This is a genomic window from Amycolatopsis sp. CA-128772 (genome assembly GCF_002904295.1).
In the GTDB taxonomy this organism is placed as follows: Bacteria; Actinomycetota; Actinomycetes; order Mycobacteriales; family Pseudonocardiaceae; genus Amycolatopsis.
In genome coordinates, this window is sequence record NZ_PPHG01000019.1 from 1 (window position 1) to 57,135 (window position 57,135).

Here is a 57,135-nt window from a genome sequence, read left to right on the forward strand (position 1 = left end):
CCGTCGCGGCCGCAAGCCCGGACCCGGCAGCACAAGGCAGGCGGTGCTCGACGCGGCGAGAGCGCGGTTCGCCCGTGACGGCTTCGCCGGGACCACGATCCGCCGGATCGCCGCCGACGCCGGGGTGGACGCCTCCCAGGTGATGCAGTTCTTCCGCTCGAAGGACGACCTCTTCGCCGCCGTCATGGCCGTCCCCGTGTCGGCGCTGGAGCGGTTCGAGACTGCTTTCGAGGGGCCGGACGAGCACCTCGGCGAACGCGTGGTGCGCGCGTATCTGCGTGCGTGGGAGGGCAGCGCTGAGGAGTCGGAGCCCCTGATGGCGATGCTGCGGGGGCGCGGTCGGCAACGAGAACGCGTGCGTGCAGCTGCGCGAGTTTATCCAGTCCCGGTTGCTGCACGGCGCCGGTGGCGGTGGCGATGCGATGCTGCGCGCCGGCCTGGCCGCGGCGATGCTGGTCGGCATCGTCACCAGCAGGCGGATCATCGGGGTGCCCGTGATCGTCGCTGCCGACACCGAACAGATCGTGGCGACCGTCGGTCCCGCGATCCAGCAGGTCCTGACCGGCTGACGGTTTCACCCGGCGTCCGGCCACGCGCGGATCTCCTTGTCGTGCTCGCCCGGCGCAGGCGGAGCGGTGTGGGTCCGCGGAACCTCGGTGCCGTCGAGGCTCGCCATCCGCAGCGGCGGTCCCGGCAGCCGGATCGTGCCGAGGGGCGGGGTGGTCGACGTTGATGACCAGACCTTGGCTGAGGGTCTGGTCCCAGGTGTAGACCTCGTCCAGGGTGCGCACCTTTCCCGGCGGGACACCGGCCTCGGCGAGCCGGCGGAGCCAGTCCGCGGAAGTGCGCTCGCTCAACTGTTTTTCCAGGACGGCGGTCAGCTCGTCGCGGTACAGGACCCGGTCGCGGGCGGTCGCGAAACGCGGATCCGTCGGGTCGAGCCCGGTGGTCAGCGCGACAGCACGCCACTGGTGGTCGTTGCCGACCGCGATCTGGATAATGCCGTCCTGGGTCGCGCACGCTCCATAAGGGACGATCGTGGGGTGCTGATTGCCCAACGCGCGGGCCACCTCACCGGCCACGGTCCAACGGGTGCCCTGGAACGCGTGGGCTCCGACGATCGCCGCCAGCAGCGACGTCCGCACGACGGCGCCCCGGCCGGTGTCCGCCCGCTCGGCCAGGGCCGACACGACCCCGAAGGCGCCGTACATCCCGGCGAGCAGGTCACCGATGGGTACCCCGACCTTCGTGGGTTCGTCCGGGCCCGGCCCGGTCAGGGACATCAGCCCGGCCTCACCCTGGGCGATCTGGTCGTAACCGGCCCGGCCGCCCTCGGGCCCGTCGTGGCCGAACCCACTGATCGACAGCAGGACCAGGCGGGGGTTGAGCTTGTTGAGGCGGTCGAGGCCGAAGCCGAGGCGCTCCAGTGCATCCGGCCGGAAGTTCTCGACGAGGACGTCGGCTCGCTCGACGAGCCGCTCGAGATCGCGCCGCCTGGCGTCGGACTTGAGGTCGAGCTGGATCGACTGCTTGTTGCGGTTCGCCGACAGGAAATAGGTGGAGACCGGGTCGTCCGGCGGTCCCACGAACGGCGGGCCCCACTGCCGCGACTCGTCCCCGACCCCTGGCGCCTCCACCTTGATGACCCGGGCACCCATGTCGCCGAGCATCATGGTCGCGTGGGGTCCGGCCAGGGCGCGGCTGAGGTCGACGACGAGGACGCCGGCCAGCGGTCCCGCCGTGGCGCTCACTGCCCGTTCCCGACAAGCCGGTGATCGTTGGCCACGATCGGGTTGCACAGGGTACCGAGCCGCTCGACCTCGACTTCGACCTCGTCACCCGGGTGCAGCAGCCACGGTGGTGTGCGGGCGTAGCCGACGCCGGCCGGTGTTCCCGTGGCCAGCAGGTCGCCGGGTCGGAGCGTGAACGTGTGCGAGATCAGGGAGAGGGTGTCGCCTACCGTGTAAGCGATTCCGGCGGTGGAACCGTCCTGGACCAGCTCGCCGTTGACCCGCGTCCGGACGCGGAGGCCCTCACGCAGGTCGCCGACCTCGGCGGCCGGGACCATCGGGCCGAGCGGCCCCGAGCTGTCGCCGTTCTTGCCGAGGATCCACTGGCTGGTGAGCTTCTGGGCTCGGCGCGACGTCACGTCGTTGAACGTCAGCACATCCTCACGTGCGCGTGGAAGTGCTTTTCCCGCAACGGTTTTCATGCCACGTCGATCGACGACGTGATCGCCGAGACGGGCATGTCCTCCAGCGCGGTCTACCGCTACTTTCGCAGCAAGGACGACCTGATCGACGCGACGACCGAGGAAGGCATGACGCGCGTACGCGAGATCTTCATCGAGATCCTCGATCGGACCCCGTGTCCCTCACCCGCCGAAACCGTGGTGCTGCTGACCGGGGAGCTGGAAAGCCGGACGGCTCATCCGGACTACGACATGACGCGTATCGCGCTGCAGGCATGGGCTGAGGCGTTGCGAAACCCGCGCCTGCTGGACCGGGCTCGAACGATCTACACCGAGACCCTCGACCAGGGCCGGTCAGCCGGTGGGCAGGTCGATTTCGGTGTGGCGATCGGCGAGCGTCCGGGCGAGCTAGGCCAGCTTGACGTTCAGGTCTTGCGACGCCCGCCGCAGGATGTCGAACGCTTCGTCCGCGGAAGCACCGCGCCTGACCATGATGATGCCCTTCGCCCGGCCGATCACGTCCCGGCCGTCGATCGCCTTGCGCAGGTGCGTGGCCTGCAGTTCCGCCCGGGTCACGGCGTCAGTGGCGGCCAGGGCGAGGGAAGCGTGGGTCGCCAGCAGCAGCTACACGTCGCGGTCGGCTTCGTTCAGGCCATCCCGGGACCGCGAGTAGACGTTGAGGGCGCCGCGGGACTCCCCGCTGGGCGGCCCGCTGATGAGCGCGGTCGCGAAGACGGAGCCGAGGCCGAGCCCCGGACGCGGCCGGGGCCCAGCGGGGCCACCGTGGCCCGTCTGTCAGATCCGGGGCGATCGCCGCCGCCGGGCCGCCGGGGACGGCGGCTTGGACGCGCGGACCTTCCCGGAACCGGTATTGCAGCCGGTCGAGTTCGATGGCGACTTCGTCGGTCTCCGCGGGCGTGTGGAAGTGTCTGCCGGCGTCGAGCAGGGTGAAACTGGCGAGATCGGCGGCCGGGACCATCACCGTGGTGGCGTCGAGCACGCGCTGCAGGATATCCTCGACGGTCGCCGCGGCGAGCAGGTCAGCCGTCAGCGGGGCGAACTGCCGGCTCAGTGGACCGTGGCCCGCCTGTGCTGGCTCAAGGTCCGCGACGAACGCCGCTTCGTCGAGCTGCCTGTCCTGCTCACTGCCCATGCCGTTCTCCCTGAGGGTCGCTCTGGAAGACGGCTGCCTTCTCAACCATCGCGACGACCAACCTAACCTGCCGGGCCGACCGGCCGCTACGAGCCGGCGGCCGGTCGCCGGCGAACTCACAGCGGCTCCGGGTTTGGAAGCCGGGGAGGCCGGGTAATGGTGGCCGTAGGTCCGAATCCTCCCGTACGGGCTTCTTCGGACCCAGACCCCGCCAGCTCTAAACACAGGGCCGGCGGGGTCGCTCGAACGGGACCCCTTCGGCAGGCGTTTCGCCCTGAGGAGGCGAGCCGGCGGAACCAGCTGACCGGCGTGCCGTAGACCCCGCGCCGGGCCTGCAGCGCGATCGGCCAAGGCGCCTTCGCGCAATCACGATCGAACGCCGGAGGGCGCCGGCACCTGGACGACCCGGACCGCCCGTACCGCGACGATCGGCTCCTCGCACCTCGGCCACGTTCAGCGGGCCGGCTGGTGGTGGACCTGTCAGAAATGACCTACCTGAGCATGGAGGCCGTGCCCCGCTCGCAGTGCTGACGCGCCTCTGCATCGCCGATGGGCGGGTCTCCGGAGCTTGGCGTCGGAACCAGCCCAGCGGAGACTGACCGTACGGGACGTCCTGCGGTCGGCGCGTCCCGTAGCGACTGTCCGAATGGATTGCTCAGTGAGCGTGCCGATCGGCGCCGGCGTGTGCTGTCTCGATGCCGGTGTGCAGGTCGGTGGCGCCGTCCAGGGTGGTCCGGGCCGACCACACCGTGACACCGAGGATCAGCAGGCCGCTGAGCAGGGCGGCCGGGAGCTGCCGGGCCGGTGTGTCGAGCAACGCGGTGACCCGGCGGGGAACGGGGCCGCCGGTCGCGGCGAGGGCGAAGCCAGGCCGGGTCCGGCCGGCGAGCGCGGCCTTGGCGACCGCGGTCGCGACGAGGGTGCGGTCGCCGACGTGGCGGGCGGCCGCTTCGTCGGCCCAGCGTTCCAAAGCGAATGCGGCCGCCGCGCTGAGCGGACGCAGCAGCGGGTTCAGGACGCCGGAAATCGAGATGGCGGCGAAGAAGTAGTGGTGGCGCAGCCGCAGATGCGCTTTCTCGTGGGCGAGCAGCGCTTCACGTTCGCGGGTGTCGAGGGCGTGGAGCATGCCGTGGGAGACGGCGATCCGGCCGCCGCGGCCGGGCGCGGCGAACGCGACCGGCTCGTCCTCGGGTAGGACGACCACGCCTGGTCCCGGCTGGTGCCGGTCGATTTCCCGGGTGAGTTCACGCAGCCAGCGGACGTAGCGGACGACGGTGAGAGTGCCGGTGACGGAGAGCACGAGCAGCAGGATTCCACTGACGACCGCCATGGGGACGCTGGTCGATTCCAGGTTACGGATGGTGTCGGGTGACCAGTGGCCGGCACGGGCGATCGGCGTGAGCAGGGCCAGCCCGGCTACGGCCTGGAAGGCGAGGGTGGCCGTGCTGGCCAGGGCGAGGACGAGACAGCCACCGGTGAGGAGCCAGCTCGCCGCGCGGGGCGGCAGGTGCGGGGCGACGGCGCGGGCCAGTGGCCAGGCCGCCAGCGGCACCCAGGCGTCGAGGTCCATTGCCGTCAGCTCTCGTGGTCGCGGAGGAGTTTCCGAGGCAGCTGTTCGTCTGTTTCGGACAGTGTGGAGACGAATCGGGCGAGCACGCTGTGGCGGTCCGGCTCGCCGTCGAGGACCTTCGTCATGCGGCGGGCGGCCAAGCCGGGCTCGTCGTCGACGGCGTGGTAGCGGAACGAACGTCCTTGCTTTTCGCGGCTCGCCATGCCCTTGTCGTGCAGTCGGGAGAGGATCGTCACGACGGTGGTGTAGGCCAGGTCGCCACCCAGCCGCGCCTGGACGTCTGCCGGTGCGAGCGGGCCGTCGGCGGCCCACAGCACCGCTAGCACTTCGGCCTCCAGCTCGCCGCGTGCCCGCCGGGTGGATTCGTCCCGCCGCCTGCGCATGCCTTCACCCTACCGAGCAACTGGACGTTCGAAGCCACACCGCCACCGTGTGCATCTACGAGTAGTGTAGAACTACTACATAGTTGTCGTAGGTTGATGGACAGTTCCGTCGTGGGAAGAGGCGGCGCGCGTGAACCCGTTGGTGTCACGTCGTGGCTCTCGAGCCTCGGCGCAGTCAGCGTGTTCGTTGTGCTCTTCGCCGAGACCGGCCTGCTCGTCGGTTTTTCCTGCCGGATGACTCGCTGTTGTTCACCGCCGGTGTGTTCTGCAGCACGAGCGCGACGGCGGTGGTGCACCTGTCGTTGCCGGTCGTGCTGCTCGCTGCGGTGGCCGGCGCGCTCTCCGGTGCGCAGGTGGGCTTCGTGCTGGGCCGCCGAGGCGGTCGCGCCGCGCTGGCGAAGGTCGGCAACCGGCATCTGCATCGTGGCGTCGAGCGTGCCGAGGAGTTGCTCGTACGCTACGGCTACCCGAAGGCGATCGTGCTGGCGCGGTTCGTGCCCGTGGTGCGGACCGTGCTGAACCCGCTGGCCGGCATGCTGGCTGTCCCAGCCAGGATCTTCGTGCTCTGGCAGGTGCTGGGCGGCGTCGTGTGGTTGGTCGGGATCACCGTCGCCGGGTACTTCCTCGGGGCGAGCATCCCCGGGGTCGATCAGTATCTGCTTCCGATCATCGCCGTCGTCGTGGTGATATCGCTGGTTCCGCTGGCGCTCGAGGTGAGGCGGGCGCGCAGGTCGCGGAAGACCTCATCGACAGTCAAGTAGAAGTGCCAGGGTGCTGCAACTCGATCGGGAGGGAACGAAGGCGTGGACGGCGGAGCCATCGACGGCGGCTGGTACCTGAAAGTGACCGGCTTCGCCCGGCATACCCCGTGGCTGCACGGATTCCTGCAGATCTTCTGCAACGCCGGCCTGCTGCTGTTGGCCGTCCTGGCGGGCATGCTGTGGTGGCGGGCGCGCCACCAGGCCGCCACGCGGATGGCGGCCGTGCTGTGGGTTCCCACCGCGGTCCTTCTCGCCTACGGCGTGAGCAACCTGGTCAAGGTCGCCGTCCGAGAGCCGCGCCCGTGCATCCGTTACCCGACTGTGCCGACCGTCGCCACTTGCGACTTCGCGACCGACTACTCGTTCCCCAGCAACCACGTGACGATCGTCGTGGCCGCGGCGATCGCTCTGCTGATCGTCAGTCGACGCGCCGGGCTCGCTGCACTGGCGATAGCGTTGGTGATCGGGTTTTCTCGGGTGTACCTCGGGGCGCACTACGTGCATGACGTATTCGCCGCTGCGGTGTTGGGAGCGGTCGTGGCGGTGTGCGGTCTGCTCACGCGTGGACCGCTGACCACGCTGGTCGACCGGATGCGAGCCGGGAGACTGCGGCCGCTGGTCGGGACGGCAGTCGTACCGTTGACCTGACCGATGCCCGGTCACGCAACGCGCGGGGATCTCGTCGTCGAATTCGGCCGTGGCGGTGTCCAACCGTCTCAGTGCCCGCCTGCGGTGCCCACGCCGGCCTTCTTCCTGGTCGCCGCGGCCGTGGGCGCCGACCAGGTGCCGTCCCTGCGGCAGGTGTCTCTCGGCGTGGTGGAGGACGTCGTCACCGTCGCGTTGATCGTCATCCTCTTCGACGGCGGCATGACGATCGGGGTGCGCCGGCTGCGGCGCATGCTCGGCACCGTGCTGTCGACCGACGTCCTGGGCACCTTCATCACCGCGGCGCTGCCGGCGTGCGCGGCTCACCTGCTGTTCGGTCTTCCGTGGGTCAAGCGCGTGACGATCGAGGACCTGTGGCCCACGACGCCGTGGGTCTTGCGGGCGGTCACGGTCGCGGTGTTGTTGCCATGTGAGGCGGACCGCGTCCAATGGTGCGGTCCACGAACCCGCCCGGACTCGAGCGCCACAATCACGAAGTAGGGCAAGCCGCCCGTCCGCTGCGCGGCAGCGAAGCCCCGCTCAGTGCGGTGCGTAACTGATCGACGTCTACGCGTCCGCGTACCAGCGCGGCATAGCCGCTGCCGTGGCCGCGACGGTGCTTACCAGCCAGCGACAACTCTGCGACCGTCCGCCTGGTCAGGCATCGGTGAAACTCCTGCCGAAGCCGGGTCTCCGCTGACCATCCCCATTTGAAACACAAGCTAGAAGATCGCCTGGGGGTTCACCGGCACGCCGGTGGCACCGCGCAGCCGGGGCGGCGCGATGGAGAGGAGGAACGCGTACCGGCCGAGCTCGGCGCAGACCGCCGCCAGTTCCTCCACTTCGGCGCCGTCGATGAGCGGCATGCCGAGGCGGGCCAGCCCGATCATGTGCAGCGGCAGCGGGACCTGCGGGTCGACCGGTGGGTGCGCGTCACCGATGTCGCCGGCGTAGACGGAAACGTCGCGTTGCCGCATCCAGGCGACGGCGTCGACGGTCATGCCGGGCATCGGGTTCGCCGGGTCCCGGGAAAAAGCCCAGCCGCCGCGCACCACCAAGGCGTCTCCCGGCTCCAGGCGTTGCCCGCCGCGTTGTTCCGCGGCGTCGAGGTCGGCGCCGGTGACCGAGTACGCCGGCGGCAGCCGGTCACCGGGAGCGAGATCGAGCAGGACGCCCCGGGTGAGCACACCGTCGGCGAACGCGGTGGTCGACCCGTGGTGGACGCCGGTCGGGGTGACGGCTTCGGCCAGGGGACGGCCGGGGTAGACGTGCCCGTCGATCGGTATGTGCACGAGCGCGTCCAGGTGGGTCAGCCCGGGGTTGTGCGGGGTGATGACCAGCACCTCGGCCATGCCCATCGGCGGGGTGCCGGTGTAGAGCATCGCCTGCTGCACCGGTGGGGACGGCGGGGTGGGCGGGGCGAACGGCCCACCCATCATCGACGCCGGTTCGATGGGCCTGGCCAGCGACACGCACCGACCAGTGCGGGCCTCCGCCAGGGCTCGCGCGCGGGTCACGTCGGTGATCAGGTTCAGGGTGCCGAGCTCGTCGTCGGCACCCCACCGGCCCCAGTTGGTGAGGCGGTCGATGTTGTCAGGCACGTGTGGGCTCCCGCGTGTTCAGGCTGGTCAACCGGTCGAGGGCGGCGCGCAGGCCGGTGTCACCGGAGCCGCGCGCGCTGAGGTAGCCGTCGGGACGGACGAGGATCCACTGCCCCTCGGTCAGGGCCAGCGTGTCCCGGACGCGCCCGTCGGGGTCCCACACGCCCTCGTCCCGCCGACACGGGCTGATCGTGATCTTCTCCAGCCAGGCCGGCAGTGCCGGGTCCGCCGAGGGGCTGTTGCCGGCGAGGACGAGCAGGTGCCAGGCCGGGGTCCTGAGCAACGCGCGCAGTGCGGTCCAGCCGGGGGATTGCGCATCGGCCGCGGAGACCTGGGTGAGTCGCTGGCCGGGTCGGGGACCCTCGCCCGGCTCCCGGCCGGGCACCGTGAGCGGGCTGTCGGGATAGGCGATGCCCAACCCCGACATGCTCCGGATGAGCTGGCGCATGAAGCCGTGATCGGAGTCGTGGGTGTCTTCGCCGCCGGTGTCGACCATGGCCGTGTTCATGACCTTGCCGGTGGAGGCGAGCAGCGCCTGGCCGATGGGAACGCGCTCGGCGTCGTAGGTGTCGAGCAGCACGGGATCGGCGTGACCGTGGACGACCATGGCCAGCTTCCACGCCAGGTTGTACGCGTCCTGGATGCCGGTGTTGAGGCCTTGCCCGGACGCGGGGGAGTGGACGTGGGCGGCGTCACCGGAGACGAAGCACCGCCCGACGTGCATGGCGGGTACCGCGCGCTGCTGGATGGTGAATTTCGACGCCCAGCTGGGTCGCTCCACGACGGTGTCGCGCCCCAGAGCCTGTGACAGCTTGGTGCTGAACTGCCGGGCGATCTGCTCGGGGTGCTCGGGCTGCCCTTCGCCGGTGGTGTCCAGCAGCCGCCACTTGCCCGGGTCCGGGAACGGGAACATCATCAGTGCGCCGCCGGCGGGAAACAGCCAGTGCACACCGTCGCGGTCCAGGTCGGTGCGCACAGCCGCGTCGGTGATCAGCCAGGTGTGGGCGGCTTCACCGGTCAGCGGCAGCTCCAGCGTCTTGCGGACGGTCGAGTGCCCGCCATCGCAACCCCACAGGTAGCGGGCGCGCACGGTCTCCTGCCTCGAGCCGTCGCCGGTGCGCAACGCCGCCGTGACGACCTCGTCGTCGTGCTGGAACGACTCCAGCGTGGTGTTCCACTCCACCTCGACCCCGGCCGAGCCAGCGTGCGCACGCAGCACGCGCTCGGTGATCACCTGGTCGATGTTGAACATGTACGGGAACCGGGTCGCCAGGTCACCGAAGTCGAAGTCGACCCGGCTCGCGCGGCCGGCCTGGTGGCGGATGAACGCGTTCACCCTCGTGCCGTGCGGGGCGATGTCACCGAGAATCCCGAGCTGGTCGTAGATCTCCAGGCTGCGGGCGTGGGTGCCGAGCGCGCGACTGGTCGTGGCCGGGCCCGGCGCGGCGTCCACCAGGCGCACCGAGACGCCCCATCGGGCCAGCTGCAGCGCCGCCGTGAGCCCGACCGGCCCCGCGCCCGCGACGAGGACGTCAACGTCATAGCCTGTCATGCCCTGTCCTCTCCCAGTGTCACCTACCCTGACACTGGGAGGTTATCCCAGGAGCAGAAGGAGCGCGAGCCATGGGCCGGGAAAGTCACGACGAGGTGGACCTGCCCCTGCTCGCACTCCTGCAGCGCGGTGTCCGGTGGTTCTCCGAGGAGCTGGTGGAGCGCCTGGACGCCGCCGGCGTCGCCCCCATCACCCCGGCGCACGCGGCCGTGCTCGCGCACCTGGACCCCAGCGCGCCGCTGAGCGTCGCCGAACTCGCCCGCCGGGCCGGGGTCACCCGCCAGACCATGCACCGCGCGGTCATCCAGCTCGTCGACGAAGGCCTGCTGACCAGTGCGCCGGGGCCGGGGTTCCCGCGCAGCACCCTCATCGGGCTCACCACCGCGGGTTGTCAGCGTCGTGACGTCGCATCGGGGATTCTCCGTGACCTGGAGCAGCATCTGGAAAGCCGGCTGGGACCGGCGGGACTCGCCGGGTTGCGCGACGGGCTCACGCGAGCGTGGCCGCGGTGAAGAACGGCTCCTGCTCGATGCCGCCGCACCAGACGCGCAGGATGTTGCGGGTCGCGGTGATGTCGGTGGTCGGGTCGCCGTCGAGCAGGACGAGGTCCGCGCGCAGGCCGGGTTCGACGGCGCCTCGGTCGTCGAAGCCGAAGTGGTGGGCGGGCAGGACTGTGGCCGCGCGGAGGGCTTCCACGGGCGACAGCCCGGCGTCGACGAGCAGTTCCAGTTCGTGGTGGAGGCTGCTGCCGTGCTCGACGCGGGCGGGTGCCCCCGGTGCGCTGTTCGCGTCGGTGCCGGCGAGGACCGGGACGCCGGCGGCGTGCAGCGCGGCGACGCTGCGGGAAGCTCCCGCGAACGCTTGGGGGCGGCCCACGTTGCCCGCGATGGTCTCCATCATGGACAGGGTCGGGACCGTGATCGTCTTCGCCGCAAGCGCTTCCGCGACGAGATCGGCGGTCAACGGCGCACCCAGCGGGACGTGCGTGACAACGTCGGCGTGGATTCCCACGGCCAGCGCGAACGCGCCCGGCGACGCGGCGTGCGCGACGACCGAGCGCCCACGGGCGTGGGCGGCCTCGACGAAAGCATGGGCGGCCGCCGGCTCCGGACCGCCCTCGCCGGGGGCTTCGAGCACCAGCTTGAGGTAGTCGGAGCCATCAACGATGCGCTGGTCCACAAAGGACTGCGCCTGCTCGGCCGTCCGCAGGACGGCGTTGTCCGGGAGGCCCGGCATCCGGGAGTGCGGGCCGCCCGGGCCGATCGCCGGGGTGCCCGCGCTGCGGATGTCGCAGAGACCCGGGATGCCACGCAACGCCGCGAGCCGGCTGGGTGGCCAGGTCGCCATGTCGAGGCCGGTGGTCACGCCCCACCCGGTGAGCTTTTCCAGCGTCCGCCGGTCTTGGAGGTGGATGTGGGCGTCGATCAGCCCCGGCAGCAGCACCGCGCCGCCGCCCTCGACGACCTCGGCGCCGGCCGGGTCGGTCCCGATGACCGGTCCGTCGATGACCACAGTGGACGGTCCGGTGAGTTCGCGGCCGTCGAAGACACGGATGTTGCGCAGCGCGGTCTTCACGAAGGGATCCTCCCGGCGGTGGCGGCGAGCCGGTAGGCGTCGCGGACCGCGGGGACCAGGCGGGCCGCGGCCGCCGGGTCGACGCGGTCGGGAACGAGTTTCAGGATGTCGCCGGAGCGGCGGTCCGGTGGGACGTCGTCGCCGCGGGCGGCGATGACGGCGTGGAAGTGCGGGTAGTTCTCGCCGAAGACGAGCAGGTACGTCGCCGGAGCGCCGGTGACTTCGGTGACCGCGGCGACGAGGTCACGGGCGCGGCGGGCGAGCGAATCCAACTCGCCGTCGTCGAGTCCGGTGATGCGCTCGGCGTGGCGCCGGGTGCGGAGGATGAACCAGCCGGGTACCGCGTAGGGGGGCACGACCTCGGCGGCCCACAGGTCGTCGCGGAAGACGACCGATGACTCTTCGGCGTCTTCCATCCGGCACAGGAGGCACTCGAGGGGAGTCAACGGTTCAGGGGGCACCGACGAGCACCGACATCGGGTTGGGGAGCTCGGCCTTGAGCGACCACGCGCGGTCGGTCAGCTCGCCGACGTCGGCGCCGCCGCGGCGGGCTTCGAGCATCGTCTGCGGGTCGAATGCCGGGCCGACCGAGTCGGCGGCGTACTCCGGGCCGTTCATATAGGCGGTCGCGTCGTCGGGCTCGGCGAAGTTGTCCACCTGCATCTCGACGAAGTTGCCGTCGGGGTCCCGGTAGTACATCGACGTGGTCACGCCGTGGGCGATGCACACGGCCGGCGCGACTCCCTTGTCCCGCAACGACTCGTAGCGCGTGAGCAGGTCGTCGAGGTGGTCGAAGGTGTAGGCCGTGTGGTGCATCGCGGCGGTGGCCGGCGTCTTGCGCTTCAGCGGGACGGGGGAGTTGAGGAGCGCGACGCGGTGGTGCTCTTCGTCGAAAGTGATGAAGGTGAGGTTGTCGTCTTCGTAGACGACGTGGGCATCCAGCACGGCGCAGTACCAGTCCCGCATTTCCGTAGCCTGGCTGGTCTGGAACACCACGTGGGCGAACTTGGGCTTGGCGGACATCGGGTTTCCTTTCTCGGCGGTGAGCAAGGGTCACGACGGGGCGGTGAACCGGGTGCGCATCGAGCCGATGCCTTCGGCGAAGGTCACCAGTTCGTCGCCGGCGGTCAGGAACCGGGCGGGGCGGCGGGCCATCCCGATCCCGGCCGGGGTGCCGGTGAAGACGACGTCACCGGAGTAGAGGGGCAGAATCGAGGACAGGTGGGCGATGATGTCGGCGACGGGGAAGATCATGTCCCCGGTGCTCGACTTCTGCATCTGCTCGCCGTTGAGTCGGCAGCCGAGGCCGATGTCGTCCCGGTCGGGGAACTCGTCGGGGGTGACCAGCTCCGGTCCCATCGGCGCGAAGCCGGGGTAGGACTTGCCCAGGTTGAACTGCGGGGTGGGCGGCCGCAGCTGCAGCTCCCGTTCCGAGAGGTCCTGTCCCACGGTCAAGCCGGCGACGTGGTCCCACGCCCCGGCGGCGGACACCCGGTAGCACTCTCGGCCGAGCACGACGACCAGCTCGGTCTCGAAGTCGACCGAGCCGCGGGGGAGGTCGACGACAGCCTCCGGGCCAGTGATCGAGGCGGGGAACTTGGTGAACACCAGAGGCGCGTCCGGAACGTCCATTCCGGACTCCGCCGCGTGGTCGCGGTAGTTCAGCCCGATCGCGAACACCTGCCGCGGTCGCGGCGCGGGCGGGCCGAGCAACTCCGCCCGGTACGGCCGCGTCGGGCCCTCTGCGTAACCCGCGGCCCAGGCGCGGAGGTCGTCCCAGCGGTCGTAGAGGGCTTGCGGGTCCGCGGGCAGGGTGCCGCCGGTGGCGGACTCGACGTCGACGAGGCCGCCGTCGACGACCAGGCACGCCCGGCCGGCTTCGTTGACGATGCGCATGGCAGGAAACGTAGCAATTATATGTGATAACAGCAAGGCTGTGCCGGACAAGCGTTCGCCCAGGTGGGCGTTATAGTTGAGGACGATTCGGCTCGCATCCGACTGAGCAGGGGGGTCCCGTGGCATCACCGTCGACCGGTGTGCGACCGATCGAATCGCGTTCGGTCACCGAGCAGGTCACCACGGAGCTGCGCCGGTCGATCCTGTGCGGGGACCTCGCGCCGGGGCGTGAGTTCTCGCTGCGGGAGATCGCCGGGATGCTCAACGTCAGCTTCATCCCGGTCCGGGACGCGTTGCGCAACCTGGAGAGCGAAGGTCTCGTCATCACCCGTCCCGGCCGTAGCGCCCTGGTCGCCCCGCTGGACCTCCAGGACCTGCACGCCATCTACCGGCTCCGACGCACGATCGAGCCGGAGATCGCCAGTCGCGCGTGCGTGCTGCTGTCCGACGGGGAGCTTGACCGGCTCGAGCGGCAGGCCGCGGGGTTCGGCGACGAGCGGCTGGGGATGGACGAAATCTACGACGCGCACCACGAGTTCCACCTGGCGCTGCTGGCGCCTGCCGCGAGCGCGTGGGACGTGCGGCTGCTCAGCACGCTCTGGCGCGCGGCCGAGCGCTACATCCGGATCGGCTTCGGGGCCCTCGATCCCGACCCGGAGGAACACCACCGCCGCGAAGAAGCCCACGAAAGCCTGATCGAGGTTTTCCGCCGCCGGGACCCGGAGGCGGCCGCGCAGGCGGTGCGCGACCACCTCGAGCGCAACGAGCAGCTCGCCTTGCGAGCCCTCGGCGACGGCGAGCCGGCCGATGCGCCGAAGCGTGCGCGGGCAACCAAGAAAACCAAGACCCGCTGACTCTCTGACGAGGCGTGCCGGCTCAAACGTCGACGTTGCCGTTATCACATATAGCGTCTATTCTCCCTGGCACGGTGCCGGGCACGAGTGCGCTCTTCGCAGCCCACGTGCGGGTCGGGGCACTCCCCTTTTCCCTTCGGCAGGAGGCCGACGATGGCCCAGCAACGCGAAATCCTGACCTACGAAACCGATGGCGTCACGCTCACGGCTTGGGCAGCCGGACCCACGGGCTCAGCGGACCGGCCCTTGGTCGTCGCCGTGCACGGCGGCACCTACACCGCTCGCTACTTCGACGTCGCGGGTTCGGCCGGCGGCTCGTTCCTGGACGTCGCCGTCGCGCACGGGCACCGGGTGGTGGCGTTCGACCGGCCCGGCTACGGCGGCAGCACCCCGCTCGCCCCGGCGGCCAACACCTTCGAGCGGCACCGTGAACTGCTGACCGCCGCGATCATCGCCGCGACGAAGGACGCGGGCAGCGAGCAGGTGTTCCTGGTCGGGCATTCGATCGGCGGGATGATCGCCTTGATGATCGCGGCGAGCCACCCCGACTTCCCGCTCATCGGGGTCTCGGCCACGGGGATGGGCGCGGTGATCCCGTCGGGCGGTGCGGCCGAAGCACTGGGATCGCTGCCGCCGGACGACACTGTCGACCTCCCGTACGAACAGCGCGACCAGGTGATGTTCGGCCCGCCCGGTACCTACACCGCGGACGGTCTCGCGCAGGCGCACGAGGCGTACGCCCCGGTTCCGGTCCGGGAGCTGATCCAGGCGCCGGCCTGGCCTCGCGAGCACCTGCCCACGGTGGCGCCGAACGTGCGCGTCCCGGTCCACAACGCACTCGCGGAGTTCGACGCGTTGTGGGCTAGCAACCCGGAGAACGTCGCGAAGTTCGCGGCGATGTTCGGCTCGGCGCCGTTCGTGGACGCGAGCGTGGCCCGCGGCACCGGCCACAGCATCGACCACCACGTCCTCGGCCACGCGCTGCACCTGCGTCAGCTGGCCTTCGCCGCCGAGTGCGCCGCCTGGGACCGCGCCCACGTCGAAGGCGCGCGGTGATGCCGGTCGACGACCTTCCCGACGCCGTCCCGGTCCTGCTCGCCGGCGGGGGACCGGTCGGGCTGGCCGCGGCGGTCGAGCTCGGCCGCCGCGGCGTCGAGTGCCTCGTGGTCGAGCCGCGCGTGACGGTGTCCACCGCGCGGCCGCGCTGCAAGACCCTCAACGTCCGCACCATGGAACACCTGCGCCGGTGGGGGCTGGCCGAGCGCCTGCGGGAGCGGGCGCCACTGCCGGTCGGCTGGTCGCAGGACGTCGTGTTCTGCACGTCGCTGGCCGGGTGGGAGCTGTCGCGGTTCACCGGCGTCCTCGGGCTGGCCCCCGACGGGGACCGCTTCGCCGAACTCGGTCAGCAAGCTCCCCAGTACGTCCTGGAGGAGACGCTGCGCGAGGCCGTGGACGATCTCGACGCGTGCCGGCTCGCGCTCGGTGCCCGGGTGACCGAGCTGGAGCAGATTGACGACTTCGTGGTCGTCACGATCGAAACCGCCGCCGGGGAAAGCAAAGTCGTCCGCGCCGAGTACGTGCTTGGGTGCGACGGCCCGCGCAGCACGGTCCGCGACCGGATCGGGTCGGCCTACGTCGGCGACGAAGCGCTGCGCCCCAACTTCGGCATGGTGTTCACCTGCCCGGAGCTGAACACCCTCACGCGGCACGGGCCGGCGGTGCAGTACTGGGTCGTCAACCCGTCGGCGCCCGCGCTGGTCGGCCCGCTGGACCAGGCGGGCACCTGGTGGGCCATCGCCTTCGGGGTCGACCGGGAGACAGGCGAACGCGAAGCGCGCGCCCTCATCGACGCCGTGGCCGGGCGGCCGGTCGCGGCCACGGTCGTGTCGACCGATCCGTGGACCGCACGCATGCAGATTGCCGACCGGATGCGGGACCGGCGGGTCTTCCTCGCGGGCGACGCGGCGCACCTCAACCCGCCGTTCGGCGGCCACGGCCTGAACACCGGCGTGGCCGACGCCGTGGACCTTGGCTGGAAGCTCGCCGCAGTCCTGGGTGGCTGGGCGGGTCCCGGCCTGCTCGACAGTTATGAGGCGGAGCGGCGGCCGGTTCAGGAGCGTGTCATCGCGGCGGCGACGGCCAACATGCGGGTGCTCTCGACCGAGCTGCTCGCCGACAACCTCGAAGACGACGATGCTGCGGGCGCGGGCGCGCGGGAAGCGGCGGGCGCCCGGATCCAGAAGACGAAGAAGGCCGAGTTCCATTCGCTCGATCTCGTACTCGGCCTGCGGATCGACGAGTCACCCGTGCTCCCGTCCGATGGTGGAGTGGCGGCGGGAGCGCGGCTTCCTCACGCCTTCCTCGACGACGGCCGGTCGCTCTACGACGTGCTGGGGCCGGACCACACTTTGCTGGTGCTGAAGGAAAACACTGGCGAGGAGCGGATCGCCGACGCTGCCCGCGAGTACGGTTTCCCGCTACACGTCACCGATCTGACGGGCACCGGGTACGCGCAGCAGGCGTCCGCCGCGTTGTTGCTGGTGCGTCCTGACCAGGTTGTCGCATGGTCGGGGCCCGCGAGCCCCGCGGACGCCGGGGCGTTGCTCGACGTCGTCCGCGGGGCTCGCTGACCGTCAGGCGGCGGGCGCGTGCTCGATCCCGCCGGCCCAGACACGCTGGATGCGGCGGGTCGCCCGGATGTCGGCGACGGGATCACCGTCGACGAGCACCAGGTCCGCGCGATAGCCGGGGAGGATGACGCCCCGGTCGTAGAGCCGGAACGCCTGTGCGGGCAGGACGGTCGCCGCCCGGAGGGCCTCGACGGTGCTGAGGCCGGCACCCACCAGCAGCTCCAGTTCGTGGTGGAGGCTGCTGCCGAACGGCGGGTTCACCGGGATCCCCGGCGTGTGGTTCGAATCCGTGCCGGCGAGGATCTGCGCGCCGGCACGGTGGAGGGCAGTGACGCTGTCGCGGGCGGCGGCGTAGCTGGTGCCCGGGATCCCGAGCCCGGCGAACCCCTCCATGATCGTCAGGGTCGGTACGGAAACGCGGCCGCGGGAGGCGTACTGCCCCGCGACCGCCGGCGTCAACGCGGTGTCGAGCGGGACATGGTGGATCATGTCGACCCCGGCGAGCAGGGCTTCGGCGACCGCGGCGGAGGCGGGCGCGTGGGCCATGACCTGCTTGCCGTAGCGGTGGGCGACCGCCGTCAGGGCGTTGAGCGTGGCCTGGTCCAGTCCGGGGATGTCGATGATCAGCTTGATGTAGTCGGATCCTTCGGCCACCCGCGCGGCCACGAACGCCTCGGCCTGACTCGGGCTGCTGACCAGCGCCGACTGCGGGAATCCGGGGATCTGGCTTTCCAGGCTGCCGGGGGCGGTCGCGGGCACGCCCGCGCTGCGGATGTCGGTCAGGCCGGGACGGCGGCGCAGCGAGTCGACCAGCGACCGCGGCCAGCACGCCATGTCCAGGCCGGTGGTGACGCCGTAGCTGGTCAGCTGCTCCAGCGTCGCCACGTTTTCCAGGTGGATGTGGGAATCGATCAGGCCGGGCAGCAGTGTGGCGCCCTTGCCGTCGATCACGCGGGCGCCGATGGTGGTGACGCCGATCAGGCCGTGGTCGATGACCACGGTCCGCGGCGCCGACAGCGTCCGGCCGTCGAAGACTCGCACGTTGGTCAGCGCAATCTTCTCGCTCGCCGCGGTGTCCGCGGCCAACGCCGTTCCGGTGGCCAGCGCGGGAATCCCGACGGCGGCGCCGGCCGCGGCGGTGCCGAGAAACTTCCTCCTGGTCCAAGGGGTACTGCTCATGGCGTCATGTCCTCTCGTCATCGGGCGAACAAAAGATATATTTGATAACACTCAGGCTCGTGAACGACCTGAAGATCGGCGTGGGCGGGGTCAGAGGTGGTTCGGTTCGTCCGGAGCGCCGCGGATCAGCAGGGAGGCGGTGTGGGCGATGTGGTCGCGCAGCAGCTCCTGGGCGCGGTCGGAGTCCCGCGCGATCGCCGCTTCGAGGATCTGCCGATGTTCGGAGGCGAGATCCCGGTCCGGTTCGGTCCCGAAGGACACCGACCACTGCAGGTAGAGCTCCGCCTCCTGGCGCAGGGAGCGGGCCGTGGCGACCAGCCGCTGGTTGCCGCAGCCGGCCAGCAGGGCCGCGTGGAACGCGCTGTGGGCCGCGGACCACTCGTCGCACGGGTGGTCGGGGTCGTCGGCGTGCTCGAACGGGGTCCGCTCCAGGAGGTGGTGTGCGGCCATCGCCTGGGCCTCCCAGTGCACGCTCCCGTCCTGGATGGACAGCCGCAGCACCAGTGACTCGATCTCGACCCGGGCCTGGGTCAGCTCGGCCAGGTCGCGGTGCGACAGAGGAGTGACAAGGTAGCTCTGGTGGGGCCGGGTCGTCACCAGGCCGTCGGCGGCCAGCCGGGTGAGGGCTTCGCGGGCCGCGCCGACGCTGGTCTGGTACCGCTCGGACAGGAGGGGGAACTTCAGCCGCTCGCCCGGGGTCAGCCGGCCGCCGAGGATGTCGGCGCGCAACCGCTGGTAGACCGCGTCCGTTCGGGTCGCGCCCGCACTCCCGCTCATGGCGACATCGTAACGGGTTACGAGTGCAGCCCCAAGATTCGAAAGTTTATTGACAACTCGAACATTGTCGACGTAGAACAGACCGCACGAGGTGCGGCCTGTCGGCCCGGATCGGGAGACCAGGGGCGGCGGTCCGCCGCAGCGATCTTTCTTGTTTCGCAGACAACCGGAGGCCGTTGATGTCCTCTCTCGCTGCCCTGCCGCGGTCCCCGTGGCTCGTCGTCGCCCTCGGCTTCGGCGCCATCGTCTTCGAGGGCTACGACCTGATCGTCTACGGCTCGGTGGTGCCCGCCATGCTGGCCCATCCGGGGTGGGGGCTGTCCGCGGCCGAGGCCGGCGCGATCGGCAGCTACGCCCTGCTGGGCATGTTCCTCGGGGCGCCGGCCTCGGGGTGGCTCACCGACCGGTTCGGGCGGCGCCGGCTGTTCATCGGCCTGCTCGTGTGGTTCTCGGTGATGATGGTGCTCGTCGCGCTCGCCCCGACGCCGGGTTTGCTGGGGTTGTTCAGGTTCCTGGCCGGGCTGGGCTTCGGCGGGATCCCGCCGACCGCCATCGCCCTGGTCGTCGAGGCCGCGCCGGCGGGCCGCAAGCTGTTCTACAACTCGGTGATGCTGTCCGGGTTCCCCGTCGGCGGCGTCGTCGCGGCGGTCGCGTCCCTCACGCTGCTCGGCCCAATCGGGTTCCGCGGGCTGTTCGCCCTCGGCGTGCTGCCGTTGGTGACCCTGGTGCCCCTGGCGTGGTGGGTGCTGCCAGAGTCTGCTCGCTTCGCCTCTGCCGGGGCGGAATCCGGCGACGGGAAGGTCCGGGCGCTCCTGCGCGGCCGGGCCGCGGTGGCCACGCTGCTGTTCGCCGTCGCGAACTTCTGCGGCTTCCTCCTGGTGTTCGGGCTCAACACGTGGCTGCCGCAGCTGATGCGCGGCGCGGGCTACGACCTGGGTTCGGCCCTGACTTTCCTGCTGCTGCTCAACATCGGGTCGGTGGTCGGCGGCCTGGTCGGCGCCGCGATCTCGGACCGCTTCGGCGGCCGTGCGGTGGCGACGGCGCTGTTCGTGCTCGCCGCCGCGGCCATGCTGCTGCTGACCGCGCCCCGGTCGCCGATGGCGACGTCGGTGCTGGTCTTCGTGGCCGGGGCGATGACGGTCGGCAGCCAGTCGGTGTTGTGGGGGTACGTCGCCACGCACTACGACACCGCGGCGCGTGCGACCGCCCTCGGCGTCACGTCGGGCATCGGCAGGCTCGGCGCGGCCGCGGGGCCGGCGATCGGCGGGCTGCTGGTCGCGAACGGCGTCGGGCTGGCGGGCAATGTCCTCGTGTTCGCCGGGGCCGCGCTGGCCGGTGCGGTGAGCAGCGTCCTGGTTCCCCGGCGTCGCACGGCGGCGGCTACGGCGGCGCTCGCAGCGGATCCCGCCTCGTAACCCCGGACAGCGGTGCCCCGCCGGGATGCCGCGTGGCCCGGCGGGGCACCAGAACGCGTCAGAGCCGAGCCGTCACTCGGCGTTGCGGTGGCGGTCCGCCCTCTTCGAAGGGGTAGTCGGTGCCGAAGACGATGTGGTCGGCGCCCGGTGCGCGCAGGGCGCACTGCGGCGGCGCGTTGTCGCGGACACCACCCGTGGTGATGTACAGGTTGTGAAACAGGCAATCCGACGGGTTTTCGCGGGCCGGCTCGATGCCGTGGTGGTGGGACCCAGCGCGAGTCGGGCCGCCAGAGTACGTGCGGCAGTCCTTCGCCTAGCTGGCCGAGAAGCAGCTTGGCGTCGGGAAACTCGTCGAACACCAGCCGCAGCACGTGGGACGACGTGTCCGTGCCTCAGCTCCACATCGGACCGATCAGCTCGGGGGTGGCCGGACAGGACGTGCGCGGTGCCGACATCGTTGGCCGGGTACAGGTACAGCGGGACGTCGAGCCCGGTCGCACAGTCCCACACCACCCGCAGTGCCGGTCCTGCGTGTGCGCGTTGACCAACGCGCAGTTCAGGCCCAGCTGGGTGACGGCCCGGGCTTCGTCGGTCACGGCGGCGGCGGCGAGCTTTCGGTCCAGGGCCGCGTCGATGACGGCACGAGCGGCCCGGCGGCCCCGTGGTCGTCGACGGCACCTGCCGGCGCAGGTTCGACGCGCTGGGCGCCACGGCGGTCATCGTCCGTCCCGATCTGTACGTCTTCGGCGCCGGTACCGATCCGAATGGCTTGGCCGTGGCGCTGCTCGACGGATTCGTACAGTGACCCGGTGACAGACATCGACGGGGCGGCCGACTCCCGGCAAGGCATCCAGTCGGTCGAAGTCGCGTGACCGTGCCCCCGGTGTGGGTCGGCGGATGCTGCGCTGGTGGTCACGGGGACATCGTTGCTCCCTGCGCGGGCGTTCCGCGGTACGCCCTGAGATCGCATCAGGGTTCACCATGATGAAGTGACTTCACTTATCATGGAAGAGTGGCTTCGCGGCTGTCAAACCTGGGCATCCTCGCCGCGACAGTCCGGCATTTCGAAGGAAAGGAACTGCTGTGAAGATCGTGACCCTCGAGGAGCACTACCTCGACGTCGCCGTCGCGCGGGCCAGTGCTCCCGCCGCGCAGGCGCTGAGCCCGCACTTCGCCGCGAGCTTCGCCGCGGACAGCGGCTTGCCGTACTCGCCGAGCGCCGAGGTGCTACGCGATCTCGGCGAAGGGCGCATCGCCGACATGTACCGCCACGGCATCTCGATGCAGGTCCTGTCGAGCCTTTCGACCCAGCAGTTGCCCGCCGACGTCGCGGCCGATCTCGTGCGCACGACGAACGGCACCCTCGCCGATGCCGTGCGCCGGCACCCGGACCGGTTCGCCGCCTTCGCGGCGCTGCCGACATCGGTGCCCGAAGCCGCCGCCGCCGAGCTGGAACGCTGCGTCGGCGAGCTGGGGTTCGTCGGCACGATGATCATGGGCCGGACCGAGGACGAGTTCCTCTCGGTGCCCCGGTTCGACCCGATCCTGCGCGCGGCCGCCGCGCTGCGCGTGCCGATCTACCTCCACCCGGGTGTCCCGCCACAGGCGACGAGCGCCTCGAACTACGAAGGGCTCGATCCGCTGGTCACCGCGCGGTTCCAGACCGCGGCCTGGGGGTGGCACCAGGAAACCGCGGTGCACTTCCTCCAGCTGGTCCTGGGCGGCGTTTTCGACCGGTACCCGGACCTGCAGGTCATCCTCGGTCACTGGGGCGAAATGGTGCCGTTCTACCTGGACCGGCTCGACGAGGCGCTGCCGCAGCGCGTCACCAAGCTGGAGCGATCCATCGGCGACTACTTGCGGCAGAACGCGTACGTCACGCCGAGCGGGATGTTCAGCCACGCGCAGCTGCGGTACTGCGTCGACGTCCTGGGTGCCGATCGGATCATGTACTCCGTTGATTATCCCTTCATCGGCAACGAAAGCGCGGTGGACTTCCTGGACAAGGCCGACCTGCCCGAGGCGGCGAAGGAGAGTATCGCCCACCGGACGGCTGAGCGGCTGCTGGGTCTGCCGCAAGACTCGACCGTTCGTTGACGAATCGAATGGTGCCGAGTGGACAGGAAGCACCTTGAACCGGCACCGACCGCGGGAGGACCATCCACACAGGACCAGTCAGCACCAGGACCCGCGTCCGCGCTCGTCTTCGGCAGAGAAATCGTGCTGGTCTGCGGGACATGGAGTGGCCAGAGCCACGACGCGACTTCGCGTGCAAGCGAGCTCCGTCACCCCGCGCGTGGCCGGCGAGACACGTCGGACGAGCACTGCCGAGTTCGACTGGCCTGTCTCGACTTGCGTACAAGGTGATGGATCTACATGCCGCACGCACAGGGATTACTCGCGCCCGGGTGGTTTCGGCCCGGCTCATCGATCATCGACACCCTTGAGCACCTCGGGCAAGCCGGCTGCACGGGAAGAACCGTGGTGCTGGCGGGCCGACCCGCCGGATGCGGTGGCGGCGCCGTCGGTGGTCGGTGATGCGATCCTGAACGGCTGTCTCGACGAGTCGGCTCCACCTCAGGCCACGGCGGCAACCCGGAACTGCGGCGCGCGGCGATGCAGCGGCTCATCTCCGAGGCCGGGTTCATGCGCGTCGACGACACGGCTGGCCGTCCTGGCCGGCGATCCTGGCCGCGCTGGTGGCGGGCGCCGTGATCGGGTGGCTGTACTCGCAGCTGTTCACCCGGTTCGGCGTACCCAGCCTCGTCGGCACCCTCGCCGGGCCCGCTCGGCAGCAAGGGCGCGGTCAACCTGCCGTTCGACTCGCAGCTGGTGCTCTTCGCCCAGCTGGCGTTCGTGCCGGCGTGGCTTGTCCTACGTCCTAGTCGTGCTCGCCGCCGCGATGTTCGCCACGGGCTACTCCTTGGCCCGCGAACGCCGCGTGGCCGGGCTGTCGGCAGGTTCCACGTCCCTGCTGGCATCACCGCGATCGGCCACAAGTTCGACGCCGTCGCGTCGCTGGGCCCCGAGAGCCGTCCGAACGCCGCCACCGGCGACTACCACCGCACTGTCCACCTCCGCTTCGACGCGTGACCGGATCCAGCCGGACGCTTCGGTGAGCTTGCGGGACGAGAGCCGGCGGGCAACCCCGGATACCGCGACGATCATCGTGCGGTTACCGCGACACTGCTTTCCTGATGTGCTGCCGGCGCGGCCTGCAGCTCAAGACCCTGCGCGGCGGATCCGGAGGGTCAGGGGGTGAATGCGCCGATCGCGGCGTAGCCGCTGATGGCGTCAGGCGCGACGACTTCTGCGGGGGCGCGCCCCTGGAGGATCTGCTTGATCGGTTTCTCCAGCTTCTTGCCGGTCAGCGTTCGTGGGATGGCCGGGACGGCGTCGATCCGGTCGGGAACGTGCCGCGGGGAGAGCTGTTCTCGGAGGGCCTGGCGGATCAGCTGCCGCAAGGTGTCGTCGAGATCGATGCCGGGTGCCGTGGCGACGAACAACAGCAGCTGGCCGGGGCCGCCGTCCGGGTCTTCGAGGTGCACGACCAGCGAGTCCGCGACGCCGGGCAGCTCCTCGACGACCGAGTAGAACTCGGCGGTGCCGAGGCGGACCCCGCCGCGGTTGAGGGTGGCGTCGGAACGGCCGGAGATGACGAAGCTCCGTTCGGGGGACATGGTCACCCAGTCGCCGTGGCGCCAGACGCCGGGATAGGTGTCGAAGTAGGCGGCGCGGTACCGGTGGCCATCCGGGTCGTCCCAGAAGCCGATGGGCATCGACGGCATCGGCTTCCGGACGACCAGCTCGCCGACCTTTCCGACTACTTCGTTTCCTGCGGAGTCGAACGCAGTGACGTCGACCCCGAGGCAAGGCGCGGTCAGCTCGCCGCGGCGAGCGGACACCCACGGGTTGCCCGCGATCAAAGCGGAGCAGATGTCAGTTCCGCCCGACAGCGAGTTGATGTGGACTGCGTCGCCGAGGTGCTCGGCGGCCCAGTCGAAGACTTCGCCCGGCAGTGGTGAACCGGTGACGCCGAGCGTGCGCAGTGCGGGCAGCCGGCCGGGGTCGATGCCGGCTGTGCGGCAGGCGGCGAGGTAGGACGGGCTCGTGCCGAACAACGACACGCGCGCGCCGGCGGCGAGTTGCCACTGCGCAACGAGGTCCGGGTACTGCGGGTTTCCGTCGGTGAGCACGATGGTGGCCCGGCGCAGCAACCCGGAGACGAGGATGTTCCACATCATCCACGCCGTCGTGGTGTGCCAGAGGATCCGGTCGCCGGGGCGGGTGTCGAGGTGCAGGGCGTGGGCCTTGAGGTGTTCGAGCAGGATGCCGCCGTGGCCGTGGACGATCGCTTTGGGCAGTCCGGTCGTTCCGGAAGAGAACAGGACGTAGAGGGGATGGCCGAACGGGACCCGGTCGAACTCCGGCGGGGCGGGTTCGTTCAGCAGCTCCGGCCAAGGGTGTGTGCCGTCCACTTCGTACTGTCCGTAAGGGATGGAGATGGTGTGGCGCACGGTCGGCAGGCCCGCGCGGATCGTCGTGACGTCGGCCGTCTTGTCGATCTGCTTCTCGCCGTAGGTGTAGCCGCCGACGGTCAGCAGCACGGTGGGTTCCACCTGGGCGAAGCGGTCCAGGACGCTGCGGGCGCCGAACTCCGGCGCGCACGCCGCCCAGACGGCGCCGAGCGACGCACAGGCCAGGAAGGCGACCAGGGTTTCGGGGATGTTGGGCAGGTAGGCGACCACGCGGTCGCCGCGCCCGACCCCGAGCCGTTGCAGGCCGGCGCGGGCGCGGCCGACCTGGTCGGCGAGTTCGGTGAACGTCAGCGAGGCTGGCGCACGGGTCTGGGAGTACGCGAGCACGGCGAGCCGTTCGGCGTCGCCGGGTTCGCCGAGCATGTGCTCGGCGTAGTTCAGCTCCGTGCCGGGGAACCACTGTGTGCCAGGCATGTCCGCGGAGCCGAGCACGCGGTCGTAGGCTCCGCCCACTTCGAAGTGATCCCAGATCGACGTCCAGAATCCGGCCAGGTCGTCGACCGACCAGCGCCACAGTTCGTCGTAGCTGGTGAACTCCCTTCCTCGTGCTGCCAGCCAGCTGGTGTAGTCGTCCAACCCGGTCACTGTCACGCTCCGTCGTGAGCGTCGGTCATCAGGTCCGCCAGGTCCTCGGGGGCGAGGAACGACGGCGGGGGCGGCGGGCCCCAGGCGTAGAGGCTCTTTTCGCCGGCGACGACGCGGGGTTCCCAGAGCTGGTCTTCGAGGATGCAGTCGATGTCGGAGTAGTACTCGGAGAAGTTGCCGGCGGGGTCGCGCAGGTACCAGAAGAAGTTGGAGCCGATGTAGTGCCGGCCCAGGCCCCAGGTGTGGCGTTCCGGGTGGCCTTCGAGCATGGCGGTGGCGCCGCGGCCGACCTCGTCGACGTCGTCGACCTCCCAGGAGGTGTGGTGCAGGAAGCTGACCGGTGCCTGCTGGACGAGCACGTTGTGGTGGTCGCTTGAGCAGCGCATGAACGCGGCCAGGCCGGGGGCCTCGTCGCTGACCTTGAAGCCCAGGCCCTCGGTGAAGAACTTCTGGGTCGCGGCCTGGTCGGTGGAGCCGAACACGACGTGTCCGAGTTTGCGCGGCCGCACAGCCGGCTCGCGGTCGATGCCGGGCGCGCGGGTGTTCGCGCGTCGGATCTCGCCGGGCTGGTTGTAGGCCACCGGTTCCGGCGGCTCCTGCTGCAGTCGCGGTGCGACCGAGACGACGACGTCGAGCCCGGTGATCGGATCCTTGGTGTACAGGGCGTCGCCGTCGATGCGGCTCTCGACGTCGAGGCGGGCCAGGGACGCGGTGATGCGGCCGAGGTCGTCGGGGTCGTCGGCGCCGATGCCGAGGGTCAGCAGCCGGCGGTGCGGTGTCTGGTGCAGTTCGAGCTGTTCGCCGCCGTCGGCGGTGGCGAAGCCGGACGCGGTGGGGGTGAGGCCGAACTCGGTGTAGTACTTGGCGGTTTCGTCGAGGTTCGGGACGCCGATGGCGATCTTGGTGAGGCGGTGCAGGCTCATGGCGAGGTCCTCCGGGTCAGATGAGCGGGGTGATCTGGTCGTCGCGCCCGAGCAGGGCCTTGCCGTAGACCTCGTAGTTGACCGCGGGCAGCACGATCGCGTGGCGGGCGGCCACGGCGGAGTCACGCCAGATCCGCTGTAGCGGGTTGACCTCGGCGAAGCTGCCGGCGCCGTGCGCGGAGAGCAGGATGTCGATGGCACGCGTGATGTTTTCGACGGCCCAGCCGGTGTCGGCGCGGGTGCGGGCGCGCAGCGTGAGGTCGGGGTAGGTGCGGTTCGCGGCGGCGGTGTCGATGTCGTCGGCGGCGCGGTGGGCGTGCAGGTGGGCGGTGTCGATCCGCATCGCGGCTTCGGCCAGCTGCAGCTGGAAGCCGACGGAGTCGGCCTGCGCCACATAGCTGGTGTAGGAGATCGCCTTGCGCGTTGCCTTCTCCTGGACGATCTGCAGCGCTTTGCGGCCGAGGCCGAGCTGGGGGCCGGCCAGCACGAGGGTGAATACCGGGACGAGCGCGGCGCGGTAGAGGTCTTCCTCGGGCTCCTCCACGGCGTACTGGCCGCCGATGGCCGGCGGTACCGACATGACGCGGTGCTCGGGCACGAAAACGTCTTCGGCGATCAGGCAGTTGGACCCCGACGAGCGCATCCCGGCGACGAACCACGTCTCCTCGAAGCCGAGGTCGGTGCGGGGGATGAGGACCAGGCCCTGGTCGACGACCTCGCCGCGCTCGTCGGTCAGCGGGACACCGAGACCGGCCCAGTCGGCGTGCCAGGAACCGGAGTTGTAGTACCAGCGGCCGGTAACGCGCCAGCCACCGTCCACTTTGGTCGTCTCGGCGGTCGGGGCGAGGACGCCGGAGACCTTCGCGTCGGGGTTCACGCCCCAAATTTCGTCCTGGGCCTGCCGGCTGAACAGCCCGGCCATCCAGGCACAGACGTTGCTCAGGGCGACGACCCAGGCGGTGCCGCCGTCGGCCTCGGCCACCGCGGCGGAGACGTCGAGCATCGCGCGGACCGGGAGCCCGTAGCCGCCGTAGCGACAGGGCTGGGCGATCTTGAACACGCCGGCCTCGGTCAGCGCGGTGATGCTTTCCTCGACGACCCGGCGGTCGGCTTCGCCTTGGGCGGCATTGCGTTCCAGCAGCGGCCGGATGTCGGCGATGCGGGCGAGGATCTGTTCGGTGGTGACCGCGGGTTGTTCGGTGGTGATGGTCATGACGTCGTTGTCCTTTCCGGGCGGGTCAGCGGGCGCAGGCGGCGATCTGGTCGGTGATGGGCGGGCGGGGCCGCTCGGTGAAGCGGGAGTGGGTGCCGAAGGTGCGGCGGGCGTAGACCAGCGGGGGCTGCTCCGTGCCGCTGAGGGCGGTGACCAAGCCGAACAGCAGCAGGTGGTCGCCGGCGTCGACGGTGCGTTCCAGCGCACACGCGACCCAGCCCGTCGCGTCGGCCAGCCGGGGCAGCCCGGCGTCGGTGAACCAGGTGGTGTCGGCGGTGAAGCGGTCGGCGCCGCGGGTGGCGAACCGGACGGCGAGGTCGTCCTGGCCGTGGCCGAGCAGGTTCACGCCGAACCTCCCGGCGGCCAGGATGTCGGCGAGCAGGGCCGAGCGCCGGTCGAAGGCGACGCCGACCAGCGGCGGTTCCAGGGACAGCGAGGTGAACGAGCTGACGGTCGCGCCGCGCGGCCGGCCGGCCGCGCTGGTGGTGGTGACGATGGTGACCGGTGCGCAGACCGCGCCCATCACCGCTCGGAACCGGTTCGGGTCCACCGTGCTCACGACTCCTCCACGAACCGGTGGCGCATGACGCCGACGCCTTCGATGGTGCTGACGAGTTCGTCGCCGGCGGAGAGGAACCGTTGCGGGGTGCGGGCGCCGCCGACGCCAGCCGGGGTGCCGGTGAAGATCACGTCGCCGGGGAGCAGGGGCAGGACGGCCGAGAGCCGGGCCACGAGGTCCGGTACGGAGAAGATCAGCTCGCTGGTGCGGCTCTTCTGCACGGATTCGCCGTTGACCGTGCAGCTCAGTTCCAGGTTGTCCGGATCGGCGAACTCGTCGGTGGTGACCAGCCACGGCCCGGTCGGCCCGAAGCCGGGGCGCGACTTGCCGAGGCTGAACTGCGGCACGGGACCGGCGAGCTGCAGGGCGCGGTCGGAGAGGTCCTGGCCGGCGGTGAGCCCGGCCACGTGGTCCCAGCCGTGCTCGACCGGCACCTGCCAGGCCCGCCGGCCGATGACGGCGACCAGTTCGACCTCCCAGTCCACTGTGGACCCGTTGAGCGTGATGTCGCCGTAGGGCCCGGTGAGCGAACTGGCGAACTTCGTGAAGATGGTGGGGGAGTCGGGAAGGTCGAGACCGGCTTCGGCCGCGTGGTCCCGGTAATTCAGGCCGATCCCGAAGATCTGCGCCGGGTTCGGTGCGGGGGCTCGCAAGTCGGCGTCGTCGAAGGATGTGGCGGCCTCATGCCCCGCGTCGCGGGCCCAGGCGGTGAACTCGTCCCAGCGTGCGTACACCGCTTGGGGGTCGGGGGAGAAGCGCTGGTTGCTGGCGCGCTCGACGTCGACGGCACCGGCCTCGGTGATGAGGACGAGCCGACCGGCGAGATTGGCGATCCGCATCGCGGCACCCTTTCGGTCGATGATCCGCCGGTGTCCCGACGGGCGGGCCGCGGTGCGGCTCGTCGCCCGGGTCACCGGCGTCGGCTACCCCCATACTCTGCTGGACATAGGCGACTGTCAACACAAGAATCGATTCTTGATGAGAGAGTGTGTTAGAGTTCGAGTATGGCGAAGAGAGCGGGTGGCGAGAGCCTGGCCGTGCTGGTGTACTCCCGGCTGCGCTCGGAGATTCTCAACGCGGACCTGGCCCCGGGAGAGCGGCTCAAGCCCGCTGAGCTCGGTGACCGGTTCGATGTCAGCCTCAGCGTCGTGCGTGAAGCCCTCGGGCTGCTGGCGGCCAAGGACCTGGTCCAGATCGATCGCAACCGCGGATTCCGGGTCATGCCGCTGTCACTGCAGGCGCTGACCGACCTCACCGAGGCTCGCGTGGTCAACGAGGGGGCTGCGCTGCGGTTGTCGGTCCGGCGCGGCGGCGTGACGTGGGAGTCCGAAGTGCTGGCCGCACACCACCGGCTCGCCGGCCAGCCGCTGTTCCTGCCCGGGAACCCCCAGCGCCGCAACGAGGAATGGGCACGGGCGCACCTGGAGTTCCACCACACGCTGATCCAGGCGTGCGGCAACGCGGTACTGCTGGACATCTGCACGCGCCTGTCCGATGCCGCCGAGCTCTACCGTGCCTGGTCCGGCCCCGGCACCCTGGAGCACCACCGTGACGTGGCCGGCGAGCACCAGGGCCTGGTCGACGCGGCGCTCGCTCATGACGCCGACGAGGCGGCGGCCCGCTTCGAGGCGCACGTCAACCGCACACGGCAGATCCTGATGGACACCAGCCTCGCGCCCCTCCGCGACGGTGCCGCCGAGCCGGCACCGTGACGGCCCACATCCACCCGGACGTGCTGACCGGCTTCCAGCCGCCCTGTCCGTTCCTCTCTTAACGTTTTGCAGAGCCTGCTGTGATCACCGGAGAAGGGCCCATGACCACCAAGACGATTCTGACCAACGTCCGCGTCTTCGACGGCACCGGACTGACCGAACCCACCACGGTGACCATCGACGGGACCGTGATCGGCGACGAACCCGCGGGCGGGCAGATCGTCGACGGCGGTGGCGCCACCGTGCTGCCGGGCCTGATCGACGCCCACGTCCACCTGATCTTCCCCGACGACCTGCGCAAGCTCGCCGAGCACGGCGTCACCACAGCCCTGGACATGGCGTGCTGGCCGAAGGAGCGCGTGGACTCCTTCCGCGGCCGAGTGCCTGACATCCGCAGCGCGGGCGTACCGGCCATCGGGCCGGGCGGCAACCACGCCCGCATGCCCGGCATGCCGGCGGAGGCGATCTTGACCGCGCACGGGCAGGCCGCGCCGTTCGTCGCCCACCGCGTGGCCGAAGGGTCGGACTACATCAAGGTCGTCATCGAAGGAGACCTGCTCGACCAGCCCACGATCGACGCCGTCGTCGCGGAAGGAAAGAAGCACGGGAAGCTCACGGTCGCGCACGCTTCGTCGGTCGACGCCTACCGCCGCGCCGTGCGGGCCGGAGCCGACGTCATCACCCACGTCCCCCGCGACGGCGTCCTCGACGCCGACACCGTGGCCCGCATGGTCGAACGAGGCCAGATCGCGGTCCCCACCCTGGCCATGATGGAAGCGGTGATCACCGGTGTCCGGCCCGAAGGCCAGGACTACGCCTACAGCCGCGACAGCGTCGCCGCACTGCACGCGGCGGGCGTCCCGATCCTCGCCGGCACCGACGCGTTCTCCGGACCGGCGCCGCTGCCCAACCCCGTCACCCACGGATCGAGCCTGCACCACGAACTGGCCCTGCTCGTGGAGGCCGGGCTCACCGAGAGCGATGCGCTGCGTGCGGCGACGGTGCTGCCCGCCCACCACTTCGGCCTGCCCGACCGGGGCAGCGTGCGGCCGGGGTTGCGGGCGGACCTGGTGCTCGTCGACGGAGACCCGTCCCAGGACATCAAGGCCACGACCGCGATCCGGCGGATCTGGGCCGCCGGTGCCGAGGTCGAAGTGACCCACCGATGACGAGTTCTGCCCTGGTGGACGTGCATGCCCACTTCCTCACCCCGGAGTACGTCGCCGCCGCCCACGCCGCCGGCCACCAGGCACCGGACGGCATGCCCGGGTGGCCCACCTGGGACGCCGAGAAGCACTTGACGCTGATGGACCGGTGGGGCATCGCCACCTCGCTGTTGTCAATCTCCTCGCCCGGCACGCACTTCGGCGACGACGATGCGGCCCGTCGGCTCACCCGGCACGTCAACGACACCGGCGCCGAGATCTGCCGGGCCCGCCCGGACCGCTTCGGCCACTTCGCGTCACTGCCGTTGCCCGATGTGGACGGTGCGCTCGGCGAGCTGGCCCACGCCGTCGACGACCTCGGCTGTGACGGCGTGACCGTGGAGACCAACACCGCGGGCGTGTACCTGGGCGATCCTCGCTACGCCCCCCTGTGGGCCGAGCTGGACCGGCGCCGGACCCCGGTGTTCGTCCACCCGACGTCACCACCGCAGGCCGACGCTATCGCATCCGGCCGTCCGCGGCCGATGCTGGAATTCTTGTTCGACTCCGCCCGTGCCGTGAGCGACCTGGCCTTCGCCGATGTGCTGCAGCAATACCCCGCCATCCCGTGGATCTTCACCCACGGTGGCGGGGTGCTGCCGCTGCTGGCCGGGCGCATGGAGCTGTTCCGCGGCATGCTCGGGGCCGCGCGACCCGATGTTCCGCCGCTGCCGGAGCAGGTGTCCCGGCTGTGGTTCGACATGGCGGGAACTCCCTTCCCGCACCAGATCCCGGCGCTGGACCGCGCGTTCGGCACCGAACGGCTGCTGTACGGCAGCGACTACTGCTGGACCCCGCCCGCCGCGGTCGACGCGCAGCTGGCCGGCATCGACGCGGCACCGCAGCCGGCGGGCACCACCTGGCGCGCGCTCACCACCGGCAACTGCGCCCGGCTGTTTCCCCGGCTGGCCCGCCTCGGCTGACCCGGCGCACGAGCCGGCCCGGCACGGGCGAGGAAGGCGGCGACGGTGACGATGAACCTGCGGCAGCTGGAGTGTTTTCTCGCCGTCGCCGACGAACTGCACTTCGCCCGCGCCGCCGACCGGCTGCACCTGAGCCCGGCCAGTGTGAGTGAAGCGATCGCGGCGCTCGAACGCCGGGTCGGCGGCCCGCTGTTCGACCGCTCGAGCCGTCGGGTGAGTCTCACCGCGCACGGACTGCGGTTCCTCGGCGACGTACGTGAGCCTTTCACGAGTCTGGCGCGGGCCCACGAGAACGCGCGCACTCGCGCGTTGGGCAGCGCGGATCTCGTGGTTGCGCACACCCCGGAACTCGGCCAGCTGATGTTTCCCCCGCTGCTGTCGGCGTCGTGGCGGCGCCGGCTGCCCGGCCTGCGGTGGCGCCCGGTGCTCATGCACACCCCGCAGCAGATGGCCGCGCTGGAGGACGGTCGCGCGGACCTCGGTCTGTGCTGGTCTGCCTCCACCCGCTCACCCCTGAACACCGTCGTGCTCGCCGAGGTGCCGATCGTCGCGATCCTGCGCGCCGAAGATCCGCTGGCCGCAGCGAGAGAGGTGCCGCTGAGCGCGTTGCGGACCAGATCGCTGCTGATGACCCCGCGCAGCGACAACCCCTTCGTGGATTCCGTGATCCACACCGAACTCGTGCACGGCGGTGTTTCGACGGCCAACGTGGAGGAAGTCGGGCGGTTCGACGAATTGACGATGCACGTCGCCGCCGGACAGCGCATCGGGCTGCACCCCGCCACGATCGCCGCGACCAACCGGGTTCCCGACGTGGTGTTCCGGCCGATCGCCAAGCCGGTCATCCAGGTCACGATCTGCCTCGTGCACCGCGACGATCGTGCGACCGCCGTCGAACCTCTGCTCATGGCTCTGCGTGAGATCGTTGGCGACCTTGACCTCCTCGCCGCACAACGAGTTTGAGCTCCGGCTGCCCTGCCTTCGTGTCGTGATCATTCGGTTCTGCCGAACTGACCCGCCGGCCGTTGACGATTGATCATCGGCAGGTCGCCGACGAGCATCGTCGTAGCCGATCCGAATTCCCTTCCCGACGACGCGGAGGAACACATGACCTACAGCACGGCCGACATCCGCTCACGGTTGCCCGCGACGGCACCGGCCGCCGCGCCGGGGACGGGTCCGGCGGCCCAGGCGCAGTTCATCGATTTCACGGCCACCGAACCCGATGAGGTCACCGAACGCGGCTCCCGGATCTGGTGGGTGCGCGGACAGAACTTCGCCGTGTCCTACGCCGTAGCCTGCGCGGGGGAGGTGTTGGAGCGCGAAGCACAACCCGACGAGTACGTCGCGCTCTTTCCCGGTGGTCCTGTCGGCGCGGACATTCGGTCCGAACACGGATCGGCCTCAGTGGAGCAGCCTGCGCTGGTCGTCGTGCCACCGGGGGCGTCCCGGATCGAACTGACCCGCGACACCCAAGTGATCCGCCTGTTCTCGGCCGCGTCCGCCGAACTGCTTGCCCGCTGCCGGAACAACGACGCCTACCGTGAACCCGACCCGTACGTGAGCGGGTTCGCGCCGTGGCCACCGGCGGTCGACGGTCCGCACCTGCGGATCTACTTCGTCGCGGACCATCCCTACGCGCCCGGGCGGTTCGGCCGGCTGTTCCGCTGCAGCACTTTCATGGTCAACCTGTTCGACCCCGACCTCGGCCCCCGCGATCCCGCGGCCCTCTCACCGCACCACCACGACGACTTCGAGCAGTGTTCGCTCACAGTCGAGGGGCACTGGTGTCATCACATTCGCACGCCATGGACCACAAACCTCGCCGACTGGCGCCCGGACGAGCACGTTGCTGTCGCAAGCCCGTCGGTGACGATCATCCCTCCGCCCTTGGTACATACCAGTCAGTCCACCGGGCAGGCCCGCAACCAGCTCATCGACGTCTTCTGCCCGCCCCGCCACGACTTCTCCGCCCAACCGGGCTGGGTCGTCAACGCGCACGAGTACCCCGTTCCCGAGGCGGAGAACGCGCGATGAGGGCCTTCACCGAGCTGCTCGGTTCGCTGGGGCGTGCCGCCTTCGGAACCTGGGTCAAACTCCCGACTTGCGACAGCGTCGAACTGCTGGCCATCGCCGGATTCGACTTCGTCGCGATCGACATGGAACACGCACCGCTGGACATCCGCGAGGTCCACGAGCTGATCGGAGCCGCACGAGGACGAGACCTCCCCGCTCTCGTGCGCGTCCCCGACCGCAGTCCCGCCGTCATCGCCCGGGTGCTGGACTCGGGCGCGGCGGGAGTGCTGGTACCCCACGTGGATCACCCCGGCGATGCGGTCAACGCGGTCGCGGCCACACGATTCCCGCCACAGGGGACGCGCGGGTTCGGCCCCACCGTGCGTGCCGGCGACTGGGGCACCGACACCGCCGCTTACCGCGCCTCGGCGGCGTCCGCTGCCGTCATCCCCCAGTTGGAAAGCCGTACGGCGATCGCGGCCATGCACCGCATCGGCGCCACCGACGGGCTGGACGCCCTGTTCGTCGGTCCCGCCGACCTGGCCGTCGCCACCGGCCTCACGGCCGACGCACCGGAATTCCGCGCCCTGCTGAACACCGCCGAACGAACCGCCGCGGAAATCGGCATCCCGCTCGGCACCGCGACCGGCGCCTCCGCGGCCGAAGCAGCCGCTCTGGCTCGTCGTTACCAGTTCGTCCTGCTGGCCAACGACGCCACCCTGCTCACCGGCGCGGCGTCGGAACTGCTTGCCACCACCAAGAAATCGCTGACGGCCTGAACGACTGCCGTTCCACCGTCGCCTATCCCCGCAGCCGGCTGAACGCTCAAGGAGGAGCTATGCCCATCAACCGCATTGACCACGCCGCGATCCGGGTGACCGATCTCGGTCAATCGCTCGAATGGTACGAGGGGGTGCTCGGGCTCACCGTTTTGGAACGCACCCCGCAGCGTGCGCTGCTGGCCTGCAGCGGTGACGGCGCCGACCTGACCCTCATCGCGGGCGGCCAGAGCATCGACAGCTTCACCTTCGGCGTCGACCACGCCGATGACCTCGAGGAGATCCAGGCCCGCCTCGACGGCGCAGGTGTCGCCTACGAGCGCTACAGCGAACCGGACCGGCCCGGCCAGGGGACACTGCTGGGACTGGACCTGCCCAGCGGGCACCGGATGGAGTTCGCGGCGGGCTCGGGCAACCGGGTCGCCGGCCGAACCCACACCACCTCCGACGGCACGTTCCGCCCGACCGACATCGATCACATCAACCTGCTCGGCGAAACCGACCCGCAGGAGTTCTCGGACTTCATGAAGATGGTACTGGGCTTCAAGCAGTCCCTGGTCATGACCTTCGCCGGCAAGTGGGCCGCGTCGTGGTTGCGCGCCACCCGGATGGACCACGACCTCGCCTACATGCAGGCGGTGCGCCCGGCCGACCGGCTGCACCACGTCGCGTTCGCGGTCGAGGACGGCAACCACTACTTCCGTATCAGCGACCGGCTGACCGAAACCGGTCACCGCTGGGAGTTCGGCCCCGGACGGCACATGGGCAGCCCCCGCGACACCCAGGGGTTCGGTACCAACAACTTCGCCTACGCCTTCGACCCGACCGGGAACCGCAACGAGTTCAGTTCCGGGATGAACGAGTTCGACGATGCCGAATTCCTCGTCGCCGAGGTGCGTCCGGACCAGCTCACCGAAGTGATGAACGGCTGGGCCAGCAACATGCCCGAATCGTTCATGACCATCGGTTCGTGAGGCGGCCGAACCGGTGTCACCGATCGAACAGGGCATCACCGACGCTGTGCATGCCAGCTGGTGGAACGTCGACGCCGACGCGGGCGTCGGTGGCGAGCTGGGCTACACCGAGGACGCGGTGTGCCGGATGCCGGGGCTGATCATGCACGGCCGCGACGACATTGCGCGGGGGTACGCCCGCCGCCAGGCGAACGGACCGCGGCTGTCGCGGCACCTGGTGTCCAATCTCGTCCTCGAGCTGCGCGCCGCCACCGAGGCCACCGCGCACTACGTGGTCACCCTGTATGCGGCCAACGGCGTCGCTCCGTTGCCGTTCTCCGACCCCTCGGCCATCTGTGACGTGGTGGACCGGTTCGTCGCGGCACGCGGTTCCTGGCTGATCAGCTCACGCGAGGTGACCGCGGTGTTCGTGGCGGCGGGCAACGACTCGGTGCTGCTCGGGCGAGGCGGTTCCGATGCCTGAGCCGCAGAACGGTTTCTGGCCGGCTGCCGGCGAGCCACCCGTCGCGCTGGTCCACGGGTGGGGCGGTACCTATCGCAGCACCTGGAGCGGGTCCGCGCTGGAACGATCGCTGTTCCGGGCGGGCCGCACCGTCCTCGGCGTCGATCTCCCCGGCCACGGTCGCACGCCGGCCGCACACGACCCGCGGGCCTACGCCGACATCGCCGAACAACTGCACGCCCGGCTGCCGGCGGGCCGGGGAATCGACGCGGTCGGCTTCTCCCTGGGCGGAAAGCTGCTGCTGCACCTGGCCGCACGCGATCCCGAACGGTTCCGGCGCCTGGTGATCGCCGGCGTGGGAGCCAACCTGTTCCGCCCGGAGTACGGGCAAGCGGTGTCGGCGGCCCTGCTCGGCGGCCTGCCCGACGGAGCCCCGGCATCGCTACGAGCCGTAATCACTCACGCCTTGGCGTCGGGCAACGATCCGCGGGCACTGTCCGCGGTGATCCGCAGGCCGTCACGCGTCCTGGACCCGGTGGAAATCGCGGGTATCCAAGCGAAGCTGCTCATTGTGGCCGGCAGCGACGATTTCGTCGCACAGCCGGTCACGCCCCTGGCCCGCGCGTTGCCGTCGGCCCACGTGGTCGTCGTCCAAGGCCTCGACCACCTCGACACCCCCCGGTCCGAAGCGCTGGCGGAGCTGGCCGGCCCGTTTCTCACCCAGGCAGATCCGTGACCATCCGCGCCATTTCGGCGGACTTCGAAACGAGGAACAGTTCATGACCCGCGATCGCATCGACGTCCACGCCCACTACGCCGGAGGCGTGGTGGCGCAGCGGCTGCGGGACACTGCACTCGCCGGCGGCTTTCGCGTGTCACCGTGGAGCGTCGACGCGGCCCTGGCCTTCGTGGATCGCCACGACATCGCGACCCAGATCCTGTCCCTGCCGCTTGAATGGCTGCCCACCACCGGCCCGGCCGATGCTGTCCGGACCGCGCGTCTGGTGAACGAGGCCTACGCAGAGCTGATCAGCGCCCATCCCGGCCGGTTCGGTGCCTTCGCCACCCTGCCGATGAATTCCGTCGACGCCGCTCTCGCGGAAGTCGAACATGCCTTGGACACCCTGACCCTCGATGGGGTGGTGCTCGGCACCAACACGTCCGGCAAGTATTTCGGGCACCCTTTCCTCGAGCCCATCCTCGCCGAGCTCGGACGCCGGAAGACGCCGATATTCGTTCATCCCGCCGAATGCCCGCACATCGATGTACTCGGCTTCGGACGTCCGAGCTCGGTCATCGAATTCCCGCTCGACACCGCGCGGACCATGACCAACGCCATCTATTCCGGTGTGTTCCAGCGTTACCCGACGCTCACCGTGATCCTGGCCCACGCCGGTGGAGCGCTACCCTCCCTCGGCTGGCGCATCGCCGAACACGCCCGGGTTAAGCGAGGTCCCGACGACGCCGACATCGGTCCCGGCCACGTCGGTGAAGCACTGCGAAACGTCTACTACGACACCGCGCTCGCCGGTAATCCGCACTCACTCCTGCCCACCTTGCAGGTCACCACACCGGACCACGTTCTGTTCGGCACCGACTGGCCGGCTGCTCCCGAAGCCACTGTTCACCGCAACAACGAAAACCTCGTCTCGTTCCAAGAAGTCGCCGACAGTGACCTGTCGGGAGTCGATCGGGCAAATGCGGTCCGGCTGTTCCCGCGTCTGGGGCCGAGGGCCAGGCCCTTGTCGGATTGACCAGCCCGTCAGCCCGGTGACCGGTCGGGTCACCGGGCTGACCCGCCTTCAAAAGCCGGAGTTGCCGGTGCCTCGCACCAGCGTGTAGCCGCCGTCGTTGAGCAGACCGCCGGCTGCCGCGCCGGTCACCGTGGTGTGTGCGATCGACGCGCTGCCTGCTGCGTTAGTTTCGATGCCGTAGGTGCCGGCTCCGGCAATCGTCACGCGGTCGAAGCTCAGCTGTGTGATCGACTTCTGGAAGCTCAGCAGTATGCCTTGGTACGTGCTGTCCGATATCGTTAGGTCCTCGACGACGATCGGTGTCGCGATGGGCGCCGAGTCGGCGTAGATCCAGAGGGCGCCGATCGCCGAGTTCCAGTTGTCCTCGAAGCTGCCGGTGCGCAGGAGCGTGTTGCGCCGGATCGATGTCGTGCCGGACAGCGGCACCGGGTTGAAGCGGGTGCCGACCGTGATGCCCGAGCCCGCGGTCACGGTGTCCGCGACGATGTTGTTCTCGACGCGGTTGCCGGCACCGCCGAAGATGCCGATGCCGTTGGCCAGCGCCGGTGACTGAACCGTGTTGAACGTGTACGCGCTGCCGGTGACGGCACTGCCTTCGGAGAACATCGCCAGCCCGTCATCACCGGTGTTGCGGACCATGGACTGGTCGACCCGCACATCGGCCACGTTGGCGTGAACGTTGACGCCGTCGGCGAACGTGTCGCGGATCCGGGTGCCGACCACATACAGGCCGTTGGTGCCGGAGTCGGCCCAAAGCCCGACCTTGGTGTGCTCGATCCACAGGTTCTGGATCAGTGACCCGGACCCGAAGTTGCCGTCCAGCGCGGCGTCCGAGCCGTTGTCGTCGCGGACCCGGACGTCACCGAAGATCGCGAAGTCGGCCAGCGTGACGTTGCTGCCCGTGCCGAAGAAGCCCCCGCGGGGACCGGTGCCCTGGATGACCGAGTACCAGGGTCCGGCGCCGAAGACCTTGACGCCCGCGACGTTGATTTTCGCCGTGATCCGGAATGTCCCGGCCGGGATCCACACCGGCTTGTTCTGGGCTGCGCCCGCCGCGATCGCCGTGTTAATGGCCGAGGTCGCGTCCGAGCCGTTGTTCGGGACTGCGCCGTACGACGTGATTGACAGCGCCCCCGCGGGAGCCGTCGCCGGGGCCGGCGCCTGTTCGGCGTCGAGCAGGTCGACGTCGTAGTAGGCGGCCGTGCTCGAGGCGTCTTTCTGCAGCTTGAGCACAGTGCCCGCGGGCCAGTCGCCGATCAGCGCGCGCGTCTCGTCGTAGAACCGGTGCGGGCTGCCCTGTGACGGCACGTTCGTGTACGGGTACGCGCCGTAGACCCAGCTGTAGCTCGAGGTCAGCGTGAGGTCCCGGACTTTGGTGCCATCCGCGTAGAGCGCCAGCGGCGCGGTCTGCCCGGCACCATCGGCGGTGTCCGGGATGGAGAACCGCACGGTGACGGCGTTCGCGGGCTTCGTCAGGGTGACGCTCACGGACTGCCCGGTAGCGCTCAGCCGCACCGCGCGGCGCCCGCTCGATTCGGCCTGGACCGTGTGGAAGGTCCGGCCGGCCGTGAGCACGGTCCCGGTGGTGGTCCCGGATTCGGCCTCGTACTCGGTGTACGGCGTCGTCGCGCCGCGCGCCGCCAAAGCGGTCTCGTTCGCGAGGACGACGCTGTCGACCAGCACATCGCTGCCGGTGCCGGCCAGCTGCAGCGTGTTGACGCCGGCGCGGACCAGTACCGCCACGGTGGCCGTCCGCCAGCCGGTGCCCGACGGCAGGGACGCGGTTCCGGCGTCCCAGCCGTTCGCGGCCATCGCGAGGGTGCCCGAGTTCGCGAAGCGGATCGTCGCGGTCGCCGTGCCCGCCGCGGCCATCGCGAAGGTGCGGACGAGCCGCGCGCCCGGCGTTCCGAACCCGGCTGCGTATCCGGGCCCGGTGTAGCCCGCGGTCGCGGTGCTGACGGTCGCGCCGCCGGAGAGGAACGCCGCCTCCGCCTCGCCCGGACCTGCGGGCACCGAAGATGTCACGGTGAGGTTGTCCAGATTCACGTTACCCGAGTCGGTGCTGTCGAAGGAATACGCCACCATGTGGTCGCCCGCGGCCAGCGTCACGGATTCGGTCGCGGACGTCCAGGTGTCCCAGTTCGCCGACGTGGGCAGTGATACCTGCCGCTGGCGGACGTTGTCGACGTAGAGCGAAAGCGTCATGGCCGCCCCCGTGCCGTTGGCGTACCGGAGGGTGAGCGACTGCGGCCCGGCGGTCGTCACCTTGACGGCGAACGACGTCCGCGCGGCACCCTTGTTCCCGTCGGTGTACCCGCCGACGAAGCCACTGCCGCTGTAGCCCGGGTGGTCGGTCGCCACGACCGCGCCACCGGAGAGCGTCGCGTTCTCGGCCTCGAACAACGGGCCCGCCTGCCCGGTCGCCGACGGCGTGACGTCGAGGCGGTCGAGATTGACATTGCCGCTGTCTGCCGAGCCGAAGGTGTAGGACACGTTGTGCGAGCCTGACCCGAGGGTGACGGCCACGCTCGCAGACCCCCAGCTGTCCCAGTTGGCCGTGGGGGGCAGGGAAACCTGCTGTGCTGCCCCGGAGTCCACGGTGAGCATGAGGGTGCGTGCCGACCCGGTGCCGTTCGCGTAGCCGAGGGCGAAGGTGTACGAACCCGCCGAGGCGGCCGTGACGGCGAACGTGGTTTGGGCCGTGCCACGGTGGCTGTCGGTGTAGCCGCCGACGAACCCGATACCGCTGTAGCCGGGGTGGTCGGTCTCGACAGCAGCACCGCCGGAGAGCGTGGCGTTCTCGGCTTCCAGACGGGTGGTCGCGGCGTGCGCCGGGGCCGTGGGCAGGAGAGCGGTGAAGGTGAGCATCGCGATGGCCAGGACACGGCCGCGGTGCGGTGGGGACGTGTGCATCTGTTTTCTCCCAACCGAACTCCGGACGCGTCATTGCGTCCGTGGGACTTCGCGGCGGTCAGCCCTTGACGGCTCCGCCGAGCGCGTTGCCGCGCAGGAACATCCGCTGGAACGCGAGGAACAGCACGACGGGGATGACGGACGAAATAGCCAGCGCGGCGAGGAAGACGTCGAGCTCGACGAATTTCTGCAGCGCCGGAAGCCGGACCGAGAGGGGCTGGACCGCCGGGTCGGGCAGCACCAGCATCGGCCACAGGAAGTCCTTCCAGGCCGCGACGATGGCGAACACCGAGACGACGCCGAGGATCGGGCGGGACATCGGCAGCACGACCGACCAGAACAGGCGCAGCGGCCCGGCGCCGTCGACCCGCGCCGCTTCGAACACTTCACGCGGGAGATTGTCGAAGAACCGCTGTACCAGGAGAATGTTGAACGCGCTGGCACCCGAGGGCAGCCAGACCGCCCAGAACGAGTTGATCAGCGACAAGTTCACCATGGACAGGTAGAGCGGCACCAGCAGCACGATCGCCGGCACGAACAGCGTCGCCAGCACGACCCCGGTGAGCACTTTCCGGTAGCGCGGGCGCAGCACCGACAGTACGAACCCGGCCGTCGTCGCGACGACCAGCTGCACCAGCCACGACCCGGCGGCGACCCACACGGTGTTCAGGAAGAACTTGTCGATCTGCACCCGCGTCCACGCCGTGGCCAGATTGGCGAAGTCGATGCCGTGCGGCCAGAGAGCGAGCGGGTCGCGCAGCGTGTCCTGCGTAGGCGTGACCGCTGCCTTCGCCAGCCACAGCATCGGGCCGAGCCCGGCCAGGAACAACGCCGCCAGCAGAGCCGCATGCAGCGTACGGGCCGTGCGGCGGACGACCGGCCGCCGCCAGTCCGACGGCGAGAGCAGGGCGCGGGTCATGACTTGCTCCAGGAGCGCGTGAGGCGGAAGTACAGCGCGGAGAACAGACCCAGGACCACGGCGAGCAGCACGCTCAACGCCGTCGCGGCCCCGTAGTCGCCGCCGAGGCTGTCGGCGAAGGCGTACTGGTAGACCAGCAGCAGAATCGTGGTCGTCGAGTGCGCCGGGCCGCCGCCGGTGAACAGGAACGGCTCGAGGAACACCTGCGCGGTGCCGACGATCTGGAGGATGAACGTGATCAGCAGGACCCCGCGCAGGTGCGGCAGCGTGACGTGCCAGACCTTGCCCCAGACCGACGCGCCGTCGATCTCGGCCGCCTCGTACTGCTCGGGTGGGACGCTGGTCAGCGCGGCGAGGTAGATGATGATCGTCGCCCCGGCCGCCGCCCACGTCGCCTCGGCGACCAGCGAGAACATCGCCGTCGACGCCGACTGCAGCCACGGCGACGGGCTGATCCCCACCGCGCCCAGCACGGTGTTGAACACCCCGTTGGGCCTCGCATCGTAGAAGAACTTCCACAGCAGCACCGCCACCACCGGCGGGATCACCACCGGCAGGTAGGCCAGCGCACTGTAAAGCCCCTTCCCCCGGCGGACCTCGCTCATCAGCACCGCCGCGACCAGCGGGAGGGGGTAGCCGAGCAGCAGCGCGAGGACGGCGAACCACAGCGTGTTGCCGACCGCGTTCCACAGCTGCGGGTCGCCGAGCACCGCGGCGTAGTTGTCGAAACCGACGAACACCGGGTCGGCGACGAGGTTGGTCTGCTGGAAGCTCATCACGACGGCCTGGCCGATCGGCCGCCACGAGAACAGCCCGAACACCACCAGCAACGGCAGCAGGAACAGCAGCGCACCGAGGCCGCCGCCGCGCACCCATGTCATCGGGGTGCGTCGGCGGCGTGCCCGGGCCGGGCGGCGAGTGGGGACCGCCGGCCGGGCCGCCGTGAGCGTCACGACCGGTCCAGCAACGCCTGAGCCTGCTTCTGCGCGTCGGCGAGCAAGGCCGGGATGTCGGCACCACGGTCGGTCAGGACCTTCTGCGCCACCGGGTCGAGCAAGCCGTAGATCTGCTGGGTGGATCGCGTCGGCTCCGGGATCAGCGGCTGGCCGAACATCTTGTCGGTGTACGGCGTCATCTGCTTCACCGGCACGTTGACGTACTGCGCGATCCAGCCCATCCGCTGGTCGAAGGTCGCCTTGTCGAACACCGGCAGCTCGGGCGAGCCGACGGCCTCGCCGGAGTCCGCCGTCGCCTTCGCGTCGGCAACAGCCGCGGCCTGGTCGGCCTGCTTGCTCAGGTAATAGAAGTCGATCCACTTCACGGCCGCAGCTTTGACGGCGCCGTTCGCCTTGGCGTTGACGCCGGCGAGGGTGCCGCCGCCGAGGACACCGGCGTTCGGGCCGTCGAGCGGGAGGGCCGTGACGCCGTAGTCGTCGGCCTTGATCGCGTTCTGCGCCTTCAGCGAGCCGTAGTTGCCGCCGCCGGAGACGTACATCCCGATCCGGCCGGCGGCGAAGTCCTGGTTGATGCCGTTCCAGTCGTAGAGGAAGTTGGCGCCCATGCTGTTGTCGTCCCAGCGCATGGTGTGGATCGTCTGCAGCGCGCGGGCCATCTGCGGGGTGTTCAGCGTGGCCGTCGCCTTGTCGCCGGTCAGCTGTTCGGTGCGGCCGCCGAAGGCGTAGTCGAGCGTGGTGAGGATCCAGCCGCCGGTGTTGTCGGTGGTCAGCTGGGCGTACCCGGCCTGGCCCGTCTTCTGCGCGATCTGCTTGGCGTCCGCGCGGATCTCGTCCCACGTGGACGGTGGCTTGTCCGGGTCGAGCCCCGCTTGCTTGAAGAGCGTCCGGTTGTAGTGCAACGCTTGGCCGTGCGCGGCGATCGGGACGGCCCACATCTTGCCGTCGGCGGCCGAGCCGGCTTTCGCGACCTCGGGGTTGAACTTCTTCGCGTACGGCAGGCCGGCGACCAGCTCGCTGATGTCGGCGATCTGACGGCGTTCGATCAGGCCGCGGCCGTCGGTGAAGGGCATTGTGAGGACGTCCGGGAGCGTGCCGCCCGCCAGCTGCGCGGTGAACGTCGTCGCGTCCCACTTGAACTCCTGCGGGACCAGGTCGATCGTCGGGTTCGCGGTTTCGAACTGCGTGACGCGGGCGTTGAACGCGGCGACCGCGCCCTGGTCCAAGCCCGGTTCGATGGACACCTTGACGACGGTCTTGCCGTCGGCGGTCGTGGTGTCGCCGCCGGAACAGGCGGTCAGCGCGGCGGCGCACAGGCATACCGCGGCGATCTTCGAGGACTTCATTGTCTCTCCTGGCGGTTACTGGACTCGCAGCCAGACGGCTGTGTCGGTGGGCAATTGGGAGCCGGGCAGCTCGCCGCTGGCGAGCAGGATTTCGAGGTGGCCGGGCAGGTCGATCGGGGTGTCGCCGAAGTTGACCAGGCAGAGCAGGTCCTTGCCACGGCGGAAGGCGAGGACCTCGGCGCGGTCCTCGGTCGCCCAGGCGAACTCCTCCCCGTGCAGCGCGGGTTCGGACCGGCGCAGCGCGATCATGGTGCGGTAGAGCGTCAGCATCGACCGGGGATCGCCGTCCTGCCGCTCGACCGAGTAGTCACCCCAGTCGGCGGGCTGGGGCAGCCACGGGGTTCCGGCGCCGAAGCCGTACGCGCTGTCGGCGTCTGACGTCCAGGGGAGTGGGACGCGGCAGCCGTCGCGGCCGGGGTCGGTGCCGCCGGAGCGGAAGTGCATCGGGTCCTGCAGCACGTCGAGGGGCAGGTCCTCGACTTCGGGCAGGCCCAGCTCGTCACCCTGGTAGACGTACAGCGAGCCGGGCAGCGCCGCCGACAGCAACGCGGCCGCGCGGGCCCGGCGCTGCGCCCTGGCCAGGTCGGTGGGGATGCCGAAAGCGCGGGCGACGAAGCCGAACGAGCTGTCCTCACGGCCGTAGCGGGTGGCCGCGCGGGTGACGTCGTGGTTGGACAGCACCCACGTCGGCGGCGCGCCGACCGGGCCGTGGGCGTCCAAGGTGGACACGATCGCGGTGCGCAGCTCGGCGGCGTCCCACGGGCGCATCATGAAGTCGAAGTTGAACGCCGTGTGCATCTCGTCGGTGCGCAGGTAGCGGGCGAAGCGGTGCGGGTCGGCCAGCCAGACCTCGCCGACCAGGACACGCGGCTCGGCGTAGGAGTCGGCGACGGCCCGCCAGCTGCGGTAGATGTCGTGGATCTCGTCGCGGTCGACGAACGGGTGCGCGTCCGGCGTCACCTCGTTCGGCAGCGCGGGGTCCTTGACCGGCATGGTCGCGGAGTCGATGCGGATGCCCGCGACGCCCCGGTCGAACCAGAACCGCAGCACCTGCTCGTGCTCGTGGCGGACGTCCGGGTGGTTCCAGTTGAGGTCCGGCTGCTCGGGCGCGAACAGGTGGAGGTACCACTCGCCGGGCGTGCCGTCCGGGTTGGTGGTGCGGGTCCATGTGCCGCCGGAGAAGCTGGACTCCCAGTCCGTCGGCGGCAGCTCCCCGTGCTCGCCGCGGCCTTCGCGAAACCAGAACCGTTGCCGCTCCGGCGATCCCGGCCCGGCGGCGAGCGCGGCGCGGAACCACTCGTGCCGGTCGGAGACGTGGTTGGGGACGATGTCCACAATGGTCCGGATACCGAGCGCGGACGCGTCGGCGATCAGCTGCTCGGCTTCCGCGAGGGTGCCGAACGCCGGGTCGATCGCGCGGTAGTCGGCGACGTCGTAGCCGCCGTCGGCCAGCGGCGAGGAGTACCACGGGGTGAACCACAGGGCGTCCACGCCGAGGCTCTTCAGGTAGGGCAGGCGGGCGCGGACGCCGGCGAGGTCACCGGTGCCGTCGCCGTTGCCGTCGGCGAAACTGCGGGGGTAGATCTGGTAGATGACCGCACGGCGCCACCACGGCGCCGCCTGCTCGGCGGGCGTGGTCAGCGGGTCGGCCGAGATGTCGGTGGTCACGGGACTCCCGTTCTGGCTCAACGGTTTCCGGAGCGCGGCGAAGGGTGCGGACCGGCGTCCGCAGCGATTAGGTTTAGCGCTATACCTTGATAGACGGTAATGTCAGGCCCGGCCGCTTGTCAACGGCCGGTCCCGTAAACTGGGGCCCGGGTGAGCGAGAGGAGTCCGAGGGTGCGCGTCACGCTGCGGGAGGTCGCCGAGCAGGCGGGCGTGAGCATGATGACCGTGTCGAACGTGATGAACGGCAACCGCGCGCGGGTCTCGCCCGGGACCATCGAGAAGGTCCAGCGCATCGCGGACGAGCTCGGGTACGTCCCGAGCGCGTCGGCGCGCAGCCTCGCGACCAAGGCGTCCCGGCTGGTCGGGCTGCTCGTGCCGGCCGCCGACGAAGACAGCCTCATGATCAGCCCGCACACGATGGCGATCGTCGGGATGATCGAACGCGAGCTGCGCAAATACGGCTACCACCTGCTGCTGCGCGGGGTCGCCCATCCGGACGAGGTCGCCGAAGCCCTGCGCTCGTGGAGCCTCGACGGCGCGATCCTGCTCGGCTTCCTCGACGAAGAGGTCGGCAAGCTGACGAAGAAGACCATCGGCGCGGTCCACGTCGTGGCGATCGACAGCTACTCGGCGAACCGCCTGACGACGGGCACGCGCTCCGACGATTTCGCCGGCGCCCGGCTCGCGGCCGAACACCTGCTGGATCTCGGCCACCGCCGGATCCTGTTCGTCGGTCCGGCGTTCAGCGGCGTCGGCGTGGTCCACGAACGCTTCGAGGGCTTTTGCCAGGCTTTCGACGACGCCGGAGTGCCGCATCCGGACCTGGTGGAGACAGTCAACACGACGTACGCGGAAGGCCGCGAGCTGGGGCTTGTCCTGCGGGCGCGCCACTCTGGCGTGACAGCGTTGTTCGCCACGGCGGACATTCTCGCGGTCGGCATCGTCCACGGCCTGACGGAAGCGGGTGTACAGGTACCGGACGACCTTTCGGTGGTCGGCTTCGACAACCTGGACTTGTGCGACTACGTCACCCCGAAGTTGACGACGGTGTCGCAGGACATCGCCCGGAAGGCATCGACGGCGGTGTCAATCCTGCTGGGCTCGATCGAGCGGGGCGAGCGGCCGAAGCAACCGGTGACGATCGACGTTTCCCTCGTCGAGCGCGAGTCGACTGCACCGGTGCCTTCGGCGCCGTAGGGATATCGCCGGATGAATGGGGCCTGCGGGTCGTATCGATCGCCGGCCCGCGCTGCGCCGAATGGACGTGGTGTCAGCCGGGGTTCACGCCAACGACGTCTATCCAACGTGCCGGCGATGACCGACGATGGCGATCATGGTGGGTGGGGAGAGCGGTCGGTGGACCAGCGTGGCCACGTTGGACGCGAACCGGGCCAAGTCGCGGTTCGGCGTGGCCTATGTCCGTGCGGTGTGCAGCCAGGCTGGAGTCGGTTTTCAAGAGACCAGCCCGGACGAAGACGTGCTCGCTGTCGATGGGTGCGTCGAATTCGAAATCGCCGCCGCGCGCGTCCAGATCAAGTGCACCGGGCAGTTCAGGCTCAAGGGCGGCTCGACGGCGACGCGCTGCCGATCGGAGATCGATTGCCGCGCTGCAAGTGTCGGCGACCGCCGGTGAACTCGGCCGGCAGCACACATTCCGGGTCACGGCTGCGGTCGAAGCACCCGAGCCGGTGGTCGGCGGATACGCCACAGAAGCGGGTGTCGGATGAATGAGCTGGGTCGCTGGGATGCCCCATACCGACCAGGCCGACGTGTCGGCCACCCGGTCGTGTGCCGGGCTGCCCTGGGCGAGCCGGTCCTGCTCGCGAGATGCCCAACCTGCCGGAGATCGCCGTCGTCGTCACCGCGGCCGGCATTGTTCATGTGTTGCTTGACGCTCTTGGTGTCCACGAGGCTGAGCGCCGACTTACCGAGCAGTACGGGCGAAACGAAGGCTGCCGCTGTGGTCGTGCCGGCGTGTGTACTCAGGCATCAGAAGTCCGTGGGTGCTTGCCAGGCGTCGTCGTCCAGGAGGCGCTTGAGGATCTTGCCCGTCGCGTTGCGGGGCAGGTCCGGGACGAAGTAGACGTCCCGCGGCACGGCGAACCGCGCCAGCCGCTGGTGGATGTACGCGCGGATGTCCTCGGCGTGCAGCGAAGCGCCGCGCCGGGGCACGACGTACGCCGCGAGCCGCTGGCCCCACTCCGCGTCCGCCACCCCGACCACTGCGGCGTCGTGCACGCCGGGCAGCGCGACCAGCGCCTCTTCGACCGGGCGCGGGAAGACGTTCTCGCCGCCGGAGACGATCATCTCGTCGGCGCGGCCGGTGACGAACAGCCGGCCCGCCGCGTCGAGGTAGCCGACGTCGCCGGTGGCCATCAGGTCCGCCGCGCGTGCCGGGTCGGTGCCGTTGGTGTAGCCGTCGAAGAGCATGTCGTTGCCGACGAAGATCTGGCCCTCGCCGCCCGGTGGCACCGGCTTGCGGTCCTCGTCGAGGATGGCCAGGCGGGTGCCGAGCAGGCAGCGCCCGGCCGTGGTCGGCGCCGCGCGCAGGTCGGCGGGGTCGGCGATGCTCGCCCAGGACACTTCGGTCGAGCCGTAGAAGTTGTAGAGGACGTCGCCGAAGGTGTCCATGAACTGCGTGACGAACGTGCCGGACATCGCCGAGCCGCTGCTGGCGACGATCCGCAGCGACGACAGGTCGTAGCGCGCCCGCACCCGCTCGGGCAGGTCCATGATGCGCTGCAGCATGATCGGGACGGCGAACAGCGCGTCGCACTTCTGCTCGGCGATGGTCCGCAGCGTCTCTTCGGCGTCGAACTTGCGGGTCAGCGCGAGCGACGCTCGCAGCGCCATGCCGATCTGCATCGCGGCGAGGCCCCAGCTGTGGAACAGCGGTGCCGCGACGAGGATCCGGTCGCCGGCTTTGAGGGGAATGCGGTCGAGGATCGACGCGGCCGCGCCCATGCCCTTCGGGGTCGGGCGGCGCGCCCCCTTCGGCGTCCCGCTGGTGCCGGAGGTGAGCACGACCAGCCGGCCCGGCCGCTCGGCCGGCTTGGGCGGGTCGGCGGGCGCGGCGTGGATCAGCTCGTCGACGGTCGGGTAGCCGGCGTCGGCGTCCGGCCAGGTGCTGATCCGGGCGAAGTCGCCCGGCACGTTCGCGATGGTCTGCGCGAATTCGTCGTCGGCGAGCACGGCGGACGGCTTGTGCTCGGCGAGGACGTCCTTGACCGAGGCGGCGGACAGGCCGGTGTTCAGCAGGACGACGTCGGTGCCGAGCTTGCTGGCCGCGACGAACGACTCGACCATCGCGGAGTGGTTGCGGCACATCAGCGCGATCCGGTCGCGTTCGGCGACGCCGAGTTCGCTCAGCGCGTTGGCGAGCCGGTCGCTGCGCTCCCGGACCTGGGCGAAGGTGCGGACGTTGCGCTCGTCGTGCAGCGCGACGTCGTCGGCGGCGCGGGCCGCGGCGGCCTGGTAGCCGCCCGCGACGGTGGCGCCCCACTGCGAGATGGAGTTGAGCTGACGCGCCAGCTTGTCCGGGCGGCCGGGGCTGAGCACGCCGGCGCGCACGAGGATGCCGGTGGTGCGGAGCTTGGTTGCCTTGACGCCCTCTTGCGTGGACCCGGGGTCGGCCTGCCCGGACAGACGCAGCTCAAGGCGTCCGGCGATCGCCTTCAGATCTTTTTTCGCTGACGCCAACAGGTCCTGGTAGGACGGTGGCAGCATCATCCGGACCAGGAGTTCGGTCTTACCGCCGGCCAGGGGTCTCAGCTCCAGGGAGACCCAGGTGCCGTCGTCGGGGTCGCTGCACCACACGATGTGCTCGCCCGGCCGGTGAACGACGGCCTGGATCTGCTTTTCCCGCATCGGCAGGCGTTCAGGGACGATCCGGATCAGGCCCTTGGGCCCTCGGCCCCGGGCGGCCGGTTCCTGGATCTCGCACCAGCTGATCTCCGGGACGAAGCAGGGGTACCACTCCGGCGATCCGACGATCTGCCACACCACCTCCGGCGGATGTCCGACCACGGCACTCGCCTCGATCACATCGTCACGCATCGTCTGTCCTCACGGTGTTACCGAACGCACGTTTAGGTCACAGCGGCGCCAAGGTAACAGCGAATGGGTGAGCTTGATAGCCCGAACGGCGGGTACTGGAAAGTAGTTATGTTCGTAAAGATGGTGTAAATCGCTGCCACGTGGTGCTTGACACGGGTGCGCAGCAGCTCTCTCTGTCCACCGTGGACAGCAGGTCCACGCGGTCGGCAACCGTTGCGTCTTGACCACGCTCCTGCGCTACCTGCTCGGCGTGGGTCTCACCATTTCAAGCGTGTCCGCGCACCGGTTCGCCGAGCAGTCCCAAAATATGGAACGTCTGCGTTCCAGAATCTTGTGCGGTGGCGGGAGCTGCCCCATACTCCACCTTGAGTTCGTTGATGAGTCCGCCACGGAGACGACGTGCCCCTGAAGGCCGCCAGCAGGCCCTGATGGCTTTGTCATGGCGAAGGGGGGCCAGGTGCGCACAGCGCTGTTCGCGGCGGATCTGCTCAACTTCCACGACCGCACGATCCCGGTGATCGTGGTCGAGCCGATCAAAGCCGAGTTCGGCTCAACCGATGCGAGATCGGCTTGATCACCGAGGCTTCACGATCGCCCACGCGCTATCCGGTGCGCCACTGTGCAGACCGGCCGACCGCTCGTCGCCACGGGCTGTCCTGGCCATCGGATCGGAGGTGTGGAGGCTGCTCACAGCAGTCACCGGGCTCGACGGACGCATCGGAGCCGCCTTCGTGACGGGCGTGCCGAGCGCGAGGGCGCAGGCAGTCGCGAACCTCGAACCCTTCCGGCGGGCTGGTGGCGGCGGGCGTAGACGCCGTCATGACCGGGCGCGTGGTGGTACCGGCGATCGATCCGACCGACCCCGCTCGACGTCGGCGGTGATCGTGGACCTGCTGCACCCTGGGCACGACCAGGGGCGTTCCCTGCGCAAGACCGTCATGGCGGCACTCGACGCGGGCGTGAATCCTGCTCCCCGGTGACCTGGAGCCCGGGTGAACAAGTGCGCCGGTTCACCTGACGCCATACCGGTGGCCTCGTAGCTTTCAGCCGCCGCCGAGGACCCGCGCTCGCCTGCGTCGAGCCCGCCCCGGCTGCGATCCACCGAGCCCACGCCGTGCGGTGGACCTCCGTGACCGCCTGGCCGACGACCAGGGGCCCGGCTCTGCAACCGATGCCGAGCCCTGGTCGTCGCCATGACGGCGGTGCGCTATCCGCGGTGCCACTTCTGGTTCGCGCCGCCGGTGCAGTCCCACAGGACCAAGGCTGCTCCGTCGTTGCCGTTCCAGCCTTGGATGTCGACGCACTTGTTCGCCTGCGGGTTGAGGAGATCGCCGGCCGCGCTCAGGACGAACTGCTGGGCCGGGTTGCCGCTGCACGTGGCGATCTGGATGGTCGCGCCGTTGTCGGTGGAGCCCCAGGCGACGTCCATGCACATGTTGTTCTGCGTTCGCAGCGTCCCGCCCGTGTAGTTCCAGCTCTGGGCGACGGTGTCGTTGCAGCCGTAGGTCTGCAGGTGGACGCCGTCGCTGAAGTTCTGGGCCGGGACGTCGACGCACTTGCCGTTCCAGTTGCTGATGATCCGGTTGCCCGGCGGGGGAGGAGGTGTCCCGCCACCGGTGAAGCTGTTCAAGGTGATGCCCGCGGCCCGGGGACTGCCGTCGTTCACCAGCGACTCGAAGTTGCCGACGTCGTCGAAGGCGAACGCGTAGGCTTTCCCGTCAGCCATGTTCGCGTGCACCAGGCGCGCGTACTGGTTCGTCGGGTTGCTCTTGTAGAAGTCGGCGGCGTTGGTGCTCGGCTGGGTGTCGACCGTGCCGAGGGTGCCACGGTTGAGGGCTGCGCAGAGCGTTCGGGAGATCGGTCCGACGACCTGGTCGTTCGGCGCGGCCAGTGCGCCGTCGCAGCCCCAGACGTTCGCCGAGGACGGCTTGGTGAACGACGCCACCTGTTGTCCGGCGCTGTTGGTGAAGTTCATGACGTTACCGCTGGTGCGGCCGAAGTACCTGGTGTTCGGTTGGTCCGCGAACGGCACCACGGTCAGCACCTTGCCGGTGTAGGCGTTCCACGCCGAGCTGATGTACGGATCGAGGTACGTGCTGCTGAGCTGACCGGCGTCGGCGGCTTTGCCGGGGGCGAGGACGCGCAGGACCGTGCCGTCGGAGCGGGCGTAGACCGAACCGCCCCAGCCGGCCTGTGCCTTGATGCCGTTGATGACGTTTTCCCGGCCGTTCGCGGTGAGGGTGCCCGTCGAGTTCACCGCACCGGAACCGGTCGTCACGCTCACCGTGTGCGGGATGGCGAACATGTCGACCTGAGAGCTGTTCAGCCAGAGACCGGCGTCGTTGTAGGTGAACTCGCTCCAGTCGAACAAGATGTCACGGTTCGAGTCGCCGGCGGCCCACGGTGCCGGCTGGACCAGGCCGTCGGGTGTGAGGAAGAAGTTGAGGCGCCGGCCCATCGAGAAGTACACGCGACCGGAGATGTTGCGCGGGACCTGGATTGTCGTGGTGCCGCCGTTGCCAGGTCCGGCGATGGAGACGTCAGGCGCGGGGGTCGGGGGGTTACCGCCGCCGCTCCACGCGGTGAAGGTGCCGCCGGCGTTGACGTACCCGAGCCGGCCGGTGCTCAGGTTCACGCCGAGCACGTACAGGTAGACGGCGTCGGCGCGGCCGGTGTTGTTGGTGATGGACAACGGCAGGAGCGCGGGACCGGAAGCGGTGGCGGGGGTGGTACCGCCCGCCACGACGGTGGCCGCTGCCGCCGCGAGCCCGGCGAAGATCGCGGTCAATTTTCTTCGAGTTCGCACCGGCGACTCCTTTGTCCTAGGTGGGTGCTCCAGGAGCTGAACTCCGCCGTTCGGGGGCATCGATCCACCCGGTGCACGAGGTGTCACCAAGGTGTGGACACCGCCGAAACGTGGCGCGCACCGAACAGGTGTCACGGACCGAGATCGTCAGGGGAGCGGCATCCGACGGTAGGACTGCGCCGCTGACCGAGTCAATGGTCTAGACGTGTGGCGGGGCCTCTCGTGCAATCGTGGTGCCCGCGCGGACGCGGCGCCCGACGCGCCCGGCCGGCTGCGGCGGCTGTGTCGGTGAAGGACGGTCAATCCAGAACGTCTGCGTTCCGGACTCTTGCGTGATCGCTTGTCGATCCGCATACTGCGGATAGGTACGTGATCGAACTCACTGGCGAGCGACACCGCGACCGGAGGATGACATGGCCGTAGGCCGAGACGGAAGCCCGTATGCGCTGTCCGTGCCCGTGACGAGCGCGACGGGCAAGAGAACCGGGGTGGTCGCGGCGCTGTTGCCGAGGTGCTCGCCGGCCGCCGGTGAGTTCGCTGTCACCCCGATTGCCGGTGAACGGCCGAAAAGTGAGCCATGTCGTTCCACTCCGGTGATCTCCGGCGGTAACCGCCCGGCCTGACAACCCGGAAGCGAGAGCCCGTAAGTGGTGGCCCGCTGACGTTCATCGACGAAGCCATTCCGGTTCTGACGCAGTGAAACAATGGTGTCGAATAAATTAATTGGCGTGCGAAAATTCTGCCTGTGAACCGGTGTATCGCGACAGTGGTTTCTGTCTCGTTGTGACAGTGACACTCCGGTCGACGCCACCATAGAATGGCTATTGCCCGAAACTTTCCGACAACGGTTTCGTGGTCGAGTCAACCAACGGCGGCGCCTGTCGAGAAGGGCACCCGCCGCTTCCTGAAGCTCCGGAGGGGCCGTCGCGTCATGGGCCGGCGGTCTCTCCGGTACCAGCACCGCCCGTCACTGCACGCACGGAAGATCGGCTTAGCCACATGAACAAACTCAAGCAGTTCGTGGCCGGGTGCGCGACGTTCGCGCTCGCCGCGGCCGGCATCACGACGCTCGCACCCCCCGCGCAGGCAGCGGCACTGCCCTCGCCCGACTACGTCTTCCAGGCCTGGAACGACAGCTTCCTGGTCCAGGCCAACGGCGAAACCTACTACACCAATCAGCTGAAAAGCATGGGCACTCAGCGCTCCGGCTCATGGATCGCTGCACTGAACATTCAGGTGGCGCAAGACGTGTACGAGCGCACGCACACCGCGGCCGACCGCCAGAGGGTCCGCGATCTGATCGCGACCTTCCTCAAGTACGAAGGCACCAACTGGACCTCGTGGGCCACCTGGAACGACGATCTGGCGTGGATGATCACCACCGTCCTGCGCGGTTACCTCGCCACCGGAGACCAGTCCTTGCTGAACCTGGCGGCCGACCAGTGGAACAAGACGTACGACCGGGGCTGGACCGGTGACGGCGGGGGCGGCATCTGGGAGGAAATGAATTCCAAGTACAGCAAGTGCTCGTTGAGCAACAACCCGATGATCAGCACCGCGGTATCGCTGTACCAGGTCACCGGGGACGGCGCCTACCTGACCAAGGCGAAGGCGATCTACGACTGGGTCAAGAGCAAGCTCGTCAACGCTGCCACCGGTGTCGTAAACGAGTGCATCGCGTTCCCGAACGGCCCCAACGGGCCGACCGAGCTGCAGGCCTCCGACAACGCGTACAACGCGGGTTCGTTCATCGAAGCCGCCGACTTCCTGTACCGCGTGACCGGGAACGCCGGATACCGGGACGACGCCCAGCGGACGGCCGACCACTTCCTGAACACGGTTCCGATCGTGTCGAACAACGCCGGCCGCGGCTCGTCGTACCAATACTGGCTCTTCAAGGGGATCAGTGACTTCTGCACCGACACGAACACGTGCGGCAGGTACGACGCCTACATGCGCTCCAACGCGACTCATGCCTGGAACATGCGCAACGGCGCCAACCTCACCTGGAACGAGTGGACCAAACCGACGAACGAGCCCAACCCGGATGCGTTCGAAATGAACGGCATGGTCGGCCTGTTCCAGGACTTGCCGACCGCCGGCTCCTCGCCGTTCACTGGCAACTACGAACTCGAGAACGTCGCCAGCGGTCTGTCGTTGGCAGTGCAGGGCGGGTCCACCGCCAACGCGGCACCCATCGTCCAGATTCCCGACAACGGTTCCGCCAGCGGGTCGTGGACCTTCGAACTGCGCAGCAACGGGTACTACCAGATCAAGAACGCCGGAAGCGGTCAGCTGCTGAACGTCGCTGCCGAATCCGGCAAACTAGGAGCCGCGATCGTCCAATGGCCGGCCGGCAACGGCTGGGCGGGCAACGATCTTTGGAAGCCCGTGGCCAACCCGGACGGGACCTGGTCGTTCTACAACCGCAACAGCAAGCTGGCCCTCGACGATCCCGCCGGCAGTACCGCCCCGGGAACGCAGTTCACGCAGTGGGCACCCAACGACTCGACCGGCCAGAAGTTCCGCGTGGTCTCGCGGACCACCGGCGGTAACGCCACCGACGGCTCTGGCCCGGTGCGGTCCGGCATCGGGGGAAAGTGCCTCGACGTCAACGCCGGCAGCAACGCCGACGGCACTGCCGTGCAGATCTGGGGCTGCAACGGCACGGCGGCGCAGTCGTGGAAAGTGAACTCCGACGGGACGCTTCGAGCCTTGGGCAAGTGTCTCGACGTCGCGGGCTACGGCAACGCGAACGGAACTGCGGTAACGCTCTGGGACTGCACGGGCGGCGACAACCAGCAGTGGCAGCCTTACAACGGCGGTTACCGCAACCCGTTGTCCGGACGGTGTCTCGACGACCCCGGCTCGTCAAGCACCGACGGAACCCGCGTGGCGCTGTGGGATTGCAACGGCTCCGCCGGACAGCGCTGGTCGCTGCCCGGCGCCTGACGCGAACGCCGGGCTGCAGCCGGGCCTTGGATTCCCCCAGCAGGTGAGACAGGAGACGATTCAATCGTGAACATGCGGAAACTGGCCAAAGCGGGCCCACCGTCACTGGTACTGGGTCTTGCGATCTCGGCAGTCTGCGCGACACCGACGGCAGCTGTGGCCTCAGGGCTGCGCTCGATGGCCGAAGTTTTATCCACAGTTGCCGCGGCTTCGCCGACGCGTCAGTTCGTCGGCCAGGTGACCGGCTCCACGTACTTCGAAGTGAGTCCACCGGCCGCAGGGACCTATGCCCTCGAGTACGAACTTGAAGGTACCGCCTTTTTCGACACTTATGTCGACGAGGTCGAGCTGGGCTACGTGGGCGGTTCGGCAGGTGTTTACCGGACGCGTCCGCTGTCGCTGACTGCTGGCGGGCACGTGGTGCATGTTGCCGGCCCGGACGGTGCCGGAACGGCCTCGGTGTATCTGGTCGAGCTCCCGTAGCTCGGAGTTCGGTCGAGTCGATGTCCGGCCAGGACGGAAGCGGGGGCTCGCGAGGGCGATAGCAGCAGGCTCGCTCGTGGGCGGGCGAGCCTGCTGCTATCGCGTTTCCGCCGTTGTCCGGGTGACGGCGTGCCGGTGCCTGGGTCGGCCCGATCCGTGCTTCGGCTACATGAGGGTGGTCAGCAGCGAGCGGGCGAGCTCGCTGAGGTGGTCGGCCAGGATCTCGGGCGAGTCGGTCATGCCGCGGTGGAGCCAATCGATGACGACCTCGCTCACGCCGGCCACGAGCGCCAGCAAGACTCGCTCGAATCGCAGCCGGTCGCGTTGGCGGCCGACGACGCGGCGAACCAGGCGAGCGATGACTTCGGCGTCCTTGCGCAGCAGGCCGCGTCGCCGCAGCTCCATGCGTGGTGCGTTGATGTAGATGACGCGCGCGCGTGTCGGGTGCTCGAACAGCGTGGTGACGAGCGCCTGCATCATCGGTCGTAGTAGCTGTTCGAGGTCTTCGGGTCGCTTCGGCACCACAGCGGAGACTTCGGCCAGCAACCAGTCGTTCAGTTCGCGGTGGACGGTGATGAGCAGGTCGGCCCGGTCGGCGAAGTGCTCGTAGAAGTAGCGCTTCGCCACTTTCGCCGTTGCACAGACATCGGCTACCGTCACGTCGTCATAGCTGCGTGCGGCGAACAGTTCCACCGCCGCCTCGGTGATCCGGCTGCGCCGATCAGCGGTGCGCTCCTGCCGTGACTGTCCTGCGTAGGTCTCCCCGCGCTCAGTCTTGTCCTCGCGTTTTTCCACAGCATCCGTCCTTGCGCCGGTACGACACCCAAGCTTATCCCGAGGTCTTTCGTACCGCGCAACGGTTCAGGAACGTCTACGTTCCAGACTCTTGTGTGTCGCTGGGTGGCGATCCATACTGCTGGCTCAGTTCAGTGCAGAGCGCGCCGCCAGGAGGACTGCATGGCCACCGAGGATCAACGGCGGACAGCACTGGACCCGCTGCCGAGAGCAACGAGCCGGGCAGGATGGGTGCTCGCTCTGTTGTTCGCGGCCAACCTGCTCAACTTCTACGACCGCACCATCCCGTCCATCGTGGTGGAGCCGATCAAAGCCGAGTTCGGTCTGTCCGACGCCGAGATCGGTTTGATCAGCGCCGCTTTCACGATCGTGTACGCCGTCGTCGGCATCCCGCTCGGGCGGCTGGCCGACCGCCGATCGCGGAGGGTGATCCTGTCTG

The 57,135-nt window shown here is 69.7% G+C and carries 49 protein-coding genes and 5 pseudogenes (1 of these 54 only partly in view); 28 read left to right on the top strand and 26 right to left on the bottom strand.

Going from position 1 to position 57,135, the window contains the following annotated elements:
- Positions 1–43: 43 nt before the first annotated feature.
- Together C2L59_RS50250 and C2L59_RS50255 are read left to right on the top strand one after the other, a co-directional pair.
- A pseudogene (locus tag C2L59_RS50250) lies at positions 44–124 on the top strand (TetR family transcriptional regulator); the annotation flags it as partial.
- 235 nt (positions 125–359) lie between these two features.
- A complete protein-coding gene (locus C2L59_RS50255; RefSeq protein WP_199199824.1) occupies positions 360–569 on the top strand; it encodes a hypothetical protein in 210 nt (69 codons plus the stop codon).
- 126 nt (positions 570–695) lie between these two features.
- Here C2L59_RS50255 and C2L59_RS50260 read toward each other — a convergent pair.
- Positions 696–1,673, bottom strand: a pseudogene (locus C2L59_RS50260) (CaiB/BaiF CoA transferase family protein); the annotation flags it as partial.
- Between the two features lie 74 nt (positions 1,674–1,747).
- Positions 1,748–2,212, bottom strand: a complete 465-nt coding sequence (locus C2L59_RS07965) for a fumarylacetoacetate hydrolase family protein (RefSeq protein ID WP_255410249.1) — start codon at positions 2,210–2,212, stop codon at positions 1,748–1,750.
- On the opposite strand from C2L59_RS07965, the pseudogene C2L59_RS50265 reads away from it, so the two are divergent.
- A pseudogene (locus tag C2L59_RS50265) lies at positions 2,168–2,293 on the top strand (TetR/AcrR family transcriptional regulator); the annotation flags it as partial. The gene C2L59_RS07965 and the pseudogene C2L59_RS50265 sit on opposite strands and share 45 nt — an antisense overlap.
- A gap of 306 nt (positions 2,294–2,599) precedes the next feature.
- On the opposite strand, the pseudogene C2L59_RS50270 reads toward C2L59_RS50265, so the two are convergent.
- The 3 genes and pseudogenes from C2L59_RS50270 to C2L59_RS07985 all read right to left on the bottom strand — a co-directional run bounded on the left by C2L59_RS50270 (position 2,600) and on the right by C2L59_RS07985 (position 5,297).
- Positions 2,600–3,344 (bottom strand): annotated as a pseudogene (locus tag C2L59_RS50270) (GAF and ANTAR domain-containing protein).
- Between the two features lie 655 nt (positions 3,345–3,999).
- Complete coding sequence (locus C2L59_RS07980) at positions 4,000–4,914, bottom strand: M56 family metallopeptidase (protein WP_103348863.1); 915 nt, start codon at positions 4,912–4,914, stop codon at positions 4,000–4,002.
- Between the two features lie 5 nt (positions 4,915–4,919).
- Entirely contained in the window at positions 4,920–5,297 is a 378-nt protein-coding gene (locus C2L59_RS07985) for a BlaI/MecI/CopY family transcriptional regulator (protein WP_103348864.1), read from the bottom strand.
- Between the two features lie 96 nt (positions 5,298–5,393).
- On the opposite strand from C2L59_RS07985, the pseudogene C2L59_RS07990 reads away from it, so the two are divergent.
- The 3 genes and pseudogenes from C2L59_RS07990 (at position 5,394) to C2L59_RS48700 (ending at position 7,204) form a co-directional block, all read left to right on the top strand.
- Positions 5,394–6,058 (top strand): annotated as a pseudogene (locus tag C2L59_RS07990) (DedA family protein).
- Positions 6,059–6,100: 42 nt separating this feature from the next.
- Positions 6,101–6,706, top strand: a complete 606-nt coding sequence (locus C2L59_RS07995; protein WP_103348865.1) for a phosphatase PAP2 family protein — start codon at positions 6,101–6,103, stop codon at positions 6,704–6,706.
- 84 nt (positions 6,707–6,790) lie between these two features.
- A complete protein-coding gene (locus tag C2L59_RS48700; protein WP_233223341.1) occupies positions 6,791–7,204 on the top strand; it encodes a cation:proton antiporter in 414 nt (137 codons plus the stop codon).
- 221 nt (positions 7,205–7,425) lie between these two features.
- Here C2L59_RS48700 and C2L59_RS08010 read toward each other — a convergent pair whose 3' ends face one another.
- Positions 7,426–8,304 carry a cyclase family protein gene (locus C2L59_RS08010; RefSeq protein WP_103348866.1) on the bottom strand — a complete coding sequence of 293 codons (879 nt, stop codon included), beginning with the start codon at positions 8,302–8,304 and terminating at the stop codon, positions 7,426–7,428.
- The gene (locus C2L59_RS08015) at positions 8,297–9,856 is read right to left on the bottom strand and encodes an FAD-dependent oxidoreductase (protein WP_103348867.1); all 1,560 of its coding nucleotides are present in this window, start codon (positions 9,854–9,856) and stop codon (positions 8,297–8,299) included. The genes C2L59_RS08010 and C2L59_RS08015 overlap by 8 nt, the downstream gene beginning before the upstream one ends.
- Positions 9,857–9,927: 71 nt before the next feature.
- On the opposite strand from C2L59_RS08015, the gene C2L59_RS08020 reads away from it, so the two are divergent.
- Positions 9,928–10,368 (top strand): MarR family winged helix-turn-helix transcriptional regulator, encoded by a 441-nt coding sequence (locus C2L59_RS08020; RefSeq protein WP_103348868.1) that lies wholly within the window; start codon positions 9,928–9,930, stop codon positions 10,366–10,368.
- Here the strand turns inward: C2L59_RS08020 and C2L59_RS08025 are convergent.
- The 4 genes from C2L59_RS08025 to C2L59_RS08040 are packed head-to-tail and all read right to left on the bottom strand — an operon-like array spanning position 10,346 to position 13,327.
- A complete protein-coding gene (locus C2L59_RS08025; RefSeq protein ID WP_103348869.1) occupies positions 10,346–11,431 on the bottom strand; it encodes an amidohydrolase family protein in 1,086 nt (361 codons plus the stop codon). The two genes, C2L59_RS08020 and C2L59_RS08025, sit on opposite strands and share 23 nt — an antisense overlap.
- Positions 11,428–11,847 (bottom strand): hypothetical protein, encoded by a 420-nt coding sequence (locus C2L59_RS08030; RefSeq protein WP_103348870.1) that lies wholly within the window; start codon positions 11,845–11,847, stop codon positions 11,428–11,430. The genes C2L59_RS08025 and C2L59_RS08030 overlap by 4 nt, the downstream gene beginning before the upstream one ends.
- Before the next feature lie 34 nt (positions 11,848–11,881).
- The gene (locus C2L59_RS08035; protein WP_103348871.1) at positions 11,882–12,454 is read right to left on the bottom strand and encodes a VOC family protein; all 573 of its coding nucleotides are present in this window, start codon (positions 12,452–12,454) and stop codon (positions 11,882–11,884) included.
- Between the two features lie 30 nt (positions 12,455–12,484).
- Positions 12,485–13,327 (bottom strand): fumarylacetoacetate hydrolase family protein, encoded by an 843-nt coding sequence (locus C2L59_RS08040; protein WP_103348872.1) that lies wholly within the window; start codon positions 13,325–13,327, stop codon positions 12,485–12,487.
- Between the two features lie 140 nt (positions 13,328–13,467).
- Between C2L59_RS08040 and C2L59_RS08045 the strand changes: the two genes are divergently transcribed.
- The 3 genes from C2L59_RS08045 (at position 13,468) to C2L59_RS08055 (ending at position 16,811) form a co-directional block, all read left to right on the top strand.
- Positions 13,468–14,181 carry a GntR family transcriptional regulator gene (locus C2L59_RS08045; protein ID WP_199198973.1) on the top strand — a complete coding sequence of 238 codons (714 nt, stop codon included), beginning with the start codon at positions 13,468–13,470 and terminating at the stop codon, positions 14,179–14,181.
- Positions 14,182–14,334: 153 nt separating this feature from the next.
- Positions 14,335–15,237 (top strand): alpha/beta hydrolase family protein, encoded by a 903-nt coding sequence (locus C2L59_RS08050; RefSeq protein ID WP_103348873.1) that lies wholly within the window; start codon positions 14,335–14,337, stop codon positions 15,235–15,237.
- The gene (locus C2L59_RS08055; RefSeq protein WP_103348874.1) at positions 15,237–16,811 is read left to right on the top strand and encodes an FAD-dependent monooxygenase; all 1,575 of its coding nucleotides are present in this window, start codon (positions 15,237–15,239) and stop codon (positions 16,809–16,811) included. The genes C2L59_RS08050 and C2L59_RS08055 overlap by 1 nt, the downstream gene beginning before the upstream one ends.
- 3 nt (positions 16,812–16,814) lie before the next feature.
- Here the strand turns inward: C2L59_RS08055 and C2L59_RS08060 are convergent, their stop codons facing one another.
- On the bottom strand, positions 16,815–17,990 hold the full coding sequence (locus C2L59_RS08060; RefSeq protein ID WP_103348875.1) for an amidohydrolase family protein: 1,176 nt from the start codon (positions 17,988–17,990) through the stop codon (positions 16,815–16,817).
- A 90-nt stretch (positions 17,991–18,080) separates the two neighbouring features.
- Positions 18,081–18,767 (bottom strand): GntR family transcriptional regulator, encoded by a 687-nt coding sequence (locus tag C2L59_RS08065; RefSeq protein ID WP_103348876.1) that lies wholly within the window; start codon positions 18,765–18,767, stop codon positions 18,081–18,083.
- Between the two features lie 179 nt (positions 18,768–18,946).
- Between C2L59_RS08065 and C2L59_RS08070 the strand changes: the two genes are divergently transcribed.
- The 3 genes from C2L59_RS08070 (at position 18,947) to C2L59_RS08080 (ending at position 22,279) form a co-directional block, all read left to right on the top strand.
- On the top strand, positions 18,947–20,182 hold the full coding sequence (locus C2L59_RS08070) for an MFS transporter (RefSeq protein ID WP_103348877.1): 1,236 nt from the start codon (positions 18,947–18,949) through the stop codon (positions 20,180–20,182).
- Between the two features lie 661 nt (positions 20,183–20,843).
- Entirely contained in the window at positions 20,844–20,987 is a 144-nt protein-coding gene (locus C2L59_RS47375; protein WP_158263026.1) for a hypothetical protein, read from the top strand.
- A gap of 278 nt (positions 20,988–21,265) precedes the next feature.
- The gene (locus C2L59_RS08080; protein WP_103348878.1) at positions 21,266–22,279 is read left to right on the top strand and encodes an amidohydrolase family protein; all 1,014 of its coding nucleotides are present in this window, start codon (positions 21,266–21,268) and stop codon (positions 22,277–22,279) included.
- Between the two features lie 1,154 nt (positions 22,280–23,433).
- Here the strand turns inward: C2L59_RS08080 and C2L59_RS08090 are convergent.
- Genes C2L59_RS08090 through C2L59_RS08110 form a run of 5 tightly spaced genes read right to left on the bottom strand, consistent with a single transcriptional unit; the run spans position 23,434 to position 28,839 of the window.
- Positions 23,434–25,305 carry an acetoacetate--CoA ligase gene (locus C2L59_RS08090; protein WP_233223342.1) on the bottom strand — a complete coding sequence of 624 codons (1,872 nt, stop codon included), beginning with the start codon at positions 25,303–25,305 and terminating at the stop codon, positions 23,434–23,436.
- Positions 25,306–25,307: 2 nt separating this feature from the next.
- A complete protein-coding gene (locus C2L59_RS08095; protein ID WP_103348881.1) occupies positions 25,308–26,228 on the bottom strand; it encodes a VOC family protein in 921 nt (306 codons plus the stop codon).
- Between the two features lie 16 nt (positions 26,229–26,244).
- On the bottom strand, positions 26,245–27,441 hold the full coding sequence (locus tag C2L59_RS08100; RefSeq protein WP_103348882.1) for an acyl-CoA dehydrogenase family protein: 1,197 nt from the start codon (positions 27,439–27,441) through the stop codon (positions 26,245–26,247).
- 25 nt (positions 27,442–27,466) lie between these two features.
- Positions 27,467–28,000: a flavin reductase family protein gene (locus C2L59_RS08105; protein ID WP_233223343.1), complete on the bottom strand. Its 534-nt coding sequence runs from the start codon at positions 27,998–28,000 to the stop codon at positions 27,467–27,469.
- Positions 27,997–28,839 carry a fumarylacetoacetate hydrolase family protein gene (locus C2L59_RS08110; protein ID WP_103348913.1) on the bottom strand — a complete coding sequence of 281 codons (843 nt, stop codon included), beginning with the start codon at positions 28,837–28,839 and terminating at the stop codon, positions 27,997–27,999. The genes C2L59_RS08105 and C2L59_RS08110 overlap by 4 nt, the downstream gene beginning before the upstream one ends.
- Positions 28,840–29,004: 165 nt before the next feature.
- Between C2L59_RS08110 and C2L59_RS08115 the strand changes: the two genes are divergently transcribed.
- From C2L59_RS08115 to C2L59_RS08160, 10 genes are all read left to right on the top strand, one after another.
- Positions 29,005–29,712, top strand: a complete 708-nt coding sequence (locus C2L59_RS08115; protein ID WP_103348883.1) for a GntR family transcriptional regulator — start codon at positions 29,005–29,007, stop codon at positions 29,710–29,712.
- Positions 29,713–29,813: 101 nt separating this feature from the next.
- Positions 29,814–30,881 carry an amidohydrolase family protein gene (locus C2L59_RS08120; RefSeq protein WP_103348884.1) on the top strand — a complete coding sequence of 356 codons (1,068 nt, stop codon included), beginning with the start codon at positions 29,814–29,816 and terminating at the stop codon, positions 30,879–30,881.
- On the top strand, positions 30,878–31,840 hold the full coding sequence (locus C2L59_RS08125) for an amidohydrolase family protein (protein ID WP_103348885.1): 963 nt from the start codon (positions 30,878–30,880) through the stop codon (positions 31,838–31,840). The genes C2L59_RS08120 and C2L59_RS08125 overlap by 4 nt, the downstream gene beginning before the upstream one ends.
- Before the next feature lie 51 nt (positions 31,841–31,891).
- Positions 31,892–32,803, top strand: a complete 912-nt coding sequence (locus tag C2L59_RS08130) for a LysR family transcriptional regulator (RefSeq protein ID WP_158263027.1) — start codon at positions 31,892–31,894, stop codon at positions 32,801–32,803.
- A 144-nt stretch (positions 32,804–32,947) separates the two neighbouring features.
- A complete protein-coding gene (locus C2L59_RS08135; protein WP_103348887.1) occupies positions 32,948–33,877 on the top strand; it encodes a hypothetical protein in 930 nt (309 codons plus the stop codon).
- Positions 33,874–34,635 (top strand): HpcH/HpaI aldolase/citrate lyase family protein, encoded by a 762-nt coding sequence (locus tag C2L59_RS08140; RefSeq protein ID WP_103348888.1) that lies wholly within the window; start codon positions 33,874–33,876, stop codon positions 34,633–34,635. Before C2L59_RS08135 ends, C2L59_RS08140 begins: the two co-directional genes overlap by 4 nt.
- A gap of 59 nt (positions 34,636–34,694) precedes the next feature.
- Positions 34,695–35,609, top strand: coding sequence for a VOC family protein (locus tag C2L59_RS08145; RefSeq protein WP_103348889.1), 915 nt, complete (start codon positions 34,695–34,697; stop codon positions 35,607–35,609).
- 13 nt (positions 35,610–35,622) lie between these two features.
- Positions 35,623–36,072 carry a nuclear transport factor 2 family protein gene (locus C2L59_RS08150; protein ID WP_103348890.1) on the top strand — a complete coding sequence of 150 codons (450 nt, stop codon included), beginning with the start codon at positions 35,623–35,625 and terminating at the stop codon, positions 36,070–36,072.
- A complete protein-coding gene (locus C2L59_RS08155; protein ID WP_103348891.1) occupies positions 36,065–36,787 on the top strand; it encodes an alpha/beta fold hydrolase in 723 nt (240 codons plus the stop codon). Before C2L59_RS08150 ends, C2L59_RS08155 begins: the two co-directional genes overlap by 8 nt.
- A 43-nt stretch (positions 36,788–36,830) precedes the next feature.
- On the top strand, positions 36,831–37,805 hold the full coding sequence (locus C2L59_RS08160; protein WP_103348892.1) for an amidohydrolase family protein: 975 nt from the start codon (positions 36,831–36,833) through the stop codon (positions 37,803–37,805).
- Positions 37,806–37,853: 48 nt separating this feature from the next.
- On the opposite strand, the gene C2L59_RS08165 is transcribed toward C2L59_RS08160, so the two are convergent.
- The 5 genes from C2L59_RS08165 to C2L59_RS08185 form a co-directional block, all read right to left on the bottom strand.
- Entirely contained in the window at positions 37,854–40,718 is a 2,865-nt protein-coding gene (locus tag C2L59_RS08165) for a carbohydrate-binding protein (RefSeq protein ID WP_199198974.1), read from the bottom strand.
- A 58-nt stretch (positions 40,719–40,776) separates the two neighbouring features.
- On the bottom strand, positions 40,777–41,637 hold the full coding sequence (locus tag C2L59_RS08170) for a carbohydrate ABC transporter permease (RefSeq protein ID WP_103348893.1): 861 nt from the start codon (positions 41,635–41,637) through the stop codon (positions 40,777–40,779).
- Positions 41,634–42,518, bottom strand: coding sequence for a carbohydrate ABC transporter permease (locus C2L59_RS08175; RefSeq protein WP_103348894.1), 885 nt, complete (start codon positions 42,516–42,518; stop codon positions 41,634–41,636). Before C2L59_RS08175 ends, C2L59_RS08170 begins: the two co-directional genes overlap by 4 nt.
- A gap of 68 nt (positions 42,519–42,586) precedes the next feature.
- Positions 42,587–43,936 (bottom strand): ABC transporter substrate-binding protein, encoded by a 1,350-nt coding sequence (locus C2L59_RS08180; protein WP_103348895.1) that lies wholly within the window; start codon positions 43,934–43,936, stop codon positions 42,587–42,589.
- 15 nt (positions 43,937–43,951) lie between these two features.
- A complete protein-coding gene (locus C2L59_RS08185; protein ID WP_233223344.1) occupies positions 43,952–45,604 on the bottom strand; it encodes a glycoside hydrolase family 13 protein in 1,653 nt (550 codons plus the stop codon).
- 171 nt (positions 45,605–45,775) lie between these two features.
- On the opposite strand from C2L59_RS08185, the gene C2L59_RS08190 reads away from it, so the two are divergent.
- A complete protein-coding gene (locus tag C2L59_RS08190) occupies positions 45,776–46,801 on the top strand; it encodes a LacI family DNA-binding transcriptional regulator (RefSeq protein WP_103348896.1) in 1,026 nt (341 codons plus the stop codon).
- Between the two features lie 127 nt (positions 46,802–46,928).
- A complete protein-coding gene (locus C2L59_RS08195; protein ID WP_103348897.1) occupies positions 46,929–47,237 on the top strand; it encodes a hypothetical protein in 309 nt (102 codons plus the stop codon).
- 356 nt (positions 47,238–47,593) lie between these two features.
- On the opposite strand, the gene C2L59_RS08200 is transcribed toward C2L59_RS08195, so the two are convergent.
- Positions 47,594–49,660 (bottom strand): AMP-binding protein, encoded by a 2,067-nt coding sequence (locus tag C2L59_RS08200; RefSeq protein ID WP_103348898.1) that lies wholly within the window; start codon positions 49,658–49,660, stop codon positions 47,594–47,596.
- 1,207 nt (positions 49,661–50,867) lie between these two features.
- Positions 50,868–52,466 carry a beta-1,3-glucanase family protein gene (locus C2L59_RS08205; RefSeq protein ID WP_233223345.1) on the bottom strand — a complete coding sequence of 533 codons (1,599 nt, stop codon included), beginning with the start codon at positions 52,464–52,466 and terminating at the stop codon, positions 50,868–50,870.
- A gap of 999 nt (positions 52,467–53,465) precedes the next feature.
- On the opposite strand from C2L59_RS08205, the gene C2L59_RS47820 reads away from it, so the two are divergent.
- Together C2L59_RS47820 and C2L59_RS08215 are read left to right on the top strand one after the other, a co-directional pair.
- Positions 53,466–55,418 (top strand): RICIN domain-containing protein, encoded by a 1,953-nt coding sequence (locus C2L59_RS47820; RefSeq protein ID WP_103348900.1) that lies wholly within the window; start codon positions 53,466–53,468, stop codon positions 55,416–55,418.
- Positions 55,419–55,490: 72 nt separating this feature from the next.
- Positions 55,491–55,901: a hypothetical protein gene (locus tag C2L59_RS08215; protein WP_146060289.1), complete on the top strand. Its 411-nt coding sequence runs from the start codon at positions 55,491–55,493 to the stop codon at positions 55,899–55,901.
- Positions 55,902–56,066: 165 nt separating this feature from the next.
- On the opposite strand, the gene C2L59_RS08220 is transcribed toward C2L59_RS08215, so the two are convergent.
- Complete coding sequence (locus C2L59_RS08220; protein WP_103348902.1) at positions 56,067–56,696, bottom strand: TetR/AcrR family transcriptional regulator; 630 nt, start codon at positions 56,694–56,696, stop codon at positions 56,067–56,069.
- A 162-nt stretch (positions 56,697–56,858) separates the two neighbouring features.
- Between C2L59_RS08220 and C2L59_RS08225 the strand changes: the two genes are divergently transcribed.
- Positions 56,859–57,135: the beginning of an MFS transporter gene (locus tag C2L59_RS08225; protein ID WP_103348903.1), read on the top strand. The gene runs 1,067 nt beyond the window's last position; 277 of the gene's 1,344 nt are visible here — the first part of the coding sequence; its start codon is at positions 56,859–56,861; its stop codon lies off the right edge, out of view.

Bases quoted from the DNA above. Each gene is read 5' to 3' on its own strand.
- C2L59_RS08135 (WP_103348887.1), top strand. From the start codon at position 32,948: ATGACCTACAGCACGGCCGACATCCGCTCACGGTTGCCCGCGACGGCA.
- C2L59_RS08115 (WP_103348883.1), top strand. From the start codon at position 29,005: ATGGCGAAGAGAGCGGGTGGCGAGAGCCTGGCCGTGCTGGTGTACTCC.
- C2L59_RS08110 (WP_103348913.1), bottom strand. From the start codon at position 28,839: ATGCGGATCGCCAATCTCGCCGGTCGGCTCGTCCTCATCACCGAGGCC.
- C2L59_RS08155 (WP_103348891.1), top strand. From the start codon at position 36,065: ATGCCTGAGCCGCAGAACGGTTTCTGGCCGGCTGCCGGCGAGCCACCC.
- C2L59_RS08120 (WP_103348884.1), top strand. From the start codon at position 29,814: ATGACCACCAAGACGATTCTGACCAACGTCCGCGTCTTCGACGGCACC.
- C2L59_RS07985 (WP_103348864.1), bottom strand. From the start codon at position 5,297: ATGCGCAGGCGGCGGGACGAATCCACCCGGCGGGCACGCGGCGAGCTG.
- C2L59_RS08180 (WP_103348895.1), bottom strand. From the start codon at position 43,936: ATGAAGTCCTCGAAGATCGCCGCGGTATGCCTGTGCGCCGCCGCGCTG.
- C2L59_RS07980 (WP_103348863.1), bottom strand. From the start codon at position 4,914: ATGGACCTCGACGCCTGGGTGCCGCTGGCGGCCTGGCCACTGGCCCGC.
- C2L59_RS08020 (WP_103348868.1), top strand. From the start codon at position 9,928: ATGGGCCGGGAAAGTCACGACGAGGTGGACCTGCCCCTGCTCGCACTC.
- C2L59_RS08215 (WP_146060289.1), top strand. From the start codon at position 55,491: ATGCGGAAACTGGCCAAAGCGGGCCCACCGTCACTGGTACTGGGTCTT.
- C2L59_RS08200 (WP_103348898.1), bottom strand. From the start codon at position 49,660: ATGCGTGACGATGTGATCGAGGCGAGTGCCGTGGTCGGACATCCGCCG.
- C2L59_RS07965 (WP_255410249.1), bottom strand. From the start codon at position 2,212: ATGAAAACCGTTGCGGGAAAAGCACTTCCACGCGCACGTGAGGATGTG.
- C2L59_RS08060 (WP_103348875.1), bottom strand. From the start codon at position 17,990: ATGAGCAGTACCCCTTGGACCAGGAGGAAGTTTCTCGGCACCGCCGCG.
- C2L59_RS08125 (WP_103348885.1), top strand. From the start codon at position 30,878: ATGACGAGTTCTGCCCTGGTGGACGTGCATGCCCACTTCCTCACCCCG.
- C2L59_RS08100 (WP_103348882.1), bottom strand. From the start codon at position 27,441: ATGACCATCACCACCGAACAACCCGCGGTCACCACCGAACAGATCCTC.
- C2L59_RS08035 (WP_103348871.1), bottom strand. From the start codon at position 12,454: ATGTCCGCCAAGCCCAAGTTCGCCCACGTGGTGTTCCAGACCAGCCAG.
- C2L59_RS08170 (WP_103348893.1), bottom strand. From the start codon at position 41,637: ATGACCCGCGCCCTGCTCTCGCCGTCGGACTGGCGGCGGCCGGTCGTC.
- C2L59_RS08055 (WP_103348874.1), top strand. From the start codon at position 15,237: ATGCCGGTCGACGACCTTCCCGACGCCGTCCCGGTCCTGCTCGCCGGC.
- C2L59_RS08040 (WP_103348872.1), bottom strand. From the start codon at position 13,327: ATGCGCATCGTCAACGAAGCCGGCCGGGCGTGCCTGGTCGTCGACGGC.
- C2L59_RS08140 (WP_103348888.1), top strand. From the start codon at position 33,874: ATGAGGGCCTTCACCGAGCTGCTCGGTTCGCTGGGGCGTGCCGCCTTC.
- C2L59_RS08130 (WP_158263027.1), top strand. From the start codon at position 31,892: ATGAACCTGCGGCAGCTGGAGTGTTTTCTCGCCGTCGCCGACGAACTG.
- C2L59_RS08145 (WP_103348889.1), top strand. From the start codon at position 34,695: ATGCCCATCAACCGCATTGACCACGCCGCGATCCGGGTGACCGATCTC.
- C2L59_RS47820 (WP_103348900.1), top strand. From the start codon at position 53,466: ATGAACAAACTCAAGCAGTTCGTGGCCGGGTGCGCGACGTTCGCGCTC.
- C2L59_RS08095 (WP_103348881.1), bottom strand. From the start codon at position 26,228: ATGAGCCTGCACCGCCTCACCAAGATCGCCATCGGCGTCCCGAACCTC.
- C2L59_RS08165 (WP_199198974.1), bottom strand. From the start codon at position 40,718: ATGCACACGTCCCCACCGCACCGCGGCCGTGTCCTGGCCATCGCGATG.
- C2L59_RS08175 (WP_103348894.1), bottom strand. From the start codon at position 42,518: ATGACATGGGTGCGCGGCGGCGGCCTCGGTGCGCTGCTGTTCCTGCTG.
- C2L59_RS08195 (WP_103348897.1), top strand. From the start codon at position 46,929: ATGGCGATCATGGTGGGTGGGGAGAGCGGTCGGTGGACCAGCGTGGCC.
- C2L59_RS08030 (WP_103348870.1), bottom strand. From the start codon at position 11,847: ATGGAAGACGCCGAAGAGTCATCGGTCGTCTTCCGCGACGACCTGTGG.
- C2L59_RS08015 (WP_103348867.1), bottom strand. From the start codon at position 9,856: ATGACAGGCTATGACGTTGACGTCCTCGTCGCGGGCGCGGGGCCGGTC.
- C2L59_RS08160 (WP_103348892.1), top strand. From the start codon at position 36,831: ATGACCCGCGATCGCATCGACGTCCACGCCCACTACGCCGGAGGCGTG.
- C2L59_RS08070 (WP_103348877.1), top strand. From the start codon at position 18,947: ATGTCCTCTCTCGCTGCCCTGCCGCGGTCCCCGTGGCTCGTCGTCGCC.
- C2L59_RS08065 (WP_103348876.1), bottom strand. From the start codon at position 18,767: ATGAGCGGGAGTGCGGGCGCGACCCGAACGGACGCGGTCTACCAGCGG.
- C2L59_RS08050 (WP_103348873.1), top strand. From the start codon at position 14,335: ATGGCCCAGCAACGCGAAATCCTGACCTACGAAACCGATGGCGTCACG.